Genomic DNA, 57,671 nt, shown 5'->3' with positions numbered 1-57,671 from the left:
AAGAAACAATCGACTTTTTTGTTTAAATTCCGTATGATAAGTATAGAAGTTAATAAAAAGGAGGACCTATAGTGAAAATAATAGACCGCACAGCACTTACTCTACTCATATTTGGAGGCATACACCTTTTACTTATTGGATTATTTCAATTTAATATAGTGGAAACCTTGCTCGGCGAATTAGATCAATGGGGCGTGCGCATCATTTATATTTTAATCGGATTGAGTGCTTTATGGTGTTTCAAATACTATTCTTTCACTCCAAGAGGCGGTAGTCGACTGAAAGACAGGTAGTATATAAATTAAAAGACAGAACGCAAAGTAGCTTTGCGTTCTGTCTTTTTTGTTTATTTATTTGCTTAGATAAGTGAAGATAATTCGTTGTATTCATAATCTAAATCGTTAGCTACTGCTTTGTTAGTCACTTTACCTTTATAGACATTCATACCTGCAGCTAGGCCTTCATTAGCCTTCATCGCTTCCATTACGCCTTTGTTAGCTAGTTGCAATGCATACAAGATAGTGTCATTTGTTAAAGCAAGTGTTGCAGTTCTTGGAACAGCACCTGGAATATTTGCTACACCGTAATGTACGACACCATGTTTAATGAATGTTGGTTCATCATGAGTCGTTGCTTCATTAAGTGTTTCAAAGTTTCCGCCTTGGTCAACTGCAATATCAACAATAACAGAGCCTTTTTCCATAGATTTAATCATTTCTTCAGTAACTAATTTAGGCGCTTTACGTCCTGGAATCAATACCGAACCAATAACTAAGTCTGATTCTTTCACTGCTTTTTCAATGTTAGATGGTGTAGATGCTAGTGTCTGAACATCACTACCAAACATACGAATTAATTCACGCATACGATCTGGATTCAATTCCAAAATATTAACATTGGCACGCATACCAACAGCCATACGCGCTGCGTTTTCACCAACAACGCCACCGCCTACGATGGTTACTGTACCACGTTCAACTCCAGGTACACCCCCAAGTAGTAACCCTTTACCGCCTTGTTTTTTCTCAAGGTGGTGAGCTCCTAGTTGAACAGCCATACGTCCAGCTACTTCACTCATTGGAGTTAAGAGTGGTAGTGTGCCGTCTTTTGTTACTGTTTCATAACCAACAGCTGTTACTTCATTGTCTACTAATGCTTTAGTTAATTCAGGTGCAGCTGACAAGTGAAGGTAAGTGAATAAAATAAGTCCTTTACGGAAATATTTGTACTCTGCTTTCAATGGTTCTTTAACTTTCATTACCATATCAGCGCTATCCCAGACTTCTTTAGCTGAATCGATTAATTTTGCGCCACTTTCAGCATACTCTGTATCTGTGAAGCCACTGCCTTCTCCAGCGCTTTTCTCGACAATAACCTCGTTATCCGCTGCAACTAGTCGTTGAACGTTAGAAGGTGTTAGTGCGACACGAAACTCATTGTTTTTAATTTCTTTTGGTAATCCGATAATCATAATTTGCAAAATCCTCTCTAAATTTTATTTCAATACTAACAGGTAAGACACGATTAATAATATTCCAGTTATAATAAACAGTACAGCTCCCGACTTGATTAATAAAGAAAACCATTCTGGAAACCTCGTTCCTGATTTGTGCTTATTTGCATTCGTCGCCCATCTGTCGGAATACTTAAACGAAAAATACCCGTATAGAATTAAACCTATTCCGATAATAATCAATATAGCTCGCTCCTTTTTAAAGCATTAAGCTAATGTACTTATCATCAAAAATGTAAACTTTCACGTTCTGTTCCTCTTGTAATATCCCGCCAGCCATAAAAGCCAGCCTGCAGACCACGGAGTAATACTTCCGCTGATCCCATATTAGTCGCTAACGGAATCTCATAAACATCACATAAGCGTAGTAAAGCAGAAATATCCGGCTCATGTGCCTGTGACGTTAATGGGTCTCGCAAAAAAATCACTAAGTCCATCTTGTTATCAGAAATATAGGCACCAATTTGTTGATCTCCTCCGAGTGGGCCTGATTTAAAACGATGAAGATCAAGTCCTGTTTCATCCATGATTCGCTTGCCTGTAGTCCCCGTTGCATACAACTCATGTTTTTCTAGGATCAGTTGATATGCTTTAGCGATTTTAACGATATCATCTTTCTTTTTATCATGTGCGATCAATGCAATGTTCAAAGTTTACCTCCCCCAAAACAGAAACTTAATGTTTATCCTTGATAATTATAACACAAATTCTCAATAACTTTTAATGATAACTATTGACAGTAAATAAAAGTATCGAAAAAATCGTTTTGCTTGTTTAAAAAAATTACGGGTGATACACTGAAGTAACAATGATTAAAGGAGGATTTTTAGCTATGGCTAAAAAAATTGCAGCAGTATTGACTCATTTATTCGAAGATGTAGAATTCACATCACCTAATGAAGTATTAGTGAAAAACGGGCATTCCGTTGAAACTATAGGTTTCAACGCCAATGAGACTGTGGAAGGTAAAAAAGGAAATGCCTCGGTAACTATTGATAAGGGTATTGACGATGTTTCCCCAGATGATTATGATGCCTTATTGATTCCAGGTGGTTATTCCCCAGACAAACTACGTAAAGACGAACGTTTCTTGGACTTTGTGCGTGCCTTTGCAGGTAAGAAGCCTATTTTTTCAATCTGCCACGCGCCTCAATTATTAATTAATGCCCAAGTCGTTAAAGGGAAAGATATTACTTCAGTCAGCCAAGTTGCCATTGATTTGAAGAATGCCGGCGCAAACTTTATAGATAAAGAAGTCGTTAAAGATACGTCTGGTTTGATTTCTAGTCGTACACCAGATGATTTACCTGCATTCAATAAGGCAATCCTTGAATCTCTAAGTGAGTAAATTATAATATAACATGATATAATCCTTAGTTATTTTTAAGGATTCAAATCATCTAATTTGGTAGAATAAAAATGTGGAAAATAGTACACATTTCTTTTCTCCCCAAATAGACGATACAAAGGACTCCCCCGAGACATTTGTATCATCTATGAAAAGAAAATTTATTTGAGACCATTGTTCTTTCTCCCCGGATTGAATGGTTTTTCTCGAATAACATACAATTAGACATTAGTCTTATCCCCAAAACCATCTTTTCTAGAGGAAAAGATGGTTTTTTATATGCTATTTTTTCTTGCAGTAGTTATTGCGTCTAATGTCTATATCAAAAAAGCTAAGTTTCATCATATATTCATCATAAATAATTCAAAGTTATTTTCTATAATAAAGATATACCCACAGCAACCAACTTATTTTATGATGACCACGCTCCTCCAAGCGTTGGTTAATCACTCCTTTTTAAGCACTAATCGCCTCGGCGGTTGGTGCTTTTTTATGTGCGCCCGGCATGGGCGATAACTTGGTGGTGAAAGTCCACTACAGACTTGACAGTAGGAACTGTTAGCGAAAGCCAAGGGTGTCCGCCGCGTGGCGGAATCTGAAGGAAGGCCGACGCAAATGCTTGCACTGACGAACAGAAATTTCATATGAAGGCTGAACCAGGATGGATAAGCTTGCATAACAAAGTGAAGTCCGATACTGTCCGAATCCTGTACAGTAGATGAAGCAGTGACATGAGCAGAAGGTTATCGTTCTTACCCAGGGAGGTCTGTCTAGCGACCGATGGTCGTAGTAATAACGAATAGACAGAAGTCAGCCGAGGTCATAGTAGGGAAAATGTACCGAAGGACCGAACAATATTAATACTTTGAAGATTGGAGGTTAGGCATTATGACAAACGCAGAAAACAATCAAAAGGTTGGCAAACTACAAAGGGATAAGCTGGAAGCGAAAGAGTATGTAGATGTGCGGAGTAATCGCCTAGGTGAATATAAAGACAAGTATGGTGAGTCTCTAATGAGGCTCGTTGTAAGTGAGAAGAATCTATTCGAAGCAGCTAAAATTGTTAAACGCAATAAAGGAGCTGCTGGAGTAGATGGTATGACAGTTAATGAAATAGAATCACATATTATGAAAATGAGCCCGTATTTAAAAAAGAAACTGTTAGACGGATCCTATAAACCACAACCAGTTAGACGTGTGGAGATTCCGAAAGCAAATGGTGGTATCCGAAAACTGGGTATTCCAGTCGTACGGGACCGAGTGGTCCAGCAAGCCATCAGGCAAGTGATAGAACCTATCATTGATAAACATTTCCTTCCGCATAGTCATGGGTTCCGAAAAGGGAAAAGCAATCATACAGCTTTGAAAGAGTGTGTCGGCTATTATCAGCAAGGCTACAAAGTAGCCGTCGATTGTGACCTGAAACAATGCTTTGATACACTCAATCATGATAAGCTGATGTGCTATCTCGAACAGTATATACAGGACAAAATGATTCTGAAAATTATCCGTAAGTTCTTACAGAGCGGTGTCATAGATCTGTCTGGCGAATTCGTAGAAAGTAACACAGGCGCACCACAAGGTGGCGTGATATCGCCCCTACTCAGTAACGTATACTTGCATGAACTGGATAAAGAAATGAAGCAAAGAGGTCATCGGTTTGTCCGTTTCGCTGATGACTTCGTCATCTTTGTGAAGTCAAAACGAGCCGGTGAACGTGTGCTCCAAAGTATCACGCGCTTCATTGAAAAAGACCTGAAATTAACTGTCAACCAAGAGAAAAGTAAAGTGGGTTCACCAACGCGTTTAAAGTTCTTGGGCTGTCTGATAACCACAGTGAATGGGGTCTGTCGCTACAGACCTTCGAACGAAGCCAAAGCGAAATTCATTCGTACCTTGAAACGCTTGACTAAACGTAAGCGAGCAGGGAAGTTTGATGAGATTGTCAAAGAGATAAACAGCCGAACAAGAGGCTGGATAAATTATTTCGGCACAGGTTTCATCAAAACCTTCGTCACGAAAGTAGAGCAATGGCTCCATCACCGTATCAGGCAACTGATTTTAAAAAGATGGAAAAATCCACGTACTAAGATTAGCAGATTAATGCGTTTAGGTCTAGATATGAACAGTGCTAAACGCATTGGCTACTCCAGAAAGAAATATTGGAGACTCTCAAAAACACCTGAGGTTCATTGGGTGCTTACAACGAAAAGACTCTACCGGTGGAACGTAGTTTCACTACGAGACCTGGCAGAGTCTGCTTACTTAAGATATTGAACCGCCGTATACGGAACCGTACGTACGGTGGTGTGAGAGGACGATAAATGAATTAATCATTTATCTCCTACTCGATTATCTTTTACTATTTAGATCTCCGATAAAATAAAACCGTCCTTTGCCACTCAAAAGATTAAAAAATTCTAAATTTTATTTGCACTCCTTCACTTGGCTATTTATAATAGAGTGTGTTACTATTTATAATGGTGAATATAACCGCTTAAGTGCTTGGCAAATAAGGAGAGATCAAATGATTGAATTTGATTCTGTTACAAAAATATTCCAAGAAAAAGATCGCGTATTTACTGCTTTATCAGATATTTCGCTTTCCATTAGTAAAGGAGAAGCCTTTGGTATCGCAGGTAAAAGTGGTGCGGGAAAGTCAACCTTGCTTCGTATGATTAACGCGCTAGAGGAGCCAACATCGGGGACTGTTACCATTGAGGATACAACGCTTAATAATGTGAACAAAATACACTTACGCTCCTTAAAAAAACGAACCGGTATGGTTTTTCAACAATTCAATCTGCTTTACAACAAGACTGTTGCTGAAAACGTTCATTTACCTTTGGAGTTACATAACCACCCTACACACTTAACTGTTGAAGAAGCTTTGCATTTTGTAGGTTTAAAAGACAAGAAAGATCAATATCCTTCCCAATTAAGTGGCGGACAAAAGCAACGCGTAGGTATTGCTAGGGCATTGATTACACGACCTGATATTTTATTGTGTGATGAACCAACGTCAGCCTTAGATCAGAATACGACTGAAGAAATTGTTCAGGTTTTGAAAAAAGCACATAAAGCCTTTGATATGACCATTGTTGTTGTTACTCATGATTTACTGGTGATTAAAGCTTTATGCCAGCGCGCTGCAGTTTTAGAAAATGGCGAGCTAGAAACAATCATTGATGTTAGCCAGTCAAACAAGCAGACCGCAGACAGGCCTTATTATGAACGTGCAATCGAGGTGTTAGGCAGTGATTGAAACGATAAACTTATACTTCGAACATGTCCTTGAGTACCTTCCGCGCATGCTAGAAAGTTTAGGCGAGACTGGAATCATGCTTTTCTTTGCCATACTTGCGGCTATTCTACTGGGAATCCCTGTTGGAACACTACTTTTCCTTACAAGTTCTGGGAATCCTATGGAACATCATCTACTTAACCGCCTAGTAAACACATTAGTTAATATTATTCGGTCCTTTCCCTTTCTGCTTTTAGTGGTGGCTATGCAACCTTTTATACGACAAATCTATGGGCGTGCCACTGGCGATCCTATCGCGGCTTCCTTCCCCATGATTGTCATTGCCATTGCTTTATATGCACGCTTTGTGGAACAGTCCCTGAATGATATCCCAAAAGCAATCATTGAAACAGCGCAATCTATGGGGGCGACAACTTGGCAGCTTGTGTGGAAATTCCTTTATGTCGAAGCGCGCAGCAGTTTAGTTATAGGCTTTACAACAGCTGTTATCAGTTTTGTTTCCTATTCTACGATTATGGGGGTAGTCGGTGGAGGCGGCATAGGTGATTTTGCTATCCGCTATGGTTACCAACGATACGAAACAGATATTATGTATACAGCCATCGTTCTGATTATTCTGCTTGTTGGTTTATTCCAATGGCTTGGTCTGAAAGTGGCTAAAATTTTAGATAAAAGATAATGAACGAACTATTTATTAAAAAAGGAGATCATCTTTATGTTTAAAAAAGGTTTATTACTAAGTACAACGGCTTTACTTCTATCAGCATGCGGTGAAACTGATGAAGCAGCAGATGACAATACTAACGAGAAAACTGAGGAAACAGTAACTATTCGTGTAGCCTCTCATCTCCCTCCAATGACTGATGTTGTCGAAATTGCTGGGGATGCTATCGAAGAGGGTTATGAGGTGGAACTCGTCGAAGTTTCTGATAATATCCAATACAACGAGGCCCTTTTAAATGAAGAAGTTGATGCCAACTTTGCTCAACACGAACCTTTTATGGAAATGTTCAACAAAGAACGTGACGGTAATTTAGTCGCTATTCAGCCAATCTACAATGCTATTGTTGGTTTTTATTCACCTGTCTATGATTCTGTTTCAGATATAGAAAAGGGGGCAGAAGTCGCTATTCCAAGTGACCCAACCAACGAGGCCCGCGCACTTGTGACACTGGAAGAGCATGAGTTGATCACGTTAGACCCTGATGTAAATAAATCAGAAGTTACTGATACTGATGTGGTTGAAAATCCACATGACTTCACCTTTACACATGTTGACTTATTAAACTTAACCGCTGCTTATGAAGATGGTGTGGAATTAGTATTCAACTATCCAACCTACATCGCAAACATTGATTTAACACCTGAAGACGCTATTGTTCTCCAAGCAGACGAAGAAAATCGTTTTGCTCAAACACTTATTGCTCGTGCGGATAATCAAGGTTCTGAAGAGATACAGGCTCTCGTAGATGCTATGACTAGCCAGGAAGTGTATGACTTTTTAGATGAGTTATCCGAAAACGGCCACTTAAGACCTGCATTTGAAGTTAGTGAATAAAGTTGTCAGAACCTTATAATATAGATATAATTTTAAAACAGTGCTTATAACTCAAAAGAGTTATAAGCACTGTTTTTTTATTTCAATTCATTCCTCTTATTTTATTCGTAGTAAGTCCCACTATTTTTTCCATAAGCCATCAAGTGTGTTTGAAGGATATGTCGTATTTTCCTGTGATTCACTCTATTTCCACACCACTCATTAATTGTGGATGTTGTGACTTTCTGTTCGGGAAATAAATACTTGAATTCCTCTATGCTACCTATAAGTAATTCTTCTATAGATAATTGCTTATAGCAAACTTTACAATAACACGAGCGTTGAGTAATAATTAGATTAAAAGAGCCACATGAACAGACAACCCCTGTTTTTAATTCTTTCTTATTATATAAAGGTAATTGTTTTTGGAAAAGCGATTCTTCCTTGTGCATGTCAATAAGTTTATCAGCAAGATAGTTACATTGCTTGGTTAATCTTTTGCATTTGGTGTTTAACTTTATCAATGCATCCTTAATTTGTGTTGAGAAAATTATTGAGTCTTCCACATTGGCGTTATATAGAGTAAAGGTTTCATTAATAAATAAAACATTAGCCTCGATTCTATAAGACAACCCCCACTCTTTAACCAACTGGCGCAAAAGTTCCTTTGTACGTTTTAGCTGGGTTAAAGGATTTCTTATTTCCTGACCACTTGTATAAGAAAGTTGGCCCGAGTTCATTTGAAAATCACCTTTATAATTCTTTATCTCATATAAATAAAGTGTATCTGTTGTTACAATCAGTGCATCAATCTGGAAAACATTTCCTTTGTTCTCAATCAATAAATCATTTATAACCAGTGCTTCACCGGTAAGATACGTTTTGACAAGCGTGTCAAAACGTTCCTCTCCTTCATAACCTTTCTCCAAGTTGATCAAGTATCGCTTATCCGTATTATCCAACTTGGTTCTTTTATCTAAATAATTTAATCCAATAAGTAATTTTGACTTCTCTCTCTTTTTAATAATTTTCATCATTTCACCTCACTATTAATATTAGCGAATAAATGAAAAAATCATTATTTTTATTGAATTTTTTTTAAAAAGATTTTTAAGAATGAATGAATAGGCACATCTGCCTATTCAAAACCCTTCTAAACCCACTACGGTTGCTATTATACCGACTTTTTCACACCACTCACTGTTTTTCGCGGTTCAGTTAGCTGATGTAGGCGCTACTTCACACCACTCACTGTTTTTCGCGGTTCAGTTAGCTGATGTAGGCGCTACTTCATACCACTCACTGTTTTTCGCGGCTGAGTTAGCTAATGTAGGCACTTCTTCATACCACTCACTGTTTTTCGCGGTTGAGTTAGCTGATGTAGGCACTACTTCACACCACTCACTGTTTTTCGCGGCTGAGTTAGCTGATGTAGGTGCCACTTCACACCACTCACTGTTTTTCGCGGTTGAGTTAGCTGATGTAGGCGCTACTTCATACCACTCACTGTTTTTCGCGGCTGAGCTAGCGGATGTAGGAGCCACTTCACACTACTCACTATTTTTCGCGGCTGAGCTAGCGGATGTAGGAGCCACTTCACACTACTCACTATTTTTCGCGGCTGAGCTAGCTGATATAGGCGCTACTTCATACCACTAATAGATCCCCGCCCTCTAGTCAGATTAGTTTAGTCTTCCTTTGCTTATTTTAACTGTATTAGGCGCTACTCTCTTTCAAAAAGAACAAACAAATCTTCTAACGTCAATTTATTCTTTTCTTCTTCACCCAAATCTAGTTTCACTTTGCCATTTTCCATCAAGATCAATCGATTCCCGTACGTCAAAGCATCCTCCATACGATGCGTGATCATTAAGCAAGTCAGCTCTTTTTCTTGAATCATTTGATTAGTTAGTGCCATCAATCGTTTTGACGTCTTTGGATCCAAGGCGGCTGTGTGTTCATCTAAAAGAAGCAAATCCGGCTCTGTCAAAGTAGTCATCAACAAACTCAGAGATTGACGTTGCCCGCCTGACAGATGCCCTGTCGGTGTATCGAGGTGGTCCTCAAGACCATTACCGATTGAGGCACAGAGCTCCTCAAAATATTTCCGATGCTCTTTCAGCTTTCTTGGAAGGAAAGGTCGTTTCTTACCACGTTTCAAAGCGAGCAATAAATTTTCTTCAACTGTCATACGTGGGGCAGTCCCCATCTTAGGATCTTGGAAAACGCGTCCCATAAAGCGTGCGCGTTTTTCTTCTGACCAGGTCGTTACGTTTTTCTCTTTAAAATCTATCTGCCCACTCGTTACTGACTGAGAACCTGTGATACTATTGAATAATGTTGATTTCCCAGCACCATTTCCACCGAGAACTGTAATGAAATCTCCCTTATTAATCGTCAGATCAACATGATCTAATATTGTATTATTCATATCCGATTCATTCTGTATAATTTTCGTTATGCTTTTTAATTCAAGTAATTCTTCCATTATCACTCTCTCCTTCCACTAAAGCCAGTTAACTTCAACCCTTTGCGGAGTTGAGGACTCATGAGGAATAGTGCTAATATTGATGAACTGAATAGACGTATATAAGTCGTATCGAAGCCGAGCTGGATTACAGCTAAGAGTAATAATTGATACAACACACTTCCAATTACAATCGTTAAAAGTCTTTCCCCTAATGTCACTTCTTTGAAAATAACTTCGGCAATAATAATAGACGCTAGACCAATAACGATGATACCAATCCCACCGTTAACATCTGCGTAGCCGTTATCCTGTGCGATCAAGGCGCCCGATAAAGCAATAACACCGTTGGCAAAAACCAGACCTAGTATTTTCATATTATCCGTTTTAATCCCTATAGAACGGGCCATCGACTCATTGTCACCCGTCGCAATGTAGGCCTGTCCCTTACTTGTGTAAAAGAAAAAGAGTAAGCCACTTATTACTAATGTTAAAGCGAGTAACCCGATAAAAATCACATCAAAATAATTCGGGAGGCCAGTAAATAAATCATAAAGCTTTGGATAATTCAACAAACTCAGATTAGGTCGTTGCATTACAAAAAGAATAACTGAATGCAGCCCGGACATGACAAGTATCCCCGATAAGATAACAGGTACTTTTCCTTTAGTGTAAAGTAAGCCCGTAACGAGCCCGGCTGCCATACCAGCTAAAATAGCCAGCAGTGTTGCAACGAAAGGATGAATCCCTGAGACGATTGCAGTGACAGCTACAGCTGAGCCGAGCGGGAACGAGCCTTCCACAGTTAAATCTGGAAAGTTTAAAATGCGATAGGTAGTAAAAATACCAATACCTAAAATAGCCCATAAAAAGCCTTGTGCAATTGCGGATATAAACATACTCTGAACTCCTTTCTTAATTCTTAGATTCTATAATCGTTGCATCATCAAGTAGTGATTGTGGAACATCTATCTCTAATAATTCAGCTTGTTCAATATTAATTAATTTATCTCCCCTATCCAAAACATAAACGGGAAAGTCACTTGGGTCGGCGCCATCTAAAACTTCTGCAGCTATTCGCCCACTTTCAACGCCTGTATCCATCTGATTAATCCCGACAGTTGCTAGCCCACCTTGTGCGATCATAGAATCTACAGTTGGGATAAGTGGAACATTATAACGATTCGCTTCATTTACCACAGTGTTAAATGCACTAGCGATTGTATTATCGGTTGGTAAGTAAATGGCATCCACTTCCTGCGTCATTGTTGCGACAGTCTGTTTAATTTCATTTGTACTAGATACTTTGTAGGTAACTGGATTTAAATCATACTCTTCTATTGTATTAATCGCACGTTCTGCCTCTGCTTGTGCATTATCTTCTCCTGAACTATATAAAACGCCAATATCAGTTGCTTCAGGTAATAGCTCCAGCATCATATCAAGTTGAGCTTTCACAGGCGCTTCATCTTTTACCCCTGTAATGTTCTTGCCAGGGACCTCTTCTGAATCGACTAACCCAGCCCCTACTGGATCGCTAACTGCTCCCATAATGATTGGGATGTCATCTGTCGCATTAGCGAAAGCCTGACTAGCTGGTGTTCCAATACCTATAAGGATATCTGCACCGTCTTCAACCAATGTCTGCGCCATCGTATTCATCAAGTTTTGATCACCTTGACCATTTTGGAAAATAATTTCAGCATTTTCCCCATCGACATAACCATTTTCTGAAAGACCTTTTCTTGCTCCTTCAGTGATTGCATCTAGTGCCGGGTGGCTTGTTGTTTGAAGTATTCCTACCACTATAGATTCCTGATCGCCTGATATTTCTGAATTTTTATCATTTGTTGTATTTTCTTTTGAATCTTTATTGTCCTTTGCATCCCCTAAAGAGAAAGCAAAAACCCCCACCAATAATAAAGCAAGTGCACCAAGTATAATCATTAATTTTTTATTTTTCATTTCAAAACATTCCTCTCAAATTTTAATTTTATTTTTTAGTTATATTCTTATTGATTTTTAGTGAACCATTCCCAGTCAGATAGCATCTGCATCATTCCTTTCTATGTAAACAAGTAACACTCTTAACGACCCATTTTCTTCTTTTTCAGAAAATAGAATAAAATAAAAAGGCACTAACCATGAATAAAAATACAATCATGGTCAGTGCCTATAAAATAGCAAAAACCACATAGATGGTGTTATCATCTATGTGGCGTAAATTCAAAGAAAGCATCAGAAAAAGCCGGCATAGATACAAAATTTAGATGATCTAAACGTTGTATCTATGAAAGAAAAATTCTATCATCTATACAACGATCTGCGCCAGCTGTGCCAAGCATTATTCAATTTATATGAATCAACAGATTGTGTATACATGCGAACCTCTCCCTCGTTTATCTCTAATGTACATTCCATGCTACAGACTCTTTTATCATTCGTCAACACTTATCTCCTGAATTTTTTTATTTCTTAGAAATGTTTTTCTTAAAAACTATCTAGATGATAATTCTTATGACCTCATACTTCTCCTTTCATTTTACTATATTTATTTCACTATTTTCTTGATACGCCAGTCAACTAGCCACTGTGACAGAAAGAACATGGCTATAGCAGTAAGGCTTAGAACCAACTCATAATCACCAGTAAAGCGCCTAGAAAAAAATAAAGTAATTAGAACAAGAAGCAGAAAAATTTTGACTACACTATTTATAATGAGGAATTTTTTAATCCTTTCGTCTTTTACCTCTTTTTCTTTCAACAAAGTAGCAACTTTTACCCCTCTGAACATTGTGACATAAGGCGATGCATAAGCTTTTTGGCTTGCCTTTATTATGCTAACAACCTCTAGCGAAAAAATTCCTAGCGTCAAAATAATAATAAAAATATTTAAGAACCCCATAAACTTTTCTCCTTTCAATGGCTTTGTCCCCATTATCAATAGACTAAGCTTAGTTAAAAGCTCAATTCGTGTCAATAATTAATTCAATGTCTCTAAATTCATGTTAAAATAGAAAATAATTGAGTAAAAGAGGTGCAGTATATGAATAAAAAGAAAGTCACCATAATTGGTGCAGGAATCGTTGGCGCATCCGCTGCCTATGTATTAAGTAAAGAAAGTGATATCGAGTTGACGATATACGACGAAGGGACAGGACAAGGGACAGCCGCTGCAGCCGGCATTATAAGCCCTTGGCTATCTAAGCGACGTAATAAAAAATGGTACACCATGGTCAAAGAAGGTGCAGCTTTCTATCCTAACTTTTTAAATGATGTTATGGCTGGTGCCCCCACACCTTCAAGCGTCTACAAACGAGTCGGAACGCTTCTTTTCAAGAAAAATTATAAACAACTAGAAGAACTGCTCGCTATCGGTTTGAAAAGGCGTGAAAATGCACCAGAAATTGGGGATCTGGCTATTCTTTCACCGCAGGAAATCAAGGAACTGGTTCCCATTTATACCCAAAATAAATCAGCTCTTTATGCCTCTGGAGGCGCGCGTGTTGATGGTAAAAAACTAGTAAATCTGTTGCTCGATAAAGCCGTCAACAATGGCGCTACTTTGAAACACGAACACGTCACCCTTGGTCGTTTAGATCAGACTTACTCCATCAATTATGGACACCAAACAGATCCAGCGGATGCTGTTATTCTTTCAGCCTCGGCTTGGCTACCAGAATTATTGGAACCTCTAGGATACAATGTAGATATTCATCCCCAAAAGGGACAATTGGTTGAAGTGACTTTTGATGGATATAAAACTGAAAATTGGCCCGTTATTATGCCTGAGGGGGAAAAAGACATTACACCTTTTGAAAATGGAACAGTCGTTATAGGAGCTACCCATGAGAATGAAAAGGGCTTTGACTTGGAAATTGAAAAATCCGCCTTAACCTCCATGATCAAAGAAGCATCACATACCTTTTCTCATTATTTCAGTACATCTTCTATTGCATCCTTTCGATCAGGCACACGCGCCTATACATCTGATTTTTCACCCTTTTTTGGAGAAATTCCAGGTTTAGAAAATGTCTATGCTGCGAGTGGTTTGGGTGCAACGGGGCTTACCGCTGGACCTCTTGTTGGTCAATCGCTTGCGTCTTTATTGCTTGATGAGAACGTACGCTTGTCACCTGAAGATTATCCTATTGATAAATATGTTAAAAAAAATCAGTTAAATTAACCCTCTCAAAAGTAGTGACTACTCTTGAGGGGGCCTTTTATTTATGATTATTTTTTTGTTTCAATCGGATTTTTTATTTCCTTTTTCGTTAAAGACAGACTGTATATGCCTAAACTGAAAGCCAGTACAGCTAAGCCTAGAGAGTAACCACCGATAATATCAGAAGGATAGTGCACGCCTAAATAAATACGACTCATACCTATCAAAGCAATAAGCGGGATAATGATTAGGATAGCTGGTAAAATCACTTTCCATTTAGAGTACGTGCGGATGACTAGAAAAAGAAGCGCGCCATAGGCAATCATCGAGCCCATAGCGTGTCCACTTGGGAAGGAGTAACCCCCTTGTTCAATCAATGCATCAAAACTCGTCGGTCTTTCCCGTTGAAAGATGAATTTCATAGCCTGATTTAACACGCCTGCCCCTATACTAACAGTTAATAAATACCACCAAGCTATTTGCTTGTTCTTTTTAAAGAAACCAGCATACCCAGAAACAACGACAGTTAAAAGCGCAATGAATGATCCATCACCTAGTCTAGTAATAAAAATAAAAAAGGTGTCCAAGAGTGATTCTCTCTCATTATAAAACTCAGTCCCAATCCTTTTATCAAGTGTCCCAACGAATCCCCAATCATAAAAACTGATCCATACCAGTAACAGAAACGGGATTGTCATCACTAAGCCTAAAACAAAAAGGCGCTTAGGTGTCCCAAAATACTTTAATATAAACTTTTTAATCTCATCCATAATATCAATCTCCTCAATTAAATCATACTATAATCTTCGCTATTATTTGTAAAAATAGCAATTAAAACACATTTATTTTTTTCTCTTTGACTTCTCTATAACATTCAAGTAAAGTGGGTCAGGGAAACTTTTATACCAAAAAGTTTACTTCCCCCAAAATATTTGTCTTTATAGACAGAAAATAGAGGGATATGAAAATGAAAGTATTTGATTACGAAGATATACAACTTGTTCCAGCAAAATCTATTGTGAGAAGTCGTTCAGAGTGTAGCACGCAAGTAACCCTTGGCAACCACACCTTCGACCTTCCTGTAGTTCCGGCAAACATGCAGACAGTTATTGATGATGCACTTGCCATCTGGTTTGCTGAAAATAATTATTTTTATGTCATGCATCGTTTCAACGAAGACGATAGAAAGTCTTTTATTAAAACAATGAAACAAAAACAACTGATTTCCTCTATCAGTCTTGGCGTCAAAGATTATGAATATGATTTTGTCAAAGAATTGGCTGAGGAAAATCTTGTTCCTGATTATATTACCATTGATGTCGCTCATGGACACTCAGACCAAGTCATTGATATGATTAAACACGTTAAAAAACATATTCCTGAAACCTTCTTGATTGCAGGTAACGTCGGTACGCCCGAAGCGGTACGTGAGCTTGAAAACAGTGGTGCTGATGCAACAAAAGTAGGTATCGGACCAGGTAAAGTATGTACAACAAAATTAAAAACTGGCTTTGGTACTGGTGGATGGCAGCTCGCTGCGCTTTCTTCATGTAGCAAGGCAGCAAGAAAACCATTAATTGCGGATGGTGGTATCCGTACACACGGAGATATCGCAAAATCTATCCGATTTGGTGCAACCATGGTTATGATCGGGTCTCTCTTGGCTGGACATGAACAATCACCTGGAAAAACAATTGAAGTGAACGGCACTGTCTATAAAGAATATTTTGGCAGCGCATCTTCGCATCAAAAAGGCGAACGCCGTAATGTTGAAGGCAAAAAAATGCTGACAGAATACAAAGGCGATATAGCGGATACTTTACTTGAAATGAAACAAGATCTGCAGTCTTCTATTTCTTACGCAGGCGGTAATGATATTGAATCTTTAAGAAAAGTAGATTATGTCATTGTTAAAAATTCCATTATGAATGGTGAAAATTATAATTCAAGTGGTATAGACGTACCTGACAGCTTTGCATCAAGTAATTTCAACAATTAAATTGTTTAATAAAACACTATCAGCCCTTGAAAAGGCGATAGTGTTTTATTTTTTGTATAGCTCAACAACGATAATCATGATGATATATATAAAGGAAATAAACAATGGAATACAAATAGTCCACAAAGGGAGATTAACAATAAAACTCAGAAATAGATAAAGTACTAAAGTAAATAGTGGAACGGTAACTATCGTTTTGGGATCAATATCCATAATTTAACCTTCTCACTCTGCTTTTTGGTTAACGTCGCTTAGTGCTCCCAATATCTTTTCCACACTGTCTTCAACAACTTTATTTTCAATAATCAAGTCCGCTGTTTCAGGAGGTTTTAATTCATCAATAGTCTGGCTAAATGTTATACGTTCAGAAATTTTACTATCCTTATCTCCTCTGGCTCTCATGCGTTTTTTCATTTCTTCCTCTGAAACATGCACGAATACAACAAAGGTTTCTTCAGGATAAACAGTTTGCATTGCTTTAGCACCATTCTTATCTAAGGATACATGTACGATTGGGTGTTGAATTAATGCATTTTGAACTTCTGCCTTAGTGAGTCCGTATAGGTTATCATTATAAATCGTTTGTTCAACAAAATTATCTGGATTCAAATCCTTTTTATTTCTGAAATAATAGTCCACTCCATCAATTTCACCTTGCCGCTCGTTTCGCGTCGTTGTCGTGACAAGTTTTGGATAGCCCTTTTTCGAAAGTTCTTCTCCTAAAGTTGTTTTTCCACTGCCGCTTGGCCCTACGAGGACAATAATGCGTTTTCCCTCCATAACTACCCTTCTTTCTATTCCACTCATTTGTTTAATAACTTTCACTTAAGTACGCTTTAACCACCTAAAGTAACATCTGTTTCTTGATACCAAGATAGAGCCTCGTGTAAGTGCTCATCTTTATAAGCAGGCCACAGTTCATTGAAAACGTAAATATCGGAATATATCGACTGTACCGGTAGAAACCCACTTAAACGACGACGTCCGCCCCATCTTAAAATCATATCCATACGAGAAATATCTTTTGAAGCAATTCCTTTTGTAAAATCAGTCGATGACTCCTCGGTTGTTTCTTTTAGTGCATGATTAAGGTCCCAATTCCAGCCATAATTGACTAAAAAATTTACTTTCATTTTGCCTTCACCAAATTTTGTTCGCTTATTAGCATAAGGCAATAGCTCTTTAGGGAAGACTTTGGAATCTGTGTTACCCAAAACAAGTAGGTCAGCATCTTTTTCCTTTAAAGCATTAACAGAATCGACACATGCTTTCTGAAATGCTTTCGTTTGCAGTGAAGGGCGTTTGACATTATCCATCGTGAATCCATAATAAGTCATTTCTTCCACTCCAAGTTCTAAACAAGCTTCGTAAAGTTTCATGCCAGGGCCAATACCATAATCGTATCCATCATGCTTGCTCATGCCTTTACCTACAGCCCAGCGTCTGTTTCCATCTGGAATAACACCAATATGTTTCGGTAAACGTTTATATTTTCCCATGTTTTTACTCATCTCCTTATATTAAAACTAGGAATTATATAAGTTTTATTAGTATCATCATACCGTTTTTAACCTCTGTTCATCAACTAAATCGTTGCAATTACATTTTAAAAGTTACTCTAACGTAGTAATGTGCGCTGATCGTCTCTTTCACTATTTTAGAAATGATAAAAGTTATTGTAACAAATATATTCACAAAATATCTCATTCCAACTGTATTTTCACTAAATATATCCGTTCTTTTCTCAAAAAGAGCATACCCAAATTGAAAATAACCCAGCACATTTTATCCATAGATAAGCGTACTGAGTTATTTTGATTCACAAAAAATTAAATAATTTCTACTTAAAGTGATGCTTGACTAGAGTCGGCAAGAAATTCTTTTCGGTCTGCTTCTGGAACCATTGATCCGCCAGTCCCCCAGGCAAGGTGAGTTGCTTGACTCATTTTATCTATTAATTCCTTTTCTTGTAGGTAGGATTGTCCTTCTTCAGATTGCGCTAAACGATGGGCTCCAATAATGCCAGCAACAGCTGCTGGTTCAAGGAAAATGTCTTCATTACTGTGTAGACTAGATAATAAAGCCTTGAAATGGTCATCCGTGAGCGTATAACCGCCACTGAAGAATGTTTTCATTATTTTAGCTACTAAGCCAGATGTTCTAGGAACAGCTAAACCGTCTGCGACCGTTGAGCCTCCTAGGCCAAAATCAAAGACAGATAGCGCATCATATTCTTGAGTCATTAAGCCAATCATCATACTGGGCATTTCTGTCGGTTCAGCAAAGAAACAATGGACATTATCGCCAAAAGCCTGTTTCAATCCAAAAGTTACCCCACCAGGCGATCCACCAATCCCACAAGGAAGATAGACAAATAGAGGATGGTCAGCATCAACGGTGATTCCTGCCTTCTCCATTTGTTCTTTCATACGGAAGCCACCAACCGTATAGCCTAAAAATAAATCTACTGAGTGTTCATCATCCACAAAATAACTTTTAGGATCCGCTTCAGATTGAGCACGTCCTTTTTCTACAGCTTTAGAAAAATCTGTGTCATGCTCAATAACCTCTACTCCAATATTTTTTAGGTATTCTTTTTTCCATTTTTTGGCTTCAACTGACATGTGTACAGTTACGTCAAAACCTAATTGGCGCCCCATTGTACCAACACTTATCCCGAGATTGCCAGTTGTTCCTACAGTTATATTGAATTGAGAAAAGAAGTCTTTCATTTCGTCGCTCGCAAATACTGAATAATCTTCATCAGTATTTTTTAAAAAGCCATGTTCAAGTGCCAATGTTTCCGCGTGTTTAAGGACTTCATAAATAGCCCCTCTTGCTTTGATTGTCCCAGAAATGGGGAGCAAATCATCACGCTTCAGCCATAAACGTCCATTGACTTTTTCATTTAATTTATCATCCAAATACTCTTTCATCGTTGGAATTTCTGATATAGGTGATTCAATGATTCCGTTTAAATCTGAAGTTTCAGGGTATGATAATTCAATAAATGGCGCAAAGCGCTCAAGCCTCTCTTTGGCATCAAGTATTTCAGCCTGGCCATAGTCGATTTGTGCCGTCGCTTCTTTTGTCGGCAATACCATGCTATTCTTCCAAAATACTTCTTCATTATTTTTCACATCATTTAATAATGGTGACCTCTCAATTAATTGGCTAACATCTTTAAACGTCATTACTGGCTTCCTCTCTATTTTTAATAGTTAAAAGTTCTTTTTCAGCTACATCATTATAGCATACTCAAATAAACAGAAAAACAACTGAGCAAACCTTCTAATCAGAAGATAATTTTAGAATCAATTGTGATATATCTTTACTTTCTCGTAATATTCTCTTCCCCATAAAATTCTGATAAAAAGCGTATTGACTCTTTAATCAATTCTTTTAGCACGTCTGTGTCAATATCATCTAGCTTATTGACGTATACGCAAGCTTTTCCGGTTTTATGCTTACCAAAATTTTTCAATAAGTCATCACGTTTATCAAAGCCTGCTGGAAAATATAAGCTAATTCGGGCTTTACGAGGAGAGAATCCTACTAATAAAGAATCTCCTTCATGCCCTGTTTTATATTTATAATGATAGGCTCCAAAACCAACGATACTCTCTCCCCACATTTTAGGTTCCATTCCCGTCGTTTCTGAAAAAATATCCAGTAATTTATATGCATCTTCACGCTTTTTTGTTTTTTCTACTGATTCGATGAATTCTACTACACTTTTATCTGTCGGTTGTGTCTTAAGTTTATACATTGCTCTCTCCCCTTTTACTTTTTTATTGTAAGTATAATTAAATATACCATTTTATCCTATAAAGATTAAATGAATCAGCAAAATCTATTCGCAATTATCTAATATACTCGTTATACTAAGCGTATTAAAAAGAATGGTTTTTTATTGGACAAGGAGTGATGAGAGTGCAACAGCAATATACTGTGGCTAAAATTGTAGATATCTGTGTTGAAGCCGGTAGAGTGATGTTAGAAAATGGAGCAGAAACATACCGAGTAGAAGATACACTTTATCGGATAGCTAAAAGTTATCGTCTTGAAAATATCAACGTATTTGTTGTCCCTACTGCATTAATTATTACAGTTCAGGGTGACGACGGGCAAGATTACACGGAATTATTACGTATGAATGATAGAAATACCAATTTAGAAAAAGTTTCCATGGTTAACGATCTCTCAAGGCAATTAGCAAGAAAGCCGCTGCCTCCCAAAAAAGTTAGAGAAAAATTGTCGAATATAATAAACACACCAACGAACTTTACAAGGCTTCAAAGGAACCTCTCCATGGCCTTAGCTTGTGGAGGCTTTACACTCTTATTTGGGGGCTCTTATATGGAGGTTCTTCCAGCTTTTATAGCGGGTGGCCTAGGTCATTACTTGTTTGAAGTGGTTAAGAATTGGACAAATGTCAGTTTTTTCGCTGAGATGGTTGCCTCCTTTTTTATTGGCATGCTATCCTTCGTATTTGTTCGAATCGGTTTTGGTTTGGATCTTAATATTATTATAATAGGGAGTGTGATGTCTTTAGTCCCAGGTATGGCTATCACAAATAGCTTCAGGGACTTAATGGCTGGACACTTACTGGCCGGTGTAGCTGTACTTGCTAAGGCTTTAATCACAGCTGGCGCTATTGGTATCGGTATTGCTATTGTTCTTGCATTTTTATAAGGAGGTTAATCGATGATTTTAACTTATATTACTTATTTTTTAGCAGCTTTTGTTGCAACTTTTGGTTTCTGTGTCATGTACAATGTGCCGACACGTACCATCCTTGCCTCTAGTATTTCTGGTGCTTTTGGCTGGTTAGTTTACTACATTATAGCGTTACAATTTGAATTAGTCCTATTCATTGGCGCTGGGGCAGCATCCTTTCTCATTGCCTTTTTAAGTCAATGGTTTGCCAGACGCTATAAAATGCCTGTAATTGTATTTGCTGTTCCCGCAATTATTCCTCTTGTTCCGGGTAGTTCTGCCTATTCTATGATGCGTTCCTTTATCGAAGGAGATTCAGAGGCTGCTTTATTGTTCGCGACCGAGACATTTTTAGTTTCTGGTGCTATCGCTTTAGGCTTATCACTTAACAGTGGTCTATTCCAAGTGTTCTCCAGTCGAGCTTTTGGCAGACGAGAAAAACGATATTTACCTTGATTTTTATTCATTTAAAAAACATTATGTAAAAAAGACAAAAGCGAGGAGTTTAAAACTCCTCGCTTTTTCGTATTTAATTATCGGATATAATGTGCTGGGTTTACAGTTCTACCATTCTTATAAACAATGAAATGTAAATGTACACCTGTTGATCGTCCTGTCGTACCCATGATTCCCAACTGTTGTCCTTGCGAAACACTTTGCCCAACAGAAACACTCAATCCCGTCTGCATGTGTGCGTAAAGTGAACGATAGCCATCACCGTGATCAATAATCACTCTGTTACCATACGTCCCAGAGTAAGAGGCGGCTACAACTCTTCCTGCACGTGCAGCCCTAATTGGCCCACCTCCAGCAATATCTAGACCATTATGGAATGAACCGCGCTCATGTGTAACGGGGTGAATACGGTAGCCATAGCTTGAACTGAAATATCCACTGGCCGGACGTAGCCACCCACCGTTTGAAGACGTCGATGCTTCTTCTTTTTCTTTTTCAGCTTTTGCCTTTTCTGCTGCTATGCGTGCAGCCTCAGCACGTTCTGCTGCCGCTTTACGTGCGGCTTCTTCGCGTTCTTTTGCTGCTTTTTTCTCTTTTCTAGCGCTTTCTTCTTCTCTTGCTTTAGCAGTTGCTTTTTCCGCTTTGATTTTTTCTTGACGGCGTTTCTCTGCAGCTTTTTCTTTTTGCTTATTTTGATTATTTTTTTCGTCTTTATTTACAACTTGCATAACTTTTTCTTCTTCTACTGTTTCAGCTTTTTCTGCTGTTTGTCTTTTTTCTTCAGCAACATGTTCTTCTTCGCGTTTTTCTCTTGCCATACGTTCTTTTTCTAAACGCTCTTCCTCAGCAACTCGTAAAGCTTCTTGGCGTTTTTCTTCAGCAATTCGTTCTTCTTCCAAACGCTTTTCTTCAGCAATACGCTCTTCTTCTGCTTCTATATCTGCGCTCAAAGCCATTGTTTCTTGAGCTAGTACAAACTGGTCACTGACAAATTGATCCTTTTCAGTGGCATTCATTTGGTAACGTTCCGCCACGTACATGATTTCATTATCAAGTTCTGTTTGCTGTAAAGATAACTCTTCACGATTCGCTTTTACTTCAACTAAAAGTGTTTCAACCTGCTCTTTTTCTACTTGGATTTTTGATTCGGCTTCGACGAGAGCTTCCTGATCACGTTGTTGATCTTCGATTATTGTTTGATTAGCTGAAACCAATGTTCCAATAATACCCATTCGACCAATTAAATCTGAAAGATCTTCAGCAGAAATAATCATATGTACAATATTTGCCGGGTTCCACTTTGTTTGAGTTGCACGTGCCTGAGTCTGTAACTTTTCATTTCGCAATTCAATGGCTTCGGTTAATTTTTCAATTTCCTTATTTAATTCTTCAATTTCTTTATTTTTTTCCTCTAATCGTTCTTCCTGTGTTTCAATATCTTTAGTTAATCCTTCAATTGTTATTTGTAATGACTGGATATTCGTTTCCAATTCTTGTCTTTCCTGTTCTAGAGCAGACATTTCTGACTCAGTTTCTTCAATAACTGAACCTAACTCCTCTGAACGGTCTTCAATTGCTTCTTTCTCTTTTTTTAATTCTTCTAAAGATTCCTCTGCTTGAACCACATTTCCCATCAACGGGGCAGCGGTTGTAAACAACAGCGAGGAAACGAGGCCAAGGACTAATTTATTTTTCAAGTGATTTCCTCCATCATGTCAGTATTTTTACGTGTCATTTATCATGCATTTATCATTCGACTATTATTCAACGTTAGATTAATAGTACCACTCTTACGGATAGTATAAAAACAATAGCTGATTACAGTTATATTACACTTTCATTTAGACAAATTTTGGACAAAATTAACCCCACAAATATTTTTTCGTAAAGTCCATACCATTTCACTTAGTCAATCTAAATATACACGACATAATGAGGAACTTTTTACTGCTTATTTATTTTTACTATATGCTTACCCTCGATATTCTATTACCAAGCCTTTAAGGAAATTCCGTGCATATCTTTCGCCGCACTCCTGATAGTTTCGGTGATCTTCCTTTCTCAAAACAGCACTCAATTCACCTTTTGAAATATATACGTCAGCTTCTTCAAGAATATCGAGCATGTCTTCATTCGTCAATTTCAGGGCTACTTTAACCTTTTTAAGCAAGATATTGTTGACGTCCTTGTCATGCTTCAAAGCATGAGTCATCTTAACTGGCTCACCTGTCTTTGTCATTTGACGCCCTCTTTTATAAACAATCAGACCATTCAAGAATGATTCAAACAAGCGATTACTGCATTCTTTTTTATAGTGATTCTCTGTAAATTCATCGTCCTCTACTTCATTTTCGCTTTCTCTGGAAAGAAGATAACGCACGTCTCCAATGGAAAGATTAGATTCCCCAAGTTTAAAAATTTCTGTCATTTCTGAATCTTTTATATCTAATGCGTAACGCAGTCGCACCAACCGATCATTATTATTCATTTTTTTAGCACCTTTCTGTGATTTATCTTTTTAGTAATCAATTTCTTCATATAGTATACCTTTAATACTAGATGATAAAAAGAAAGAACACTATGTTCTTATATAGATAAATTTAAGTCGTATATTAATTATAAAAAAAAAGATAAAAAAAAATGAAATTTTTTTCACTTTTCCATTTAAAAATGTTTGGTATAGGTGTATGATATAAATATTGTGTAAAACTTAACAAAAAGGATGGAATCGTTATGGATGCAAATTATAGGGGACTCTTTTATAGTCTTGAAAAAAGTATCGAAAAGAAAAAACATCTGCTTGATGCAAGTGTTATGGGATATGGTATGCGAGCCATGCTTGCGACATTATTTTTAACTCTTGGAACATCAATCGCTGTGATTACTGCTCAATATGCTGAGGGCGCGATGCCGGGATCTGGGAAATTTTTATATTCCTTTATGTTCAGCTGGTCTTTGATCATGATTATCTATATGAATGCGGAGCTTGGAACATCTAACATGATGTATACCACTGTTGCTGTTCATAGAAAGTTTTTATCATTTAAAAATGCACTTATTCTACTTTTCACTTGTTTATTCTTCAATTTAATTGGCGGTATCATTTTTAGTTATCTTGTCTCTTTAACATCGATTTTCCAAGACTTGCCTGCTGATCACTTTTTATTTAGTGCCATCGAAGGTAAATTAGGCAAAACTCCCCTTCAAATTTTCACTGAAGGAATCCTTGCAAATGTCATTGTGAATACGGCTGTTTTTAGCACAATAAGAATGAAGGACGATGCTGGAAAAGTTATTGCCATGGTATTTATTATTTTTATTTTTGCTTTCTTAGGCTTTGAACACTTAATAGCCAACTTCTCATCATTTCCGCTGGCTTATTTCTCAGCAAACAGTCCCATTGTAGGAATGACTATCTCAGGCGTACTAACCAATTTCCTGTTTGCTGGCTTAGGTAACTTCGTAGGTGGTGGACTGATTATTGGTTTGTCATATTCATGGCTCAATCGTAAAAGTCCTGTCTACCAAGATTAATTTATCAGCTCATTTTTTAAAATTGAATCGTAAAGTGATCGGACATCTATATGGTCGATCACTTTTTTCTTATCATTTTTTATTACGCCTGAAACTATCCCCCTCCAAAATGACTCTTCATTTCAATTCATCAGCTATATTTGCTATTCTGTAAATAAACATATTATTTATATTTTGAAAGTGAGGTTATTGTACGATGGTTTTATTAAACCAAGTTTTAGTTCTTTTGCTAGTTAGCGTTATCGTCTTTATTATCGACATTAATAAAAAGTTTTTCCCGGTTCCCGTTGTTTTAGTACTTGTAGGGATGGCTTTATCTTCCTTATCGCTTTTCTCTGATTTTTCAGTTTCGCATGATGTATTGTATGACATCTTTATTCCTGGGCTTATATTTGTTTCTGCCTACCAGTTTTCTGCTCAGGCCCTAAAGAAAAATGCCGGCATCATTCTAACGTTTAGTACATTAGGAATGCTAGCAACTGTCTTACTTCTAGGTACGGGAGTCTATTGGGTCAGCTCTTTTTTCGAACCTTTGTCGTGGAGTGTTTCTTTTCTTCTTGCGGCCATTCTCGTTCCCACTGATCCTGTTTCAGTTGTTTCAATATTGAAAGGCAGCGGAGGCTCTGAAGAAGTTTCTGATATCGTTGAAGGCGAGTCACTTGTTAATGACGGAACCAGTATTGTTATTTTTACTATCCTTTTATCGATGGTTCAATCGGGTAACAGTTTTTCTGCTCTTAATTTTCTGGAAAGTTTTACTTATGTTTCTCTTGGTGGAATAGGTATTGGCCTTGTTTTCGGTTGGATCCTCAGCCAGGCTATACATATTACGTCTCACCATGAATATCAGGTTATACTAAGTATTCTAATCGCTTATGGTGGCTTTACTTTAGCAGAAATGGTGAATGCCTCTGGGGTGTTAGCTACCGTTGTGTCTGGTATTCTACTTTCATTTGCTTTTTCCAAGCATGATGAAAAAGAAGATGAGTTTCGCGACTCATTGGGTGGCTTTTGGAATGTGGTTGAACCAACCTTATCATCAATCTTGTTTCTCTTTATTGGGATTCAATCTGTTCACTATATTCATTTTCAAAAACCAATTATTTGGATTACTGCCACGATATTTTTTGTTCTTTCCATCCTTGCTCGCTTTCTTGTTTTGGGAAGTACCCTCTTGGTCGTGCCTTCTTGGAGAAGAAAGTTCGAACATTTAAACTCAGGTCTTTTCCTTTTATCATGGGCTGGCATAAAAGGGACGATGTCTGTCGTATTAATTCTTTGGGCTGAAAGTACTCTTACAATTGATAATAGTGTCTTTTTGATATCTGTCGCTTTTATTACCACCTTATTTTCTTTCATATTTCAAAGTGCCGGTGTTTACCCACTCTCCCGCTTCTTAAAAAAAGTGGATCACTCTGAAACGTAGAGCTACTCTTCCACTATAGCTTACTCGGTTCTAGTTTACATGCGTTTAGTTTATAAGTAAGCACTTACTAAGATGAAACACCTCAAGATAATAACTTATCGTGAGGTGTTTTTTGTTTGTACTTTTGACATACTCTTGGTATAGTGTATCTAACTTACTTTTAGGAAGCGAAGTGATGAATCAGAATGAAAATTGAAGTATGGTCCGATTATGTTTGTCCATTTTGTTATATTGGAAAGAGAGAGCTAGAACAGGCTCTCAAAGAAACGGGCTTAGCCGGTAAAGTTGATGTGGCATTCAAGGCATATGAGTTGGATCCTACAGCCTCTACTGTAGATAATTCGAAGGTTAAAGAAGCATTTGCTAAGAAAAAAGGATTGTCTGAGGCACAGGTTGAAGGTATGTATTCATCCATTACAGCACGAGCTGAGTCAGTTGGTTTAAGTTACGATTTTGAAAAAATGACTAGTGCGAACACCAGAAAAGCTCACAGATTAGCAAAGTTCGCTGAAACTCAAGGAAAAGGTGCTGAGGCAGATGAAGCCTTATTAGCCGCTCATTTCACTCATAATCTTGCATTAAACGATGACAATGTCTTGTTAGATATTGCTGAAAAAATCGGCCTATCTCGTGAAGATGCCAAAAACGTTCTTTCAAGCAACCAATATGACGGTGATGTCACCAAAGATATCCAAGAAGCGAGAGCTGTCGGTGTCCAGGGTGTGCCATTCTTTGTCTTTGAAAGAAAATATGCGATATCCGGTGCTCAACCGCAAGAAGTTTTTCAGGATACATTGAAAAAAATAGCAGCAGAACTTGAAATCAAACCTGACCTACAAATGGTTGGCAACAAAAACGGCGAGACTTGTGAAGATGGCTCTTGCCCAATTTAAATTAGACACGATAGAAAAAACAAGATCCATATCTGGGTAACTCAGTATGGTTCTTGTTTTTTTGTTATAGATAAATAGCACCAAGATTACCTTTTACTTGCCTCGCTCATTGAAGGGTATAAAAAAATCCTCTTCATTAGAAGAGGCTTAACCAATTGATTAATCGACTTTTTCAGCTTCTTTTCTCACTCGAACGGGTTCCGCTTCTTCATCATTTGAGAGCAATCTTTCTGCAACCAATAAAAGAATAGGCAGAATAACATCATCAGCATAGCCGACCATTGGAATAAAGTCCGGAATAATATCAACGGGACTCAAAATATACAAAATAATTCCAGCAACCATCACTTTCCTTTTTGTTTCTACTTTTGCATCAAAAAGGGAGAGTGCTAATGATTTAATTTTAGATAGCGGTGTTTTTCTCTGTTTTTTATGAAGTTTCATTATCCAACTTCCTTTCAGTGTAACTAGCGTTTTATTTATATTAGACTACAGTCACCTTATGACTTTTTACATTAATTTTCTACATATTTAGTATAACACAAGCTATTTCAGAGTAAATACGTCTTAAGGACTAGATTTTCTTTCAAAAAAAAGCGGTTCAATATTTTCACTATTCTCTTTTCCCCATTGAAAAAAGCCTGCATGTAGACCAATAAGGCTACTGCAGGCTTTAACTATCTATAGTGTTTGTTATTTTTCGGTCAGTTCCACTTCAACACCAAAATGATCACTGACTATGGGGCCATTTTCATTGTCAAAAACTACACGATATGTGTCGATATGTTTTCTATTATCGGTGAAAATATAATCGATCCGTTTTTCATCCGCATGACCCTCCCATCCATCAATGGCACTTATCACTGTCGCTTCTCCAACCTTTTTCTCGGCTTCAGTGTAAGTATCTGATAGGAATGGTGTGGTCATATTAATGTAGTTATACCCTTCACCAGCCAAAGTGGCCTCATTATTGAAATCTCCCATAATTAAGTGACTTGTTTTATCATCATCTTCCAACAGGGTTCTCGTTCTATCCCATTCACTCTTAAATAGCTCACGACCTTTTCCATCTTTCCACCAAGAATAGTGACATGAGAGTATATTCCAACGATTCCCATTCACCCTAGTCGCGGCCTTTAAAACACGCCTTGTATAGTGATGGGTATAGTCATCACTATTAGAGACTCGCAAACTCTCTGCAGTATAGGGGGTCTGAGAGAGTAGTGCTACGCCTTCATCATACTTATCGTATCCGATATGATTCGCTGTCCAACTCCAGTAATAGTTTAAGCCTCTTTCTCTTAATCCTTTTACAATGAGCAAGGCAAAATTATCAGCTTTAATACGGATACCAGGATCATCGCCTTCAGGCTGTATAAATCCTGGGTCCTCCACTTCTTCCGCCTCTATCGACTGATTGATTTCTTGGAGCGCTATAAATGTATAATCTTTTGCTAGTATTCTATCAATAATTTTTTCGATTTTATCATAAGATTCTTCTTCCATCCATGCATGGGTATTTAGGGTCAAGACCTTCATCTTGCACTCTCCTTGAATAAGTTACTTTATCCGTCCAATATAATCGGTCCCTTTAACCTCTTTCTCAGCTTCTATTTCAAGGGTCTGAGTTTCGTTAAGGTTTGTGAAGACGACAAGGATTGATGTATCTTTTCCTGCTTCTTCAACCTTATTTCGGTACATTCTAGCAAGGGACTGACCTACTTCAATCGTGTCGCCTTCTTTCACTTTCACATCAAAAGCAGTTCCTTCAAGTTCAACCGTATCAATCCCCATGTGCACGAGGACTTCCACCCCTTCTGACGTCTCTAAGCCAATCGCATGTTTTGTTGGAAAGACATTTGTCACCTTTCCAGAAACAGGTGAGACTACAGCATTATCAGCAGGAACAACTGCGAATCCATCTCCCATCATTTTCTGTGAGAAGACTGCGTCGTTGACTTCTGTAATAGGGAGAAGCTGTCCATTGGCTACAGAGTAAATATCTTGCGGGCTCACTTTTGTAGTGTCAGCCATTGGGGTTGTTTCAGGTTGCTCTTCGACTGAATTATCCTCACTAATAGATGAAGGTGGGATAACCGTATTTGAATCTAGAACATCCATAATGTCTGATTTCAGTACATCGGCTTTCGGACCATAAATAGCCTGAACACCAGTCTCTTTATGGACTAGCCCCATTGCGCCTGCTTTTTTCCAGTGCGCTTCAGTACCGACTTTATTTGTATCCTTCACTGTAATGCGTAATCGTGTCATACAGGCATCCACATCGGATATATTCTCTTTTCCACCTAATAAATGAATAATGTCATAGACTTGTTGAGCAGCGTTTACTTCTTTATTATCCGAGGACGTTGTTTCTTCTTGCGCACTCTCATAATTACCTTGACGTCCTGGTGTTGCATATTTGAATTTCTTGATTAAAAAGTCAGATATAAAATACATCACGACAGCAAAGAGTAAGGTTACCCAAATGAAGTTAAATAAATCCCAGCCTAATCCCGCACGCAAAGCGAGTGGTGTACGTGTCAATAACTCTATATTTCCAAAGGCATGTATCCTTAATGGAACGAGATCTGCCATAGCAAATGCCAGCCCTTGAACAACGGAATAAACACCATAAAGTGGCATAGCTGCAAACATAAACATAAATTCTAATGGCTCTGTTACACCCGTAAGAAAAACAGCTAGTCCAGCTGAAATATACATGGACTTGTAGGCCTTACGCTTATCTTTATCCACATTTTTATACATGGCGTAAGCTAATCCCATGAGTGTACCAGAAGAACCAATCATTTGTCCGACTTTAAATCGGGCCGGTATGAAATTCTCAACAGCATATTGGTATGTGCTTGTATCGCCAGCCTGATCTAAGTTAACTAAATCTCTCGCCCAAGCTAACCACAACGGGTCTTGTCCGAAAACTAATGCACCTTCTTGAGCACCACTCAAAATTTCGTATGTGCCACCAAGCGGGGTATAGTTAATGGGTATAGTTAGCATATGATGTAGCCCAAATGGCAAGAGTAGACGTTCAAGTGTACCGAATAGGAACGGCGCTAATACTGGAGCTGTATCTTGAGATTCTGCAATCCAGACACCAAAGCTATTGATTCCACCTTGAATAACTGGCCATACAAAAGCCAAGACAACAGAAGCAATTAGTGACCATAGGATAACGACAAAGGGAACAAAGCGCTTTCCGTTAAAGAATGATAAGGCATCCGGTAGTTTTCTGAAATTATAATATTTATTGAAAGCCATTGCTCCCATAAATCCAGCAATAATCCCAACAAAAACGCCCATATTAAGTGCAGGTGCTTCAAGAACACTCGTAAAGTAACCATCAACAGGAATTTCTGTCCCGAATAGTGTCTTCGTAACAGCTGTCTCATCTCCGAGCATATCACCCGTCACACCAAAGATTGCACCAGTAATTCGATTAATCAGAATAAAACTGATTCCGGCAGCAAATGCACCACCGGCTCTATCTTTAGCCCAGCTACCACCAATGGCTAGAGCAAAGAGAATGTGTAAATTCCCAATAATAGCCCAACCAATATTTTCTATGACGCTTCCAAATGCAACCAATGTTTGTAAATCAGGATTAATTAGAGGTATTGACCCACCAATACTAATCATCAGTCCTGCTGCTGGCATTACAGCAATAACTCCCATCAGAGCCTTACCAAATTTTTGCCAAAATTCAAAATTCATTATTTTCTTCATGATTCTTCTCCTCCATTCTCTATTTGTTTTTCGTCCAGTTCATAGTAGTTCGGATCATGCCATACTTTTTGCTTAGCTACTTTGTAAACGCGAGCTTCGTACGGACGCAAAATCATTTTTGCATTAGACTCATCGCTTACTTTGTAATTACTCAATTTCATTTCGCCAAGGACAAGCTCTTCTGACAAATCAAGGGTGGTTGACTGGTCAAAAAGGTTAACAATAATGACGTAAACCACATTGTCATAAGATCTAAGGTAGGCGTAAACGTGATCATGTTCTTTGGCAATAAGTTCATAGTGTCCATAAATAAGTGTCGGTGTTGTTCGTCTCATCTGTATCATTTTTTTGTAATAATGATAGATTGAGTCAGGATCATTGAGCGATTGTTCAACGTTGATATCCGGATAATTAGCATTTATACCTATCCATGGAAGTCCTGTAGTGAAGCCAGCTTGCGGCTCACTTGTCCACTGCATCGGCGTTCGTGAATTATCACGTCCGTTTTTCCAAATATAAGCCATAATCTCTTCATGTGACTGTCCATTTTGTATTTCCTCTTGGTACATATTTTTCATGCCAACATCATCATAATCTTCAATTGAATCAAATTGAACATTGGTCATTCCAATCTCTTGTCCTTGATAAATAAAAGGCGTTCCTTGCATAAAGAAATAAAAAGTAGCAAGCGCTTTAGCTGAAGTCCTTCTTAAATCAGCATCGTTCCCCCAAGTAGAAACCGATCGTGCTAAATCATGGTTTTCAATAAACAAGGCATTCCAACCTCGTCCGTCAAGTCCATGCTGCCAACGCGTCATAACTTCTTTAAGCTTGTGTATATCTAAGCCATCACTATTTGCTCCCCAAAGGCCTAGATGCTCAAATTGGAAAATCATATCGAAGTAACCGTTTTCTTCATCAACCCATCTGTCTGCATCTTGAATCGTTACCCCATTCGCTTCCCCAACAGTCATGACATCATATTTATGCAATGTACGTTCAGCAAACTCCGATAGAAACAAATCGATCCCTGCTTGATTCATATGTCCTTCAAAAGAGGGAACGTATCTTTTATTTAAAGGGTTTGGCATATTTGGGAAGCCATTTTTCTTCTTGATATGAGAAATAGCATCGACTCTGAAGCCATCGATACCTTTGTCTAACCACCAGTTAACCATTTCATATAACTTTTCACGTACTTCTTTGTTTTCCCAATTTAAATCTGGTTGCTTCTTTGAGAACACGTGCATGTAGTATTCTTTTGATTGTTCATCATATTCCCAGACAGAACCACCAAAAATGGATTCCCAATTATTAATATCAGAATTATCTGGCGTACCAGGATGCCAAATATAATAATCCCTATAAGGGTTATCCTTGGAGGAGCGTGCCTCAACAAACCATTCGTGTTCATCTGAGGTATGGTTAATAACAAGATCCATAATGATTTTCATACCGCGTTTGTGTGTTTCTTCCAATAATTGATCGAAATCTTCCATTGTACCAAATTCATCCATAATGGCATGGTAGTCACTGATATCATAACCATTATCATCATTAGGTGATTGATAAATCGGGCTGACCCAGATAACATCAATACCTAGTTCTTTTATATAATCAAGTTTTTCTATAATGCCGCGAATATCTCCAACACCATCACCATTAGAATCATAAAAACTGCGAGGGTAAATTTGATACGCCACAGCCTTCTTCCACCATTGCTTTTTCATTTAATCATTCTCCTATTTAGCATTGCTTTTTTTAGCTTACTTCATAACTTCTTTATTAACTCTTAGCTTAAAGACTAATGGTATTTCATTCAACATCTATTCCAATGTTAACGGTATCAGGTTTTTAAGCAGCAAAAAAGTCCTGGTATAAACCAGAACTTTTTATGTGTTTTATCCTTTTGTTGCACCTGATGCTAACCCTGAAATAAGGTATTTTTGGAGCATCAAGTAGACCGTTGCGATTGGTACAGCAATCAGTACTGCTCCCGCCGCAAATCGACTGAAGTTGTTCGAGAACTGAGCATTAACGAAGTTATAAAGCCCGAGTGCTAGCGTATAGTTCTCAGGACTACGCAACACAATCCGCGGTAATATAAAATCCATGAAAGGCGTCATGAAGTTGAATAACGCTACAACGGATAAGATCGGTTTGGCAAGGGGTAAAAGAATCTCGAAAAAGATTCTGAAATGACCAGCGCCATCCATTTTAGCTGATTCATCCAATGATTTCGGCAAGGTATCAAAGTATCCCTTGACCAAGAAGGCATTCATTGGAATTCCTCCGCCAATATAGATGAGTATCAAGCCCCATAAATTATCTAGAAGTCCCACAATATTAAGTAAAATGTAAAGAGCTACCATAGCCATTAATACCGGGAACATTTGTAGAAGCAAGAAAGCGTACAAGCCATTCTTACGTCCTTTGAATCGGTAACGAGAAAAGGCATAGGCAACAAAACTAACTGTTAGAGTCGTAACAATAGTGACTACTGTCGATACAAAGAGTGTGTTCCTATACCAGAGTAGATAATCACTTCTTGGATTAGTAAAGAGCCATTTAAAGTTTTCCAATGACCAGTTTTCTGGCGATAGCGATGCTGTATAAAGATTGCTTGTCGTATTCATCGACATCGCAAAAGCCCAGAAAAGCGGGTAGGCGATGATGACGAACATTACAGCTAGGACCAAGTAAATCAATGCCACTTCGAAGCGACTCTTTTGCTTGCGGTTCATCTGGTTGCTGCTTATTTTTTTGAAAAGTTTATTCATTACATGTTGCCCTCCTCTTTGAACGAACGTGAGCGTCTAAATTGGAAAAACGCAAAGGTTGCGACAATAATTCCTAAGATCAGTGAAATGGCAGCTGCCATACTGAACTGCGAATTAGTGAAGGTCAAGTTATAGACCCAAGAAATCAGGATGTCCGTCCCCCCGGCATTCTGACCACGAATAGCTGGCCCGCCTTCGTTAAACAAGTAAATAATATTGAAGTTATTGAAGTTAAAGGTATACTGCGTTAACAATAGTGGACCAGTCGCAAACATTAAATGTGGGAAAGTAATGTTTGTAAATTTTTGCCACCGCGAAGCTCCGTCCATTTCCGCTGCTTCATACCAGTCATCGGATATTCCTTGGAGTACCCCTGAAAATAGGGCATAAACATAAGGAAAGCCGAGCCAAACTTGAATCATGATGATCGCAATACGACTCCACATCACTTCTGTCATCCAGGGTATGGTCGTATTGAATAAGGGTTGAATAATATCTGTATTTATCGCACCAAAGTTATCGTTGAATAATGCTGAGAAAATAATAATGGTGACAAACCCTGGGACTGCCCATGGTAAAATAAGTATGGTACGAATAAATTTCTTTCCTTTTATCCGCTTATCATTGGTTAGAATAGCTAAAAACATTGCCAAGGAAATTTGTAACGTCGTTGCGACAAATGTCCAAGTTATTGTCCAAGTGAGTACGCTTAAAAAGGTGTCGCGCCACTCAGACAATGTAACCAGTCGAATAAAGTTTTCAAAGCCTACCCAACTTAATAAGTTACGTGGGGGTGCATTATATAGGTTGTAGTTTGTAAAGGCTAAAAACGCCATAAACAATAGGGGTAAAATAACTACAAATATTAAAAGGGCAAAACCTGGTCCAATCAGTACATATGGAAAAGCAGTATCCCAAGAATTTCGGAAGTTTTCGATTACTCCTCCAGGCACCCAGCCATCTCTGATTTTCTGTGCTTCATTCTTTGCATCTTGAATATTAATCCAGTAAAGTGCCGCATAAAACAGCGTGAAAAGTAATGCTAAAATACCTTCGATTAAGTAAACACGTGAGTCATCCACTCGTGCTTCTGTCCCAAGCGTAATCAGTCCTTGCAGCCCTGAGGTAACAAAATCGAACATCACAAATGCAAAGGCAGCAAATAGTATAAATAGGGCAATTCCTTTTAATTTTCGTTTATTATAAATCTGCCCCATACCGGGTATAATTGATAACAACATTGCCTTTTTTGGACTATGATTCATATTGGCCACACGTGTCTGAGTCGGTTTATTTTGATTATTGTTACTAGCCATAATTTCTCTCCTTCTACTCGCCTTATAGTAGTTCCTTATGTCTAAAGAGTTGAACATATCAGCTCTTTACACATAATCAACTAATATGAAGAAGGAGATCGAGTCAAAAGTAACTCAATCTCCAATTTCAAATTAGCTAGACGCTATACTTTATCTTAATTATTGACCCATTAGTGAAATTTCTGATTCAATTGTTTGAACAGCTTCATCTAATACTTCCTGTACATCGTCGCCTTGTTGGATAAACTGAAGCGCATCACCCATTGGATCCCATACTTGTGACATTTCTGGAATGTTTGGCATTGGATGTGCATTTTTTGTCTGAGCAAAAATCGGTGCCATTAGCTCATCTTCAATTTCTACAGCTGTGTGTGCAGGTAATTCACCAGCGACATCATAATATGTTTCTGAACTTTCTGCATTTGTCATAAAGAGTGCCAATTCTGTTGCCCAATATTGATTATCTGTATAATAGTTAACAAGCCATCCCTTGTTTCCTGAGAATGATGTTAATTGCTCGCCATCTTTTGAAGGCAATTCAGCAACCATCAAGCTATCTCCAAGTGCTGTTTCATAGTCTGGAATAGCCCAAGGGCCGTTGATGATCATTCCTACTTGTCCGTCCATGAACAAGCTGTTCGCAACTTCTAAATCAGTTCCTTGAGGCATAAGTCCATCTTCAAACCATGATTGAATACTTTCCACTGATTCAACAGCTTCCGGTGTATTTAAACCGATATCTGATGTGTCGTAAGAACCATCTTCGTTTTGGGCAAAGATGTAGCCACCATCAGCAGTGATAAACGGATAGGTGAAGTATAAGTCGGCCGCGTTCATCATAAAGCCGTATTGTTCGCCTTCAGTCAGGTCAGCAGCGGTCTGAGTCAAGTCTTCTATTGTTTCAGGTGCTTCTTCGACCAGATCTGTATTGATGAACAAACCATATGTTTCAACAACAGCTGGAATACCATATTGAGCTCCTTCATAACTGAATGCCGTTACAGCTTCTTCGTTGTACTCACCCAAACGATCCATTTGATCATCTGTTAATTCCAGTTCTGCAGCTAAACCTTGCAAGTGGATATCTCCCATACGGTCATGGGGCTGGAAGAATAAGTCAGGTCCTTGACCAGACGGTGCATCTAGACTCATCCCTTCTGTTTGCTCCAACATGCTGTACGGTGTAATTTCTATCTCGATACCATGTTCTTCAGTAAAGTTAGATGTAATTTCATCATAAGCGTTTAATTGTGCTTCTTCATCGTTGACCCAAACTTTTAGTGTGTCAGGTTTTTCAGGAATTTCGTTACTTGCAGTATCTTCTGAAGTATCACCTGATGTATCTTCTGAATCTGAATTATCACCTGTTCCGCATGCAGCAAGTAGTCCAGCAGTGGAAAGTAGTAATAGCCCTTTGTACCATAATTTCTTCTCTAACATTGTATTACCTCCTAATATATTTTTATCTACATTTGTCTCTCACTTCATCTTCTAACGCATATTAAAAATTAAAGAAATCTGATTTGTTAAAACATGTTTTGTAAGTGATTACATTTTAACTATATAAGCTTTCGTTAGCGGTTGCAATTGTTTTTCCAATGTTACCGGTATCAGGTTTCCTCTCATACTTTACTTACTTTTTAACCCCTTTTTAATTCCAAAACAAAGGCTTCAAAAGGCTGTAATTCTATGCTTTCCAAGTCAATTTCATTTCTACCATAATTCGACATAATTACTCTTTCGATAGAGTTGTTCTCAGGCATTTTCAATTCTTTGGTTTCTTTGCTGACATTGGCTAAAACTAACCAGGTTTTATTTTCGTAGCTACGCTTATAAGCAAAGAGTGTTTCATCTTCGGGTAAAAGCAGTTCATAATCACCCCATACAACAATTGGATTTTCCTTGCGTAGTGTAATGAGTTCCTTGTACGTATAAAAGATAGATTCATCCGATTCAAGGGCTGCTTCAATATTAATGTGTTTGTAATTAGGTTGAACGGGTAACCAGGGTTTGCCAGTAGTGAACCCTGCTTCTTCCGTTGCATTCCACTGTACGGGCGTTCTCGCATTGTCGCGTCCTTTAGTATTGATTGCATGTATAAGTTCTTCTTTAGAATAGCCCTCATCTAATCTTTCCTTGTACATGTTGATGCTTTCAATATCATCCACGTCGTCAATCGATTGGATGCTTCTGTTTGTCATACCAATTTCTTCCCCTTGATAAATATAGGGTGTTCCCTTCATAAGGTGTAGCAGAATCGCGAAGAGTTTAGCACTTTCAACACGATAGTTTTCATCATCACCAAATCGAGAGACGATTCGAGGAAGATCATGATTGTTCCAAAAAAGGCTGTTCCATCCTTTGTTTTCTAACTCAACTTGCCATTTACTCATTACCTTTTTTAATTCTATTAAATCAAGTGCTTTTAAATCCCATTTGCTGCCATTTGCTTGCTCATCCAGTTGCATATGTTCAAATTGAAAGACCATCGATAATTCATCACGTTCTGGATCAGAATAAAGCTTAGCTGTTTCAGGTGTCGCTCCCCATGTTTCACCAACGGTCATAACATCTTTATTTTTCAGAGTTAACTCGTGCGTTTCTTGCAAATAGTCATGCAATTTAGGTCCGTTTCCAGTTATTTTTTCATCTGGTTTTTTACCAATTAAGTCGATGACATCCATGCGGAAACCACCGATACCTTTATCAAGCCAAAAATTCATCATGTCGTATATTGCCTGGCGAACCTCTTCGTTCTCCCAATTCAAATCTGGTTGCTTTTTGCTAAATAAGTGAAGATAATATTGTTCAGTCTTTTCGTCATATTCCCAAGCTGGACCACTAAACGTGGATTTCAAGTCATTGGGTAGGTCGTCATTAACGGGATCACGCCAGATATAATAATCGCGGTATTTATTATCTTTACTTTTCTTTGCTTCAACAAACCACTTATGCTCGTCACTTGTATGATTGACGACCAGATCCATAATGATTTTAATGCCTCGACTATCTGCTTCTTTTATAAGCTGATTCATATCCTCCATCGTTCCAAAATCTGGATGGATTGCCTGGTAATCACTGATATCATATCCATTATCGTCATTAGGTGACTGATACACTGGACTCAACCAGATAGCATCAATACCTAGATTTTCTAAATAATCTAAACCACTGATTATTCCTGGAATGTCACCAATACCATCCCCATTACTATCTTTGAAACTACGTGGATAAATTTGATAAACAACTGCGTTCTGCCACCACTTCATAAAGTATTTCTCTCCTTACATTCTTATTTTTGGGCTTGATTTAAAATGTCATTTAAAGTTAGTTCTTTCGTGCTTTCTACAATATAATCGGCTTTTGCCATTGCAGATTTCGAGCCAACTCCAACTGAAAATATCCCTGCTGCATTGATTGATTCAACACCAGCTTCAGCATCTTCCAGACCGATACATTCATTTGGTTCTATTCCTAACAATTCAGCTCCCTTAAGGAATATCTCAGGGGCTGGTTTCCCAGCTTTTAATGAAGCCGGATCAACAACAGTTCCTTTAAATAAATCATCGATTCCTAGTTGTTTAATTATTTTTGGACCATTCTTGCTTGCGGAAGCCAAGGCCATCCCCATTTCTTTTTCCTTAGCTTCTTTAAGTAATAATTCTATTCCTGGAAGTAAATCATCGGACGTAATTTTTTCAATATATGTTTGGTACTCTTCATTTTTTTGAGCGGCCAGTTTTAACTTGTCTTCTTCCGTATACTCATTTTCTTTGTTTCCATGTTTAAGAATCAAATCCAGTGAATCCATGCGGCTAATTCCTTTTAATTGTTCATTAAATTCCCGATCAATTTTTATATCAAGTTTCTTTGCCAAACTTTTCCATGCTAGATAGTGATATTCTGCTGTATCTGTGATTACGCCATCTAAGTCAAATATTAATCCTTTAATCATAATGTCCTCCTTGTGATTTCTAATTATTTTAACTATGAAAAAAGAGAGATCATCATCTCTCTTTTTTTCTGTTATTGCTTTTATAGGGGGTAAAATCATTTTATGCTTACTGATATACTTTGAAACTACTCACTCAAATTATGACAATAAGCGTGTAACAGCTCTCTCGTTTTAAGTGATACTCATCCACTGTGTTTGCTCTCTCTGTTAGTTCAACAAAAGAGCTCTTTTGCTTTTCAAAAGTGAGAACTCATCCGAAGATACGTTCTATTCTTTTTTACTTTTGAATAGCTTGTTTGAGATTGTCTTTGAGTAGGACTTCTTTATCGTATAATGTGAAGCTTAGTGCGTCGCCTTCTTCTAAGACAAACTCTACCGTTTCTTTATGAACGATGACTTGAATTAGTCGTCCACGATACTTCAGTTTAAAGTCATATCCATTCCACTTTTCAGGACAATAAGGGGCAAAAGACAGCTCTCCAGTCAATGTACGCATACCTGCAAATCCATGAACGATAGACAGCCATCCACCGCTCATTGATGTAATATGCAGGCCGTCTTCAGTGTCGTTATTGTAATTATCCAGATCCAAACGCGCTGTCCGTTCATACATTTCAAAGGCTTTTTCTATTTTTCCTAATTCTGAAGCGAGAATCGAATGGACTAAAGGTGAAAGAGACGATTCATGCACAGTCATTGGCTCGTAAAAGTTGAAATTATTTTCTTTCTCAGAAAACTTGAATTCATGATTCAAAAAGTACATGCCCTGCAAGACATCTGCCTGTTTAATAAATGGTGAGCGCAAAATTTTATCCCATGACCAATTCTGATTGATTGGGCGTTCATTTTGGCTAAGAGCATCTACCGGGCGCAAATCCTTATCCAAAAACGTATCATGTTGAACGAAAATATCTAATGCCTCATCTTCAGGGAAGTACATATTTGAAACAATATCTTGCCATTGATTTCGTTCGTGGTCGCTGATATCTAACTGCGCTTTCTTTTCATTAGATAATTTATCCAGTGTTTCTAATGTATAACGCAACGTCCAAGCAGCCATTGTATTGGTATACCAATTGTTATTAACATTATTTTCATACTCATTTGGCCCAGTTACGCCATGGATCATATATTTTTTTGCACGTTTTGAATAGTGAACACGGTCGGCCCAGAAGCGAGATATACCTGTTAATACTTCAACGCCTTGATCAAGTAAATACGACTCATCATCATAATACGTCGTGTAATTAAATATTGCATGAGCAATCGCACCATTACGATGTATTTCTTCAAAGGTAATTTCCCATTCGTTATGACATTCAATTCCTGTAAATGTCACCATAGGATACAAAGCGCCTTTTAACCCTTGTTTGGATGCATTAACATATGCTTCTTCAAGCTGGTTATATCGATACAACAATAATTGTTTGGATACTTCCTTATCCGTTATCGACAAGTACATAGGTAAAATACACGATTCTGTGTCCCAATACGTTGCACCCCCATATTTTTCGCCCGTAAAGCCTTTAGGTCCAACATTTAAACGCGGGTCTTCTCCGTAATACGTTGAGAACAGTTGGAATATATTGAAACGAATCCCCTGCTGACTTTCCGCATCTCCATCAATCACAACATCGGCATTATTCCAACGTTCTGCCCACTCATTTATATGTGCATTCTTTAACTCATTAAATGATTCCTTGCTAGCTTCATCTAGAATACCTTGTGCGACTTTTATGTGATCCGACGCCGCTCTATCCCGACTTGTTACTACAGACACATGCTTTGTCAACGTGACCGTTTCCCCTTCAGGTACATTTCCTTTATAGGTTTCAGACACCATCATTTCAGCTTCGTTTGTATCCTCTTTACTTAGTCCTTTAACATGATTACTCATCATTGTTGTCACTGTAAATCGCTCAGTTCCAAAGTTATTCTCAAGCGTTTTTGTTGTTAAATATGGATACGGTGTTAAGCCACGATCGCACTCAAGCCAAAACTTCTCATCATAGTTACTATCTTCATTTACGACATCTCCGTCAAGAAGAGGCATTATTTCAATCATTGGGTTACCTCGAAGCACTTTTGCCTCAATATTGATGACAGCTAATTCCTTGGTTTTAATACTAACAAAGCGTGTGAAATTAAATTCGACTTCGATACCGTCTTTAGACCAGACGTATGTACGCTTAAGTAGTCCTGTTTTCATATCCAGTTCAAGCTGATATTCTTTTACTTCATCGACGGCTAAATCAATTGGGTGTTCGTCAATAAGAATCCTTACAGGGATAAAGTTTGTTGCATTGATGACCTTGCCAAAATACTCCGGATACCCATTTTTCCACCAGCCAACGCGTGTTTTATCTGGATACCATATACCGGCTAAATATGTTCCAATATGCGTATCACCAGAGTATCCTTCTTCAAAATTTCCACGTAACCCCATGTAGCCATTACCAATAGATGTTAAACTTTCTTGGACGCGTTTATCCTGTTTAACCTCAGTAGTGATCACTTTCCATGGGTCAATTTTCGCTATTCTTCTCATTATCTCCACATCCAATCTCTAGAATCTTACAATCAAGTTGTTCGTATTGCTTCAAGTAATACCTTTCGTTTCTTTGCACGTTGACGTTTTTTACTCATGCGTTGCTTCTTCTCTTCTTCGTTATCTACATAATAGTATACTGAAAAACCATTCTGATGAAGGACTTCATCCTGTTCATAGGTCTCTTCATTAAACCCAAAAACTTTTTTTGCATTATAAGGGAGTAACGGGAGAAAGGCTGCATCCTCATCTTGGTTAAAGTAGAAATGCAGTTCTTGATTCCCTAGCTTACGTTTAAAGCCAATAAATTGCTCATCATCCCTAACATCGTGCCATTCGGTCTCTCCGTGACTTAAAATTTTCTGATATTTTTTACGAAATTGAATAAGTCCTTTGGAGAAGTCAAGCATATCATGGTCTTGCTTGTTTTCATCCCAGATCATACACTTTCGACAATCAGGATCCGCTTCCCCGTCCATGCCTATCTCCGTACCATAATACATGCACGGTGCACCTGGTTGTGAATAGAGAAAAGCCATAGCAGATTTCACAAGGTGCTTATTCCCGTTAGCCTTTGATAAGACACGAGGTGTATCATGTGAATCCAATAGGTTAAACATAACCTCTGTTGTTTGCTTTCGGTATAGCATTAATTGACTATTCAAGCTAGACACCAAACGGGACGGTGAGAGTATTTTTTTAAAGAAATAATTCTCAATATTATCAGTAAATGCATAGTTCATAACCGCATGAAATTCATCCCCATTCAACCAATTCTGGGATGAATGCCATATTTCTCCTAAAATATAGAGATCTTCTTTAATTGCGGTTGTTTCTTTAAAGAATCGTTTCCAGAAGAAATGGTCCACTTCGTTCGCTACATCCAATCGCCAAGCGTCAATATCAAATTCCTTGATCCAATAAGTCGCGATATCCAGAAGATAGTCTTGAACTTCCGGATTAGCTGTATTCAACTTTGGCATATGGCCTGTAAAGGCAAACGTATCATAATTTACACGACCAACGTTCTCTAATTCATCTGTACTCAGACCGCTGACATCCTGAACTGGGAAAGAGTGAATATAGAACCAATCTTTATATTTAGATTTTTCTTGATGTTTTAAAATATCTTGCCATTGGCTGGACTGAATGCCTACATGATTAAAGACGGCATCAATCATAATACGGATACCACGTTTATGAGCTTCATCCACAACTTTTTTAAAGAGAGCCTTGTCCCCAAAGTCTGGGTCGATCTCTTTGTAATCAATTGTATCGTACTTATGATTAGAATGTGCTTTAAATATCGGTGTGAAGTAGATACCATTGATACCTAGACTTTCTAGATAATCTAATTTATCCAGCACACCTTGTAATTCCCCTCCGTAAAAATCATCACGGGACGGATGCGCTTTGCTCCCCCAAGAAAGCGTGCCTTTGGGATCATTACTCTTGTCTCCATTATTAAAACGATCTGGAAAAATCTGATACCAAATGGTTTCACTCGCCCAATCCGGCGCGCGAAAGGCATCAATTTCGTGAATATAAGGAACCCGGAAATAGAAATTCATCTGTTCAAGGAATGCTTTTTCAAAGGGATAGACTCCCTGATCGGAATAGAATATCTCGATGCCGTCCTTTCCAATCACTCGAAAACCATATGCCATGCGTTTTGTCGGTTCATGTGTATCAATCATCCAATAGTCATGCATATTTGTCGTTGCAACTTTCTTCATTTCTTTACCTTCTGTATACCATTTTTCTTCATCCAAAGAATAAGGGTCACCACTAATTAATTCAACACTATCGACGTCTTTTGCTTTCGTACGAATGCGAATATGATAGTGTCCTTTTTCGTATAAATAAGCATACTCACTTTCTGAGCGATGATAAATTGCTGCTGTATCCATAAAAAGCTCCTTTTATATAGTATAATTTATTTTTAATTGTTTATTTAGTTATTCATCTTCTTTAATTGAAGCGATTTCAATTCGATTTTAGCATTTAGAGATAAATAAACAAGAACTATCGTTGTGTTATCGGTAACAGTTTCATATGTAATATAAAATAACGGTCTCTCCCTTTTATTTTGTTCTGTTTTTCCATTTGGCATTTGATCCTATCACCGAACAAGAAAAAAACTCTTAACTAGACGAACAAGCCGTCCAATTAAAAGCTTTTTTTGAGTAATTACTTAACGTGTCGTCCCGCCACGTTTCAACTCTGTTTCAAACAATTGATTTCCTTGTGGCTTCCCGTCTTGGTTCACTTTTTTCAATACCATCCTGGCACAAGCGGCTCCCATTTCGGTAATTGATTGTTTCAATGTCGTTAAATGAGGGTGGGCAATTTGATCTAGAAATACGCCGTCATGTCCAATCACTCCATAATCTTCTGGAATATTTCCATTTTGTTCTTTAATTTCACGTACTACCCCCATCGCTAATCGATCTGACGCACATAGAAACAACGTGTTTTTTTGAAATTCATTCCAATGTTCCTTAATAAAAGCAGCTGAGTAGCGGGAGCGATTACCCAGGGTATAAGTACATGCTTCTTTTCCATTATCAGCCATTACTTTTGTATAGCCCTTTTCCCTAGCATGCGCAAAGGGTTCATCAATATCAATACCAATATAAACGATATTTTCATACCCTTCTTCGATGGCATATTGCGTTGCCTTTGCCATACTTTGTTCATTGTTACTATCGATGAAGTCTTCGCCCATTTCATTATGACCAAAAAGAACAACAGGCTTATCCAAATTTTTGATAAGTTCTTCATCCTCTTTTCTCATGCCACAAACAATAAAGCCATCAGAATCACCAATTTGAACGTTGTTTCGGGTTAATAATTGTAAACTATATGCGTACTTATCTAATTCATTCGCAATTCCTGTTAAGAGAAACATGTAATACGGTTCGGTTGTATCCATTTCTTCCAAAATAAGTAATTTGATAATTTGTGTCCGCTTATTGGCTAACGCCTTTGCGGCTGCATTAGGCCGATAATTTAATTCTCTCATGGCCTCGTATACAAGTTCTTTCAGCTCATCCCTTACTTGCTCGGGATGATTGATCACACGTGAAACCGTCATTTTTGAAACATTCGCTTTCTTTGCAACATCAGTTAATGTAGCCAAAGATTTTCTCCTTTCACTATACTTTTAATTTTAAATCGTATCATTATACCGTCGTTTATATCATAGAACAGATGCTCTCTAATTTCTATAATAATGTTGTAATTCTTCTATTAAATCAGCAATAACTTTAATCATTTTCCCCGGGTGCCCCTGATCACGCATTTCATCCTTTAAGCATGCCAAGTAGTCAACCTGCTGTTTATTTAATAAAGAATAATCTAATTCGGTTAACTTTACATTTTTATCTTTTGCCTTCAAATAGGTTTGGATATCCATTCGCCACGTCTGAGTCTTATTCGGATAACGTAATAACAGCTCTTCTGCCCGCACAATACCAGCAGGGGTTAAGTCTCCGACAAACCGAAGCTCTGAGCCATTTTCAACGAGACGATCTAAAATTTCCCAAGTTGTCTGTGTCCATTGTTTTTGGGTACACATCATCGGTAAAACAGGGACACTATCAGCGATACGGCTAAACACCTCTGCATCATCAAAAATCCAAACAATCGCCTGCTCATGCGCAGGATAAACAGCTCTCAACTTCCCTACTTCTCGCAAAGGGATGGTCAACACACTATGCGTCCAGACTGCCGCTTCAAAAACAGGATGATATCCTGAACGTGTTTCTGCATATAAATTAGCGATAGTTACCGAATCCGATATGTCCTCTCTAAATAAAAGATAGTCGTTTAATAATGCTGTTATGGCGTCATTATTTTCAGGATAGTTAATGCTCTCTTTTTTATCCATACGCTTCGTTTCTGCTAATACATGTACCCATAATTTTCCTAGCGTACTTCCAGGGTCAAAGGCATTAGCATCGAGTGTAATAATTTGGCTGAATACGGATAGACTAACTGGTCGTGTTGGGAGCAAACGAATCCCTTCGGATAAATAGAGTAATTGTTGTTCAAATTTTTCTGGTGAAACAGTGATAATATCATATATCCATTTTACGTCTTCACTATTTTCTTTTATATAAAATAACCATTCACTCATCAGAGGAAACTCTTCCTGTAGGTCACTGAGGAAATGCTCATAGTTAAACATATTCTGCCACTTCCTTCTTTTTACTAACATCTATCTGTCCCATTTATACTACCATTTTTAAATAAATATCATAGGATTTCAACAAAATGTGACTTATTCTGAGATGATTCTTTTCTAAAAAAGAGCTTTTCATCACTCTTATCCTTCTTTCTTGTGATACTATATTAGTACATGCTGCTATGAAATATACATTAGATAGATTAAATAAAAAATACATTGAAGCAAGAAAGATAAAGGAGTCAGATTGTGTGAGTAAAAATATTATAAGAAAAGGGACAAAGCTAATACTTTTAGTCTTTTTGTTATCCTTCTTCTTACCTGCTAGTAAACTATTCGCTGAAGAAAACTCAGATAAAGCAGCGTCAGAAGAATATATAGATATCATTGTTCGATATAAAGAAACCGTTCCTGATGAAGATTCACTGGACCCACGTTTTAAAAACGTTACTACGATGGACGTCTTGCCTATTCAAACAATGTCGGTTCCAACTTCGGCGGTCAGAGATATTAGTCTTCAGGAAAATGTGCGACGCATTACTTACGATCAAGAAGTTGAAACAAGCCAGTCTACTTATCCAGTAAGTAGTGAAGACTGGAATCAAGATATGATTGGGACGTTTGATGCATTTGAAGAAGGCTATACTGGAAAAAATGTGAATGTAGCCATACTGGATACAGGTTTCTACCAACATTCAGAAATCACTTATTCAGGCGGCCATAGTATTTTTTTAGAAGATGATGAGTTGGGCCCTGACCCATGGACAAATGACCACTCTGGACACGGGACACATGTGGCCGGAATTATGGGCGCAAAAAAAGGCTCACGTACACAAGGTATTGCGCCAGGGATCAATCTTTATGGTGTTAAAGTTTACCATGAAAGCAAGGGATCTAAAACGCGTGTTGGAAATTTACTCTCCGGACTCAACTGGGCTATAGATAACGGAATGGATATTATCGTCATCAGTTCGGGCTATGCGCACCCGAATAACGAAGTGCACGAAGTTATTAAATTAGCTGCTAGTAAAGGCATCATGACGGTTGCGGCAAGTGGGAATATGACAGAAGAAAATGTCACAACGGATTACCCAGCTGCTCACGAAGAAGTCATTGCTGTAGCGGGTGTTAATCAAAAACAAACTCATGTTAGTGATTCCATGATAGCTCCCGAAAATGAACTCGCTGCTCCGGGCCAGAACATTTTAAGCTTAGGTATTAATGGTGCTCACGTCGCCATGTCTGGGACGTCACAAGCAGTTCCACACGTGGCTGGTATTGCAGCACTTTTAATGGAAAAATATCCTAATGATAGTACACGGACTATCCGTCAGCGTATGATTGATCGCTCACTGGATTTAGGCGAAACAGGACGTGACCTTATTTACGGCTATGGCCTTGTTCAGTACGCGAAACAAACCACGGATGAAGAGCCTGATGAACCTTTGGAAGAAACTCCCAAAGAAGACACCGAAGAACCTAAAGAAACTGACGATGAAAAAGAAACACCTGAAGACAAGTCAGATAAAGATTCAGAGAAAAATACTGAAGACACAAATCAAAACGAAGAAGATAAAGAGAAGTCAGAAAATATAACATCTGATGAAAACGATGATTCCACAAATAAAGAGACCGCTGATTCTGAAAAATCCGGTGACAGTAGCAAAGATGACTCAGAGGAAACAAAATCAGAGGACCAAACCACTGATGTAGAGTCAAATAAAAATCAGAACAAAGAAGAAGAGTCATCCGAAGAAACCGAAACGACAGATGACGAAGCGGATAAAAAAAGTGACAAAGGAGCGGCCCAACAAAAAACAGTTTGGATTCGTCCTTCGGAAACAAAAGGCGCTGCTACGGTCGCAGATGAAGATATCAAAGGTATTGCCGAAAATGGCGTTCTCGCTATCTCTTTTGATGCCTCGCTTAAGCATATAGATCAAGTCAACTTATCTCATGATCAAGTGGATATATTGAGGAATAAAAATATTATCCTTTTAATTGCACGTGCAGATTTAGAATGGGTCATCCCTTCCAGTAATTTATTGGACGCAAATGCTCAAATAGTTTTTGATAAAGCCAAAAAGGCTGTGGCTTTTGATAGTCTTACCAAAGGCAATCCTTTAACTTTTAGTATTGAACAAGACGGTAAAGCTTTGACAGACTTTCCTTCTCAAATGACTTACCGCTTTTACACACCAGCGGCAGAGTACAACGAGGATGCTTTATATCAATGGTCTGAAAGCGAAGAAACATGGTCTATGCTAGGTGATGCTTATACAAAAGGGGGCGTTGTTGGCGTAACTAATAACACACCAACGCTTGCTGTATTTAATCCAAAAGAACTGGCATCGGCTCAGGCTGACCTTAAGAAAAAGAAAGAAGACGCTACGAAAAATGAAAAAGAGTCACGCGAAAAAAATGTGGAGGAAGCATCTGCTAGCGTTAAAGATAGTGCATTGAATTTCCCAATGCTGTTAAGTAGTATATTGGTTGTTATTTTAGTTGTCTCAGGCGGCTTTTACTTTTTCAAAAGAAAATCCAAGTAATAGTTTTGAAGTGATGTTACCTAAAATGAATCAATACACGTTAAAATATAATTACAAAACGCAAAAAGGCTGAGACGAAAAAGTCCCAGCCTTTTTTATTTAAAATAAAAAGCCCTGCTTAAGTCACATGACAAAAACAGGACTATCATTATAAAATTACACACCTATCTAAATGAGTAGGAAGACCCTCGACGTTTTGATTTATTTCGTAGTTTATAAATGATTGGATTAAGTATGGCTAAGATAAGAATGCCTAAAAACATATAAAAAGTTAATGAATCTCCCTCTAGTGAAAGTTTTTCTAAAAACATATTTTCAGTAATGATTAAGGCAATGGCTACCGATGCATGAGTAATGGACACGACAAGCACAGAAAAGAAAGTGACGACAGCGTCTCGTCCTTTTGGTAGGATAGACAGGATAAGAAACAGACCTAATATAATAAGAATTAATCCAAAAACTAAGCGGAACTGTGTAAATACTTCTATATTCATAGTAATCTCCTTTGTTTTTATTTCTTCCCTTATTTTACAAGTCTTGAAGTCAAAACACAACGACGAGTTAGACCTCTCCTTCTGTTCAAGTTAATTAATAAAATTGCCGTCCAAAGTTCCAACCACTGATCATTTCATTTATTGATAATGCATCATTTACATCGATATCCGCTAACACTCTCTGCTCAGTTTCTGGCAGCGAGAGCGAGTCAAATATAATATTAGGCTCACTATAAAAGCCAATATCTTTGAATCGCTCATCTGTCAAACTAAACTCAAAGCCAACTAGCTCTCGTTTTTTCTTTGTCCAATTTATTTTCCCTTGTAAAATAAATACGTACTGACTATTTTTACCATAAGTAAAATAATGATTATTTTCATTTGATCCAGCATAATCATAGCTAAAAGGAATGCTCACCTTTTTTGATTCGTACATTTTAAGTGCCTTCAAGTTTTCTTTCAAGGTTCCAGAACGACGATACGTTTTTACAATAGAAGGATCTTCTGACGTTTCAATGCCCAGTATAGTTTGAGATGACCGAATTCCCGGATTAATATAGTCATTTTGTTCTATCCAATAATTGTATCTCAGATGACCAAAGACAAAATAAACCACACTCAGTCCAACCAAAACAAAATAACCGCGACTGAAATATTTACGGGATGTTTTATTAGGATCTGTATAGGTATAAGTAAAAACAAAAGCAATTGTTAAAAAAAGCAGCAAGATAATGACTAGCGGCATAATAAACGTATAGAATTGCTCAGCTCTTATCCAGGATAAATACATAGTTGCCTCCTTAGTTTACTTTCAATTTCAACCAGTCAAGCATTGGTAAATACAATTTATCTCCCTCTTTTAAATGAATGACCGGCTTGACGGACTGATACGGTGCATCAGTCTGTTCGTCTTTTTTATCTTCTTCACTCACATCTTCCGTTTCATACCTTGCTTCATTCAACTCTGACGCCGATGGCTTAAGACCTCTGTTAGCTGTTAGCTCAACGACTTTTACTGTTTTTTCTGTAAAGTGGTAGAGCACTGCTGTACGTGGAGCAGCGAAGTCTTCCAACATATAAGATCCTGCTTCAATATGTTTTCCTACTTCATAATGTCCTGCTCTTAAGGTTTCAGTTGACGCAAGTTCAGGTTTAGCATCTGCTTCCATATCAAACGGATTCAATAACGTTTTCTTATTATAGTGTACATAAATTTCAGAAGATTCTCCATCAACGTTTACCGTTTGCCCCTCACGTAAGTCAACCACAGCTTGCATCACACCGATTCTTTCCTGAAAATGATTTTCAAATGTAACCAGACCATTATCATCAAAAACCGTTACGTTCCCCGCACGAATCGTAAATACTTGAGGACTAAAATCACTGGGATGGCCTTCCAATATTACACGTCCTTCTGGTAAATCTTCTCCTACTTCATAGGTCCCAACGTTTAAAGTTACCGTTTCTTTGTCTGAAAATTCTAAGGACGGTTCAAATAGCGAGTCACTCAGCGGATGTCTGAAATAATAGGCTTCATTTTCTACATTGATTTGTTGCGTTTGGTCATATTGCTTGATAGCTAATTCATTGGGTTCAACAGGCTTCCCATCATATAAAGGTGAACGTATCCCTGCAAAGGAGCATCCTGTAAGAATTAAAAAGAGGACAGGTACAATAATCAATGTCTTTTTACTTTGAAACAGCTGCTTCATCCTCATGCCCCCTATCATATGAATGAATATCCAGACCATATAAATGTGAGTAATATTCAGAAGTGCCCAGAGGTCCTACTGTGATTTCAACATTTTTTAAATGCCGTAATTGTTTATAAATCCCTAATTGTTCAGCTTCACTTAACTTATCAAGTGGAATACAAAGAATGTTATTCCCTAAATGTATCGTTTTATTTGGCAAAGAGACAGTTTCTTGTAGCTGCTTTGCCTGTTGTTCTGTGCATAAAAGTTTAAAGTAATCCTTTTTTTCATCCTCATGGTCAAAGATGAAGTGGACCTGTCTTTCTTTAAGGAAAAAAACTTTATTTGCATATTCATCGAGATTATCTAGTAAATGAGATGCTACGATAATAATTTTCCCTTGCGTTCTTAATTCAATCAAAATATTTGAAACAAGTGACACGTTCTCTGGATCCAAGCTATTCATCACTTCATCCATAAACATGATGGGTGTGTCCGAAGCAATGATCATAGCAAAACACAGACGCTGTCGCATGCCCAGTGAATAAGTACTGACTTTGCGGTCAACATAATCTCCCATATCTAACTGATTGATTATACTTCTAACATTACCTTTATCCCCTGACCACATTTCTGCGTACATCTCGATATGCTCTGTTCCACTGAAATTCTCATGCAAATCAGACTGATCTGGAAAAAAAGTAATCAGCTGGTGGAGCTTTAAAATATCCTTGTCACTTGATGTATACTCCTTGTCATCGACGAATATTTGTCCGGATTTAACTGGAATAAAGCGCATAATAGCATTGAATAACGTTGTTTTTCCTGTTCCATTTGGTGCCACCAGTCCAATAATCTGACCATCCGTTAATTTGAAAGAGATATCATTCAAAATCTCACGCTCACCATAAGCTACGTTTAAATTTTTCACTTCTAATGTCATTGTGTCACCCTCCTTTTCAGTCCAGATCGTTGTGTCGGAATCAATTTAAAAATAAGATGGAATACACCTTCAAGAATTAGCCATATTAAAAACGCAATAATCGGTAGTTTCCAGAACGTGATACCGGGTAAATTAAATAATGCTGCACTTTCCCCCGTCACTACAGATACAATTTCGGTATAAAACGAAGGTTGCCAGGAAGTGACTGGATTGATTACCGTCCATAACTGTGGCAAGAAAACAAGGACAGCTACAATGAAAAGAGTAAGGTAAATATTTTGAATCATCCAACTGAGTCCCGTTATGATGAGTAGGAAAATATAGCTAACAATCATACCAAGTCCAAATAATAACAGGCCGTACTGCCATAAAGGGATATAGGTTATGGCTTGATTGACATAAAGAGCAACAGGATAACTTAAGCTCCCAGTGGTTTCAAAAAATAATGATAGGCCGTAACTTACCCCGAAACCAAAGAAAGCACTCACCCAGGTCATCAGCCACAATATAAAACTACGCGTTCGCCACGTTGTTTTCAAGGCCACCGGTAATCCTTGGGTCACACTATAGTGATTCACTTGATCTTTCGTAAAGTGATCTCCGGCTAGTAAAGCAATAAAGATAAACAACACAATGGATATAAATAATTCCAGCTCCTCTTTTAAAATTTCAGATGAGGCATAGGGATTCCATTCAATGGCAAGATTATTTTCATCCAGCGCATCGTAAAAAGCAATGTCTTGTTTTATTTCAGCTTTTGTAGGCAAGTAGACTGAGGTCAGTATGTCATGCGATTCAAACTCCGTGGCCTCAAGTAAAAATAAATTATTCAATGCCATCTGTTTACCGTTTTCCAAATAATTTGAAACAACATCTTCTACACCTTCCACCGTATTCCCCTCCCGCTGAGTTAAAATATAGCGGTTAAGTCCTATCAAAGAAGAATTTCCCCCAAGTCGTCGCTCCACTTCTTCACCCAGCTCCCCTTCAAAATGCGCATCGGGAATCAATCTGAATATATTATGTGCATCGCTGTACTCTGAACGTAATTGCATTTCCGGTAAAACAACATTCTGCTGACGATAAAGTAAGGAGAATGATCCTAAGAAAAGAAAGAAACCAATCAGTATCAATCGCGTCTTCCAGTCTCGTAAAAGCAAACGTCCATTCCATTTAAAAATACGCTTCATCTTTCTCCTCCTATCTTACGTAAGCTTGCCGCTTGATTAGCTTAGTCGCAGTGTAATTCAGTATTTCAATGATGACTAGTGTCATAACGAGAACAAGCAAACCTCTGTCATAAGGGAAGGCTAATCGATTCGTTATAACGTCACCAAAAGCGTAATAACTCTGTGGATAAAAGGACATCGGAACACCAAGCAACTTCTCCGTCCCTGCGCTGTAATAAAGTTGTGGAAACAAAAGAATAAAGACAGATACGATAAATGTTACGATATCATGCTTTATAATTAAGCTAAACAACGTATTCAGTCGGGTAAAGCCATACATTAAGAGTACTAAATAGGGCACACTTTTCAGCAAGAATGTTCCAATTTCCATTGTAGTTAAGGTTGGTGCCAAGTAAGTAGTGCCGGCTTCTCCAATCATCCCCACTGGCATAGCAAATGAACCGAAACCATAAAGCAGCCCGTTTAACAGAATAAAGATACTGAATAGCGCTGTAAAAAAAAGGGTGACAAATCCAAGAGCTGTCAGTGACTGGGCAAGTAAATAGCCAAACCAATTTATAGGTACACCTGCTTTTTGCGTACGCAGTGCGCGATCTTTTGTTATGACGTCACTAATCATGAACAGCAAAATCAAAAGCAACACATAAGGCCCTTTTCCAATCATAAATAGATGAAGCTGTTGGAGACTCGTACGCTCGTGCACCATATGAAAAGTTAAAGGCTCTGCTTTTGTTAGGTAATAATCTGTTTTCTGATTTAAGAAATACCACTCTTTATCATAACCTTGAATAGAGAATGCCTCTTCTTGCTCATCCTCATTCTCATCATCTAATGGCCGGTAAGGTGTTTCAAGATAACGTCTGACATCTCCATTTTTCAGCGTCGTCAACAATTCACGTTGATTCACGTATTCATTACGTGCCACCTCATAAGCACTTGTGCCTGTAAAAAACGTTGGAACGGTGAGCCCTTTTTCCAATTGGTCCTCAAAGGTTTGCTTATTCGCTTCCATCTGGCGTTCAAGCTTGGTGATATCCACCTCATCATGTCCCGGTCTATTGGGCAGCAACACTAAACTATGTAAAAGAACAGCGCCCAGACATAAAACCATAACTAACCGGTTCTTTTTATTTCTCCACATATATGTAAATGTTTCACTTATTATCTGTTTGATCATACTACCGTCCTTTTCAAAATCTCTTTTGTCTAATCATTTTATCATATAACTACTATAAAAAAGAGGGTTCTTATCATTTTAATTTAATCTCCATTTATAAAAATCAATTAATCTCCTGTAGTTACTTTTACCTTGATTAAAAAACAATTGAAAATAAAAAAGTAGCCTCGTTCAAGGACGAGGCTTTTCAATAAACTCCACAATAATGAATGGCGGTAGTTTGTACTACTGTTTTATTCAATCAAAACTCTTCAAATACCAGGTGTCACAGGCGTTGTGTTCATAACCTTCTAGTGGTTCACTCAATTTTAAAAAGCCATATTTTTCATAAAGACTGTTCGCTTTATTCAATGAAGCAAACGTATCAATATAGCAGGCATCATACTTTTCTTCCGCAAATGCCAATGCTTTTTTTATCAATAGATGCGCATAACCCTGACCCTGTTCCTCGTCAAGGATGTAAAGTTTTTGCAGCTCCCCAATGGTCTCACTTTGACCAAACCTACCAATACCACACCCTCCAATAACCTCGCCATTTTTTACGATGACCCAATAGGCATGTTTTATTTTTTTATAATAGTCATGAAGCTGGAATAAGTGTGGATCAAAGTAAGCTGTCCCTGGCAAATTCAAAGCTCTCTTTTCCAGAGTTTTTTGAATGATTTCTCCCATTATTTTATTATCGTTCTCCTCAATAGGTCTTAATTTAATCACATAATTCATCCCCTTTATTCAATGAAGTATAGCGTTTATTTAATTTTACTTCAATAATGATGAGTATATGATTACATGATAATTAGTAGTGTTTGTTATACTTGATGAAGAAGAAAAAGGAGGACGGAAAAACATGATACGTTTTGATAATGTTACTAAACGTTATGATAAGATAGCTGTCGTTTCTGATTTTAATTTAGAAATCAATGAGGGCGAATTTTTTGTCCTTATTGGTCCAAGCGGAAGCGGCAAGACAACAACTTTAAAAATGATTAACAAACTCATCCTTTTATCTGAAGGGTATTTATATATTGATGATGGAAAGATTAGTGAGTATGACATCCAAGAACTTCGTTGGAATATTGGTTACGTTTTACAACAGATTGCGCTTTTTCCAAATATGACTGTTGAAGAGAATATTACCATCGTGCCTGAAATGATGAAATGGTCAAAAGAGGATATGAAAGATCGCGTCACTGAATTACTTGCCAGTGTGGATTTGGATCCGGAGACTTATCGAAAGCGGCAAATATCAGAATTGTCTGGCGGTGAGCAACAGCGTATCGGTGTTATTCGAGCACTCGCTGCCAATCCCGATATCATTTTAATGGATGAGCCGTTTGGGGCTTTAGATCCGATAACACGAAACAGCCTACAGCAAGACGTTTTAAAATTGCAACGAAAATTCAAAAAGACTGTTGTTTTTGTGACTCATGATATGCAGGAAGCCATACAGCTCGGAGACCGTATTTGTGTCATGAACCAAGGAAAAATCGAACAAGTCGGTACAGCTGATGAAATATTAAAGCACCCTGCCAATGATTTTGTAAAAGAATTCCTTCGCACAGGTTTACCCCATTATGATGGTGAAAAAACAGTCCAAACGCTCTTGGATAAAGAATTCTATACAACTGAAGAACTTAGTTATGATGAGACGATGTCTGCCGAAACCTCCCTAGATGACTTAACACTTGCTCTGGCTCGTTTCGAAGCAATTAAAGTGGAAACAGCTAAAAGTCCTGTGTATATCACTAAAGATCATCTTATTCATTATTATGCCCATGAAATTCAAGGCGAAAATACTGGAAGAAAAGAGGTTGAAGCATGAGTGAGCTACTAGAAACCTTACAGTCAAGGCAACAAGATCTATGGATCGCTTTGATTGAACACATGCAGTTGTCTTTCATTTCACTATTCATTGCTGTTCTTATCGCGGTGCCTTTGGGTATCTTTTTAATGAACCATAAAAAAATTGCAGAACCCATTATTCAAATTACAGCTATTTTCCAAACGATTCCTTCCCTAGCGATATTAGGCCTTTTAATTCCGCTGGTTGGTATAGGATCCATTCCGGCCATCATGGCACTCATTGTATACGCCCTTCTTCCGATACTAAGAAACACATACACCGGATTAACGGGTATTGATCCATCACTTAATGAAGCCGCCGATGCTATGGGTATGAATAAATCACGGAAGTTGATAAAAGTTCAGTTACCTTTAGCTTTGCCTGTTATTATGGCAGGTATAAGAACGGCCACTGTTTTAATCATAGGTACTGCAACTGTTGCTGCACTGATCGGTGCTGGCGGTCTAGGGAGTCTTATACTTCTAGGAATTGACCGTGGAAATAACTATTTAATTATTTTAGGTGCCGTACCAGCCGCTTTATTGGCTATCCTTTTTGACAGACTGCTCAGCTACTTACAGCATACGTCGTTCAAAAGAACAGCCATTATCCTTGGTTCAGCAATTGTTATTATCGGAGGCTTTCTTGTCGTTCCCCTATTCAACTCCGACGAAGATGACTTAGTTATCGCTGGAAAAATAGGTGCTGAGCCTGAAATTTTAATGAATGCTTATAAGCTTCTTATCGAACAAGGTACAGAACTCTCAGCTGAGGTGGAACCAAACTTTGGTAAAACCACGTTCGTTTTCAACGCCTTGCGCTCAGGTGAAATTGATATCTACACAGAATTTACCGGTACTGTTTTAGGAAATTTCTTTGATATCGTACCTGAACCTGGTGTATCTAAAGAAGCCGTTTATGAAGAGGCCAGAGATAAATTGCAAGATGAGTATGATATGACCTTGCTTGATCCGATGGCTTTCAATAATACCTATGCATTAGCCGTAACATCAGATTTTGCAGAAAAGTATGATTTAAAAACTATTTCCGACTTGAAGCCTGTACAAAATGAAGTCAATGCCGGTTTCACTCTTGAATTTAATGACCGTGAAGATGGTTATCCTGGTATTCAAAAGATGTACGATTTAAGCTTTGGCGAAGTCATTACCATGGAACCACAGTTACGCTATGAAGCAACTGAACAGGGTGACGTTAATGTCATCGACGCCTACAGTACGGATAGCCAGATTGAAGTGTATGATTTAGTTGTCCTAGAAGACGACATGGGCCTCTTCCCTCCTTATCAAGGTGCTCCTTTGATGCTAACAGAGCTCATTGAAGAACACCCTGAAGTCGAGGACGTCCTATCTGTCTTAGATGGCGCAATCACAAGCGCTCAAATGAGAGAGATGAATTACCAAGTAGATGTTGAAGATCGTTCAGCAGAAGAAGTCGCCCGAGAATTCTTAACTGAAGAAGGATTTCTTGAAGAGTAGGTAGTACCTTAGGCTTATATAGTCAATACGAAAAAGGAGCGGTTCAGCCTGTGAAATCAGGATCTGAACCGCTCCTTTTTTATAGTTATTATCACTAGTGTTGCATTAAAATTTTAAGCATTTTAAAGCATAAAAAAATCCTTTATAATGGGAGTGGATGACTTATCCAAGACCATTACAAAGGACCAACAACATGGATAAGTATAAAACAAAAATGACCATAAGCAAATGGTTTTCGTTTATAAATTTAGAAAAATTAAGTGGTAAATCTCAAAAAGCTATTCAAAGCTTTGATGCTTACGTCAAAAAATTAACATTTGACCGTGCTTTGAAACTCTTTTTATTCGCAATTAATGATGAAACAAACAGTTTACGCCATCTAGATAATCAGTTGGTAAATCCAAAACTTAGAAAAGCAATTGGAGTTGATG

General features: G+C 37.9%; 52 protein-coding genes and 1 pseudogene. 17 read left to right on the top strand and 36 right to left on the bottom strand.

Annotated features, from left to right (window positions below; genetic code table 11):
- The first annotated feature begins 71 nt into the window (after positions 1-71).
- Positions 72-293: a DUF378 domain-containing protein gene (locus BMX83_RS03050; RefSeq protein WP_091633167.1), complete on the top strand. Its 222-nt coding sequence runs from the start codon at positions 72-74 to the stop codon at positions 291-293.
- 65 nt (positions 294-358) lie between these two features.
- Here the strand turns inward: BMX83_RS03050 and ald are convergent, their stop codons facing one another.
- Genes ald through mgsA form a run of 3 tightly spaced genes read right to left on the bottom strand, consistent with a single transcriptional unit; the run spans position 359 to position 2,163 of the window.
- Positions 359-1,471 carry an alanine dehydrogenase gene (ald, locus tag BMX83_RS03045; RefSeq protein ID WP_091633164.1) on the bottom strand — a complete coding sequence of 371 codons (1,113 nt, stop codon included), beginning with the start codon at positions 1,469-1,471 and terminating at the stop codon, positions 359-361.
- A gap of 24 nt (positions 1,472-1,495) precedes the next feature.
- Positions 1,496-1,696 (bottom strand): hypothetical protein, encoded by a 201-nt coding sequence (locus BMX83_RS10720; protein ID WP_143059478.1) that lies wholly within the window; start codon positions 1,694-1,696, stop codon positions 1,496-1,498.
- A gap of 44 nt (positions 1,697-1,740) precedes the next feature.
- The gene (gene mgsA, locus BMX83_RS03040; RefSeq protein WP_091633162.1) at positions 1,741-2,163 is read right to left on the bottom strand and encodes a methylglyoxal synthase; all 423 of its coding nucleotides are present in this window, start codon (positions 2,161-2,163) and stop codon (positions 1,741-1,743) included.
- 182 nt (positions 2,164-2,345) lie between these two features.
- Here mgsA and BMX83_RS03035 point away from each other — a divergent pair, with 182 nt between their 5' ends.
- The 5 genes from BMX83_RS03035 (at position 2,346) to BMX83_RS03015 (ending at position 7,684) form a co-directional block, all read left to right on the top strand.
- Positions 2,346-2,861: a type 1 glutamine amidotransferase domain-containing protein gene (locus BMX83_RS03035; protein ID WP_091633159.1), complete on the top strand. Its 516-nt coding sequence runs from the start codon at positions 2,346-2,348 to the stop codon at positions 2,859-2,861.
- Between the two features lie 888 nt (positions 2,862-3,749).
- Positions 3,750-5,138: a group II intron reverse transcriptase/maturase gene (ltrA, locus tag BMX83_RS03030; RefSeq protein ID WP_091633157.1), complete on the top strand. Its 1,389-nt coding sequence runs from the start codon at positions 3,750-3,752 to the stop codon at positions 5,136-5,138.
- Positions 5,139-5,388: 250 nt separating this feature from the next.
- On the top strand, positions 5,389-6,126 hold the full coding sequence (locus tag BMX83_RS03025) for a methionine ABC transporter ATP-binding protein (RefSeq protein ID WP_091633154.1): 738 nt from the start codon (positions 5,389-5,391) through the stop codon (positions 6,124-6,126).
- A 46-nt stretch (positions 6,127-6,172) separates the two neighbouring features.
- The gene (locus BMX83_RS03020) at positions 6,173-6,805 is read left to right on the top strand and encodes a methionine ABC transporter permease (RefSeq protein WP_177170481.1); all 633 of its coding nucleotides are present in this window, start codon (positions 6,173-6,175) and stop codon (positions 6,803-6,805) included.
- A 36-nt stretch (positions 6,806-6,841) separates the two neighbouring features.
- The gene (locus BMX83_RS03015; protein ID WP_091633148.1) at positions 6,842-7,684 is read left to right on the top strand and encodes a MetQ/NlpA family ABC transporter substrate-binding protein; all 843 of its coding nucleotides are present in this window, start codon (positions 6,842-6,844) and stop codon (positions 7,682-7,684) included.
- Between the two features lie 101 nt (positions 7,685-7,785).
- Here BMX83_RS03015 and BMX83_RS03010 read toward each other — a convergent pair whose 3' ends face one another.
- From BMX83_RS03010 to BMX83_RS02985, 6 genes are all read right to left on the bottom strand, one after another.
- Complete coding sequence (locus tag BMX83_RS03010; protein ID WP_177170476.1) at positions 7,786-8,697, bottom strand: nuclease-related domain-containing protein; 912 nt, start codon at positions 8,695-8,697, stop codon at positions 7,786-7,788.
- Positions 8,698-8,928: 231 nt separating this feature from the next.
- Entirely contained in the window at positions 8,929-9,207 is a 279-nt protein-coding gene (locus BMX83_RS03005) for a hypothetical protein (protein WP_091633143.1), read from the bottom strand.
- Positions 9,208-9,386: 179 nt separating this feature from the next.
- The gene (locus tag BMX83_RS03000; RefSeq protein WP_091633140.1) at positions 9,387-10,151 is read right to left on the bottom strand and encodes an ABC transporter ATP-binding protein; all 765 of its coding nucleotides are present in this window, start codon (positions 10,149-10,151) and stop codon (positions 9,387-9,389) included.
- Between the two features lie 2 nt (positions 10,152-10,153).
- On the bottom strand, positions 10,154-11,029 hold the full coding sequence (locus BMX83_RS02995) for an ABC transporter permease (RefSeq protein ID WP_091633137.1): 876 nt from the start codon (positions 11,027-11,029) through the stop codon (positions 10,154-10,156).
- 16 nt (positions 11,030-11,045) lie between these two features.
- Positions 11,046-12,095, bottom strand: coding sequence for a tryptophan ABC transporter substrate-binding protein (gene trpX, locus BMX83_RS02990; protein WP_091633134.1), 1,050 nt, complete (start codon positions 12,093-12,095; stop codon positions 11,046-11,048).
- 586 nt (positions 12,096-12,681) lie between these two features.
- Positions 12,682-13,053 (bottom strand): hypothetical protein, encoded by a 372-nt coding sequence (locus BMX83_RS02985; protein ID WP_143059477.1) that lies wholly within the window; start codon positions 13,051-13,053, stop codon positions 12,682-12,684.
- 123 nt (positions 13,054-13,176) lie between these two features.
- Between BMX83_RS02985 and BMX83_RS02980 the strand changes: the two genes are divergently transcribed.
- Positions 13,177-14,316, top strand: coding sequence for an NAD(P)/FAD-dependent oxidoreductase (locus tag BMX83_RS02980; RefSeq protein ID WP_091633129.1), 1,140 nt, complete (start codon positions 13,177-13,179; stop codon positions 14,314-14,316).
- A gap of 47 nt (positions 14,317-14,363) precedes the next feature.
- Here BMX83_RS02980 and BMX83_RS02975 read toward each other — a convergent pair whose 3' ends face one another.
- The gene (locus BMX83_RS02975) at positions 14,364-15,065 is read right to left on the bottom strand and encodes a phosphatase PAP2 family protein (RefSeq protein WP_091633125.1); all 702 of its coding nucleotides are present in this window, start codon (positions 15,063-15,065) and stop codon (positions 14,364-14,366) included.
- Positions 15,066-15,262: 197 nt separating this feature from the next.
- Between BMX83_RS02975 and guaC the strand changes: the two genes are divergently transcribed.
- The gene (gene guaC / locus BMX83_RS02970) at positions 15,263-16,294 is read left to right on the top strand and encodes a GMP reductase (protein WP_091633122.1); all 1,032 of its coding nucleotides are present in this window, start codon (positions 15,263-15,265) and stop codon (positions 16,292-16,294) included.
- Between the two features lie 225 nt (positions 16,295-16,519).
- Here guaC and BMX83_RS02965 read toward each other — a convergent pair whose 3' ends face one another.
- The 4 genes from BMX83_RS02965 to BMX83_RS02950 all read right to left on the bottom strand — a co-directional run bounded on the left by BMX83_RS02965 (position 16,520) and on the right by BMX83_RS02950 (position 20,063).
- On the bottom strand, positions 16,520-17,074 hold the full coding sequence (locus BMX83_RS02965) for an AAA family ATPase (RefSeq protein WP_091633119.1): 555 nt from the start codon (positions 17,072-17,074) through the stop codon (positions 16,520-16,522).
- Between the two features lie 56 nt (positions 17,075-17,130).
- Positions 17,131-17,793, bottom strand: a complete 663-nt coding sequence (locus tag BMX83_RS02960; RefSeq protein ID WP_091633117.1) for an undecaprenyl diphosphate synthase family protein — start codon at positions 17,791-17,793, stop codon at positions 17,131-17,133.
- Positions 17,794-18,138: 345 nt separating this feature from the next.
- Positions 18,139-19,488: a D-serine ammonia-lyase gene (locus tag BMX83_RS02955; protein WP_091633114.1), complete on the bottom strand. Its 1,350-nt coding sequence runs from the start codon at positions 19,486-19,488 to the stop codon at positions 18,139-18,141.
- Positions 19,489-19,625: 137 nt separating this feature from the next.
- Complete coding sequence (locus tag BMX83_RS02950) at positions 19,626-20,063, bottom strand: DUF1801 domain-containing protein (RefSeq protein ID WP_091633111.1); 438 nt, start codon at positions 20,061-20,063, stop codon at positions 19,626-19,628.
- A 164-nt stretch (positions 20,064-20,227) separates the two neighbouring features.
- Between BMX83_RS02950 and BMX83_RS02945 the strand changes: the two genes are divergently transcribed.
- Positions 20,228-20,989: a threonine/serine exporter family protein gene (locus BMX83_RS02945; RefSeq protein ID WP_245746616.1), complete on the top strand. Its 762-nt coding sequence runs from the start codon at positions 20,228-20,230 to the stop codon at positions 20,987-20,989.
- Between the two features lie 12 nt (positions 20,990-21,001).
- A complete protein-coding gene (locus BMX83_RS02940) occupies positions 21,002-21,469 on the top strand; it encodes a threonine/serine exporter family protein (protein WP_091633106.1) in 468 nt (155 codons plus the stop codon).
- 77 nt (positions 21,470-21,546) lie between these two features.
- Here BMX83_RS02940 and BMX83_RS02935 read toward each other — a convergent pair whose 3' ends face one another.
- Together BMX83_RS02935 and BMX83_RS02930 are read right to left on the bottom strand one after the other, a co-directional pair.
- Positions 21,547-23,166 (bottom strand): peptidoglycan DD-metalloendopeptidase family protein, encoded by a 1,620-nt coding sequence (locus tag BMX83_RS02935; RefSeq protein ID WP_091633104.1) that lies wholly within the window; start codon positions 23,164-23,166, stop codon positions 21,547-21,549.
- A gap of 275 nt (positions 23,167-23,441) precedes the next feature.
- Positions 23,442-23,957 carry a YehS family protein gene (locus BMX83_RS02930; RefSeq protein WP_091633101.1) on the bottom strand — a complete coding sequence of 172 codons (516 nt, stop codon included), beginning with the start codon at positions 23,955-23,957 and terminating at the stop codon, positions 23,442-23,444.
- Positions 23,958-24,202: 245 nt separating this feature from the next.
- Between BMX83_RS02930 and BMX83_RS02925 the strand changes: the two genes are divergently transcribed.
- The 3 genes from BMX83_RS02925 (at position 24,203) to BMX83_RS02915 (ending at position 27,322) form a co-directional block, all read left to right on the top strand.
- Positions 24,203-25,003 carry a formate/nitrite transporter family protein gene (locus BMX83_RS02925; RefSeq protein WP_091633098.1) on the top strand — a complete coding sequence of 267 codons (801 nt, stop codon included), beginning with the start codon at positions 24,203-24,205 and terminating at the stop codon, positions 25,001-25,003.
- Positions 25,004-25,199: 196 nt separating this feature from the next.
- Positions 25,200-26,429, top strand: coding sequence for a cation:proton antiporter (locus BMX83_RS02920; protein WP_091633095.1), 1,230 nt, complete (start codon positions 25,200-25,202; stop codon positions 26,427-26,429).
- A gap of 185 nt (positions 26,430-26,614) precedes the next feature.
- A complete protein-coding gene (locus BMX83_RS02915) occupies positions 26,615-27,322 on the top strand; it encodes a DsbA family oxidoreductase (RefSeq protein WP_091633093.1) in 708 nt (235 codons plus the stop codon).
- Positions 27,323-27,481: 159 nt separating this feature from the next.
- Here BMX83_RS02915 and BMX83_RS02910 read toward each other — a convergent pair whose 3' ends face one another.
- The 13 genes from BMX83_RS02910 to BMX83_RS02850 form a co-directional block, all read right to left on the bottom strand.
- Positions 27,482-27,766 (bottom strand): YkvA family protein, encoded by a 285-nt coding sequence (locus BMX83_RS02910; protein WP_091633090.1) that lies wholly within the window; start codon positions 27,764-27,766, stop codon positions 27,482-27,484.
- A gap of 249 nt (positions 27,767-28,015) precedes the next feature.
- A complete protein-coding gene (locus tag BMX83_RS02905) occupies positions 28,016-28,861 on the bottom strand; it encodes an endonuclease/exonuclease/phosphatase family protein (RefSeq protein ID WP_091633088.1) in 846 nt (281 codons plus the stop codon).
- Positions 28,862-28,882: 21 nt separating this feature from the next.
- On the bottom strand, positions 28,883-31,066 hold the full coding sequence (locus tag BMX83_RS02900) for a PTS transporter subunit IIBC (protein ID WP_091633085.1): 2,184 nt from the start codon (positions 31,064-31,066) through the stop codon (positions 28,883-28,885).
- The gene (locus tag BMX83_RS02895; protein WP_091633083.1) at positions 31,063-32,796 is read right to left on the bottom strand and encodes a glycoside hydrolase family 13 protein; all 1,734 of its coding nucleotides are present in this window, start codon (positions 32,794-32,796) and stop codon (positions 31,063-31,065) included. The genes BMX83_RS02900 and BMX83_RS02895 overlap by 4 nt, the downstream gene beginning before the upstream one ends.
- A 171-nt stretch (positions 32,797-32,967) precedes the next feature.
- Positions 32,968-33,846: a sugar ABC transporter permease gene (locus tag BMX83_RS02890; protein ID WP_281242029.1), complete on the bottom strand. Its 879-nt coding sequence runs from the start codon at positions 33,844-33,846 to the stop codon at positions 32,968-32,970.
- Complete coding sequence (locus tag BMX83_RS02885; protein ID WP_091633080.1) at positions 33,846-35,162, bottom strand: sugar ABC transporter permease; 1,317 nt, start codon at positions 35,160-35,162, stop codon at positions 33,846-33,848. The genes BMX83_RS02890 and BMX83_RS02885 overlap by 1 nt, the downstream gene beginning before the upstream one ends.
- Positions 35,163-35,321: 159 nt before the next feature.
- A complete protein-coding gene (locus BMX83_RS02880; protein WP_091633078.1) occupies positions 35,322-36,602 on the bottom strand; it encodes a sugar ABC transporter substrate-binding protein in 1,281 nt (426 codons plus the stop codon).
- Between the two features lie 200 nt (positions 36,603-36,802).
- Positions 36,803-38,431, bottom strand: a complete 1,629-nt coding sequence (locus tag BMX83_RS02875; RefSeq protein ID WP_091633075.1) for a glycoside hydrolase family 13 protein — start codon at positions 38,429-38,431, stop codon at positions 36,803-36,805.
- A 23-nt stretch (positions 38,432-38,454) separates the two neighbouring features.
- Positions 38,455-39,117 (bottom strand): beta-phosphoglucomutase, encoded by a 663-nt coding sequence (gene pgmB, locus BMX83_RS02870; protein WP_091633073.1) that lies wholly within the window; start codon positions 39,115-39,117, stop codon positions 38,455-38,457.
- A gap of 277 nt (positions 39,118-39,394) precedes the next feature.
- Complete coding sequence (locus tag BMX83_RS02865) at positions 39,395-41,674, bottom strand: glycoside hydrolase family 65 protein (RefSeq protein ID WP_281242032.1); 2,280 nt, start codon at positions 41,672-41,674, stop codon at positions 39,395-39,397.
- Positions 41,675-41,697: 23 nt separating this feature from the next.
- Entirely contained in the window at positions 41,698-43,575 is a 1,878-nt protein-coding gene (locus tag BMX83_RS02860; protein WP_091633071.1) for a glycoside hydrolase family 13 protein, read from the bottom strand.
- A gap of 284 nt (positions 43,576-43,859) precedes the next feature.
- Positions 43,860-44,807 carry a LacI family DNA-binding transcriptional regulator gene (locus BMX83_RS02855; protein WP_091633068.1) on the bottom strand — a complete coding sequence of 316 codons (948 nt, stop codon included), beginning with the start codon at positions 44,805-44,807 and terminating at the stop codon, positions 43,860-43,862.
- 78 nt (positions 44,808-44,885) lie between these two features.
- Entirely contained in the window at positions 44,886-45,887 is a 1,002-nt protein-coding gene (locus tag BMX83_RS02850) for a DUF2399 domain-containing protein (protein WP_091633065.1), read from the bottom strand.
- A gap of 218 nt (positions 45,888-46,105) precedes the next feature.
- Here BMX83_RS02850 and BMX83_RS02845 point away from each other — a divergent pair, with 218 nt between their 5' ends.
- A complete protein-coding gene (locus BMX83_RS02845; protein WP_177170473.1) occupies positions 46,106-48,403 on the top strand; it encodes a S8 family serine peptidase in 2,298 nt (765 codons plus the stop codon).
- Between the two features lie 164 nt (positions 48,404-48,567).
- On the opposite strand, the gene BMX83_RS02840 is transcribed toward BMX83_RS02845, so the two are convergent.
- From BMX83_RS02840 to BMX83_RS02810, 7 genes are all read right to left on the bottom strand, one after another.
- On the bottom strand, positions 48,568-48,897 hold the full coding sequence (locus BMX83_RS02840; RefSeq protein ID WP_091633060.1) for a hypothetical protein: 330 nt from the start codon (positions 48,895-48,897) through the stop codon (positions 48,568-48,570).
- A 94-nt stretch (positions 48,898-48,991) separates the two neighbouring features.
- Positions 48,992-49,687, bottom strand: a complete 696-nt coding sequence (locus BMX83_RS02835; RefSeq protein WP_091633057.1) for a hypothetical protein — start codon at positions 49,685-49,687, stop codon at positions 48,992-48,994.
- A 10-nt stretch (positions 49,688-49,697) separates the two neighbouring features.
- Entirely contained in the window at positions 49,698-50,609 is a 912-nt protein-coding gene (locus BMX83_RS02830) for a hypothetical protein (RefSeq protein WP_091633054.1), read from the bottom strand.
- On the bottom strand, positions 50,587-51,534 hold the full coding sequence (locus BMX83_RS02825; protein WP_091633050.1) for an ATP-binding cassette domain-containing protein: 948 nt from the start codon (positions 51,532-51,534) through the stop codon (positions 50,587-50,589). Before BMX83_RS02825 ends, BMX83_RS02830 begins: the two co-directional genes overlap by 23 nt.
- Positions 51,531-52,724 carry a hypothetical protein gene (locus tag BMX83_RS02820; RefSeq protein WP_091633048.1) on the bottom strand — a complete coding sequence of 398 codons (1,194 nt, stop codon included), beginning with the start codon at positions 52,722-52,724 and terminating at the stop codon, positions 51,531-51,533. Before BMX83_RS02820 ends, BMX83_RS02825 begins: the two co-directional genes overlap by 4 nt.
- 10 nt (positions 52,725-52,734) lie before the next feature.
- Complete coding sequence (locus BMX83_RS02815) at positions 52,735-53,901, bottom strand: hypothetical protein (protein WP_091633045.1); 1,167 nt, start codon at positions 53,899-53,901, stop codon at positions 52,735-52,737.
- 237 nt (positions 53,902-54,138) lie between these two features.
- A complete protein-coding gene (locus tag BMX83_RS02810; RefSeq protein WP_218141914.1) occupies positions 54,139-54,615 on the bottom strand; it encodes a GNAT family N-acetyltransferase in 477 nt (158 codons plus the stop codon).
- A gap of 133 nt (positions 54,616-54,748) precedes the next feature.
- Between BMX83_RS02810 and BMX83_RS02805 the strand changes: the two genes are divergently transcribed.
- From BMX83_RS02805 to BMX83_RS02795, 3 genes and pseudogenes are all read left to right on the top strand, one after another.
- Positions 54,749-55,723: an ABC transporter ATP-binding protein gene (locus BMX83_RS02805; RefSeq protein WP_091633043.1), complete on the top strand. Its 975-nt coding sequence runs from the start codon at positions 54,749-54,751 to the stop codon at positions 55,721-55,723.
- The gene (locus BMX83_RS02800; protein ID WP_091633040.1) at positions 55,720-57,240 is read left to right on the top strand and encodes an ABC transporter permease/substrate-binding protein; all 1,521 of its coding nucleotides are present in this window, start codon (positions 55,720-55,722) and stop codon (positions 57,238-57,240) included. Before BMX83_RS02805 ends, BMX83_RS02800 begins: the two co-directional genes overlap by 4 nt.
- Before the next feature lie 193 nt (positions 57,241-57,433).
- Positions 57,434-57,671, top strand: a pseudogene (locus tag BMX83_RS02795) (IS4 family transposase); the annotation flags it as partial.

This window comes from Alkalibacterium gilvum (assembly GCF_900109085.1).
Classification (GTDB): Bacteria; Bacillota; Bacilli; order Lactobacillales; family Carnobacteriaceae_A; genus Alkalibacterium; species Alkalibacterium gilvum.
This window is presented reverse-complemented; position numbering and strand designations above follow the sequence as displayed.

Excerpts from the sequence above, each read along its gene's own strand:
- BMX83_RS02850 (WP_091633065.1), bottom strand. The coding sequence starts at position 45,887 with ATGTTAGTAAAAAGAAGGAAGTGGCAGAATATGTTTAACTATGAGCAT.
- BMX83_RS02975 (WP_091633125.1), bottom strand. The coding sequence starts at position 15,065 with ATGGATGAGATTAAAAAGTTTATATTAAAGTATTTTGGGACACCTAAG.
- ltrA (WP_091633157.1), top strand. The coding sequence starts at position 3,750 with ATGACAAACGCAGAAAACAATCAAAAGGTTGGCAAACTACAAAGGGAT.
- BMX83_RS02910 (WP_091633090.1), bottom strand. The coding sequence starts at position 27,766 with ATGAAACTTCATAAAAAACAGAGAAAAACACCGCTATCTAAAATTAAA.
- BMX83_RS02840 (WP_091633060.1), bottom strand. The coding sequence starts at position 48,897 with ATGAATATAGAAGTATTTACACAGTTCCGCTTAGTTTTTGGATTAATT.
- BMX83_RS02875 (WP_091633075.1), bottom strand. The coding sequence starts at position 38,431 with ATGAAGTGGTGGCAGAACGCAGTTGTTTATCAAATTTATCCACGTAGT.
- BMX83_RS02950 (WP_091633111.1), bottom strand. The coding sequence starts at position 20,063 with ATGTATAAACTTAAGACACAACCGACAGATAAAAGTGTAGTAGAATTC.
- BMX83_RS02940 (WP_091633106.1), top strand. The coding sequence starts at position 21,002 with ATGATTTTAACTTATATTACTTATTTTTTAGCAGCTTTTGTTGCAACT.
- BMX83_RS02805 (WP_091633043.1), top strand. The coding sequence starts at position 54,749 with ATGATACGTTTTGATAATGTTACTAAACGTTATGATAAGATAGCTGTC.
- BMX83_RS03000 (WP_091633140.1), bottom strand. The coding sequence starts at position 10,151 with ATGGAAGAATTACTTGAATTAAAAAGCATAACGAAAATTATACAGAAT.
- BMX83_RS02980 (WP_091633129.1), top strand. The coding sequence starts at position 13,177 with ATGAATAAAAAGAAAGTCACCATAATTGGTGCAGGAATCGTTGGCGCA.
- BMX83_RS03010 (WP_177170476.1), bottom strand. The coding sequence starts at position 8,697 with ATGAAAATTATTAAAAAGAGAGAGAAGTCAAAATTACTTATTGGATTA.
- BMX83_RS02895 (WP_091633083.1), bottom strand. The coding sequence starts at position 32,796 with ATGAAAAAGCAATGGTGGAAGAAGGCTGTGGCGTATCAAATTTACCCT.
- BMX83_RS02885 (WP_091633080.1), bottom strand. The coding sequence starts at position 35,162 with ATGGCTAGTAACAATAATCAAAATAAACCGACTCAGACACGTGTGGCC.
- BMX83_RS02925 (WP_091633098.1), top strand. The coding sequence starts at position 24,203 with ATGGATGCAAATTATAGGGGACTCTTTTATAGTCTTGAAAAAAGTATC.
- BMX83_RS02880 (WP_091633078.1), bottom strand. The coding sequence starts at position 36,602 with ATGTTAGAGAAGAAATTATGGTACAAAGGGCTATTACTACTTTCCACT.
- BMX83_RS02830 (WP_091633054.1), bottom strand. The coding sequence starts at position 50,609 with ATGAAGCAGCTGTTTCAAAGTAAAAAGACATTGATTATTGTACCTGTC.
- BMX83_RS02815 (WP_091633045.1), bottom strand. The coding sequence starts at position 53,901 with ATGATCAAACAGATAATAAGTGAAACATTTACATATATGTGGAGAAAT.
- BMX83_RS02965 (WP_091633119.1), bottom strand. The coding sequence starts at position 17,074 with ATGGAGGGAAAACGCATTATTGTCCTCGTAGGGCCAAGCGGCAGTGGA.
- trpX (WP_091633134.1), bottom strand. The coding sequence starts at position 12,095 with ATGAAAAATAAAAAATTAATGATTATACTTGGTGCACTTGCTTTATTA.
- BMX83_RS02825 (WP_091633050.1), bottom strand. The coding sequence starts at position 51,534 with ATGACATTAGAAGTGAAAAATTTAAACGTAGCTTATGGTGAGCGTGAG.
- BMX83_RS02890 (WP_281242029.1), bottom strand. The coding sequence starts at position 33,846 with ATGAATAAACTTTTCAAAAAAATAAGCAGCAACCAGATGAACCGCAAG.
- BMX83_RS02915 (WP_091633093.1), top strand. The coding sequence starts at position 26,615 with ATGAAAATTGAAGTATGGTCCGATTATGTTTGTCCATTTTGTTATATT.
- BMX83_RS03035 (WP_091633159.1), top strand. The coding sequence starts at position 2,346 with ATGGCTAAAAAAATTGCAGCAGTATTGACTCATTTATTCGAAGATGTA.
- BMX83_RS02835 (WP_091633057.1), bottom strand. The coding sequence starts at position 49,687 with ATGTATTTATCCTGGATAAGAGCTGAGCAATTCTATACGTTTATTATG.
- BMX83_RS02955 (WP_091633114.1), bottom strand. The coding sequence starts at position 19,488 with ATGACGTTTAAAGATGTTAGCCAATTAATTGAGAGGTCACCATTATTA.
- guaC (WP_091633122.1), top strand. The coding sequence starts at position 15,263 with ATGAAAGTATTTGATTACGAAGATATACAACTTGTTCCAGCAAAATCT.
- BMX83_RS03015 (WP_091633148.1), top strand. The coding sequence starts at position 6,842 with ATGTTTAAAAAAGGTTTATTACTAAGTACAACGGCTTTACTTCTATCA.
- BMX83_RS02800 (WP_091633040.1), top strand. The coding sequence starts at position 55,720 with ATGAGTGAGCTACTAGAAACCTTACAGTCAAGGCAACAAGATCTATGG.
- BMX83_RS02920 (WP_091633095.1), top strand. The coding sequence starts at position 25,200 with ATGGTTTTATTAAACCAAGTTTTAGTTCTTTTGCTAGTTAGCGTTATC.
- BMX83_RS02900 (WP_091633085.1), bottom strand. The coding sequence starts at position 31,066 with ATGAAGAAAATAATGAATTTTGAATTTTGGCAAAAATTTGGTAAGGCT.
- BMX83_RS02995 (WP_091633137.1), bottom strand. The coding sequence starts at position 11,029 with ATGTTTATATCCGCAATTGCACAAGGCTTTTTATGGGCTATTTTAGGT.
- BMX83_RS02860 (WP_091633071.1), bottom strand. The coding sequence starts at position 43,575 with ATGGATACAGCAGCAATTTATCATCGCTCAGAAAGTGAGTATGCTTAT.
- ald (WP_091633164.1), bottom strand. The coding sequence starts at position 1,471 with ATGATTATCGGATTACCAAAAGAAATTAAAAACAATGAGTTTCGTGTC.
- BMX83_RS02820 (WP_091633048.1), bottom strand. The coding sequence starts at position 52,724 with ATGAAGCGTATTTTTAAATGGAATGGACGTTTGCTTTTACGAGACTGG.
- pgmB (WP_091633073.1), bottom strand. The coding sequence starts at position 39,117 with ATGATTAAAGGATTAATATTTGACTTAGATGGCGTAATCACAGATACA.
- BMX83_RS03020 (WP_177170481.1), top strand. The coding sequence starts at position 6,173 with ATGCTAGAAAGTTTAGGCGAGACTGGAATCATGCTTTTCTTTGCCATA.
- BMX83_RS02905 (WP_091633088.1), bottom strand. The coding sequence starts at position 28,861 with ATGAAGGTCTTGACCCTAAATACCCATGCATGGATGGAAGAAGAATCT.
- BMX83_RS02930 (WP_091633101.1), bottom strand. The coding sequence starts at position 23,957 with ATGAATAATAATGATCGGTTGGTGCGACTGCGTTACGCATTAGATATA.
- BMX83_RS02960 (WP_091633117.1), bottom strand. The coding sequence starts at position 17,793 with ATGGGAAAATATAAACGTTTACCGAAACATATTGGTGTTATTCCAGAT.
- BMX83_RS03025 (WP_091633154.1), top strand. The coding sequence starts at position 5,389 with ATGATTGAATTTGATTCTGTTACAAAAATATTCCAAGAAAAAGATCGC.